Here is a 57671-nt window from a genome sequence, read left to right as displayed (position 1 = left end):
CACCGGTGCTCTAATCCTTTAAACTGTTTTAACGTTTCAAGCATAGATTCCATAGGTAAGCCAATTGCTTCACCTAATGCCAAACAAGCTAAAGCATTTGCTACGTTGTGCATGCCTTGAATATATAAATCCGAGCTTTTAATTAAACGCTGCAAACCACGTGCAAGCCAAAGCGTACCATCCCCATCTCTTAAAACACCATATTGATTTAAGTCTGGAGCATTTAGCCCAAAGCTTTGCATTGGTGTTGTATCTGGAACAAGCGGGCGACTTAAAGCATCGTCACGGTTAAATATAACTTTTTTAACACCTTGGAAAATACGGTGTTTTGCTTGGTGATAACCCCACATATCGCCGTGACGATCTAAATGATCTTCACTCATGTTAAGGACCACAGCAACCTCAGCATTTAAATGTGATGTAGTTTCTAACTGAAAACTTGATAGCTCAAGTACAAGCAACTCTGGTTGATCTTTTAATAAATCTAGAGCTGGGCGTCCAAGGTTTCCACCCACAGCAACTTTTTTTCCCGCATCTTTAGCCATTAAACCAATTAAAGTCGTTACTGTACTTTTTGCATTAGAACCTGTAATAGCCACAATAGGCACTTCGGTCGCACGGCGTAATAATTGGATGTCGCCTACCACTGAAATCCCTTGAGCAATAGCTGCCTGAATTTCTGGTAATTGCGGTGCAAGGCCTGGGCTTAAAATAATTTCTTCTGCTTGTAATAATAATTCTTGGTCAAGCTGACCAAAACTGGTTTTAACGCCAGCTGGAATCTGGTCATGACCAGGAGGGGTTGGACGAGAGTCCGTTACTGCAACTTGGTAGCCTTGTTCATGCAGGAAATTAACAGCAGAAACACCTGATATTCCTAAGCCTGCGACAACTTTCAATCCACCACGTTGTATTAACATTTTTGCCCCACAATTTATCAATCGACAGAATGGCAAAAATGTTAGCACTTTGCTGTTTTGAATGCTTTTTCAGTTTGAACTTTATTCATCTTTTTTTGTGTCAGTGCGTAAAAAAGCCATCAATATGATGGCTTTTTAGACGAAACAAGAAATACTAGATTTACTGCCATTTAATCGGCTTAATTTCTTGAACTGTATTCATAGGTTTATCTTCGCTTGAACAACCACAGCCACCAGCACAGCCAAAGGTCATTTTTGGCTTAAGCCATTTTGCCAAGGTTGCCCAACCCTGCTTTTCACAAAATGTAGATAGTGTAGAAAAGGCTGAATTTGCTGTTTTTGGAAATACTTTCTTAAAAACAACAACAGCACTCCAACTCACTAAAACCGCAATAATCAGATATTGAACCATGTACAACCTCCTTTCTTGCCTTAACCCCAATAGTGGGAAGCAATTTGATAGGTAACAAACGATGCCAAATAAGCCAAGCCGAACAGATATGCAGTCATGACAGCAACATGTTTCCATGAACCTGTTTCACGTCGTACCGTTGCCAATGTGGCCAAACAATGTGGCGCATAAATGAACCACACTAAAAGCGACAATCCTGTTGCCAAAGACCAGCCTGTGCCATCTGCACTAATCAGATGCGACAAACCTTGAGCCACAGCATCATCACTCGTTGCAGACAAGGCATAAACTGTACCTAATGCTGCGACTACGACTTCACGCGCTGCCATTGCTGGAATTAAAGCAATACAGATTTGCCAGTTAAAACCAATTGGAGCAAATAAAGGCTGAATAAAGTGCCCTGCCATACCGGCAAAGCTATAATCAATAGCCGGTTGAATTGCCCCTTCAGGTGCTTGAGGGAATGTGCACAAAAACCAAAGAATAATGGTCAATGCAACAATAATCCCACCGACACGATGCAAGAAAATCTTTGCACGCTCCATCAAGCCAATAGCTATACTTTTTGGATCTGGAAAACGGTAACTTGGCAATTCCATCAATAAGGCATGTTGTGACTTGTCTTTACGTAAAAACTTCATCACAAAGGCGACACAGAGTGCACTTAAAATCCCTGCCATATAGAGACCAAACAACACCAAGCCCTGTAAATTAAAGATGCCAAAAACACTTTGGCTTGGAATAAATGCACCGATTAATAAAGCATAGACTGGCAAACGAGCCGAACATGTCATCAGCGGTGCAACCATGATCGTAGTAAAACGGTCACGTGGGTCACTAATACTTCGGGTTGCCATAATGCCGGGAATTGCGCAAGCAAAGCTCGATAATAATGGAATGAAAGAACGACCACTCAAGCCTGCCTTAAACATTAATTTATCAAGCAAGAATGCTGCACGCGGTAAATAACCTGACTCTTCCAGAACTAAAATAAAGAAGAAGAGAATCAAAATTTGTGGCAAGAATGCTAATACTGTGCCTGCGCCCGCTAGAACTCCATCTACTACTAAACTTCGTAACACAGGTTGATGGATGACTCCATTTAACCATTCACCTAACCACGGGATTACACCATCTTCAATCGCTGCTTTAAAAGGTTCTGCCCAAGCAAAGACCGCCTGAAAGACAATAAACATCAACACGGCCAAACTAAGTAAGCCCAACACAGGATGTAAGAAAATTCGATCTAGAAAATCAGTACGCTTATCTCCCTGGTCGACATAATGAACAACATCCTTAAAAACCATATCGATTTTTTGATGATGAGTTCCAGTCAAACCACTCAGTTCAGTGTGTGGCACACTGTACTTTCCTTGATCAAGAGCATGTAATAAATTTTCAATACCCGCATTACGGACAGCAACTGTTTCAACGACTGGTACACCCAAACGTTGAGACAGCTTTTGAGTATTAATTTGGATGCCACGACGACGTGCTTCATCCATCATATTCAGTACAAGTAAAATCGGACGGCCTAGTTCGATCATTTCGAGCACTAGCCCTAAATGTAATTTTAAGTTAGTCGCATCGACAATACATAAAAAAGCATCTTGCTGCCCTTCTTCTGCAATCTTACCCAAGCAAACGTCACGGGTAATTTCTTCATCTGGGCTTGTTGCATTGAGACTATATGTACCCGGTAAATCGAGTACACGTACTGCCCGTCCTGAAGGTAACTGAAAATGACCTACTTTACGCTCAACAGTTACGCCCGCATAGTTTGCAACTTTTTGTCGAGTTCCAGTTAAATGGTTAAAAAGAGAGGTTTTACCACAGTTCGGGTTTCCCACAAGGGCAATACGTAACGCATCACTCATGCGGGTACTCCTTTTTCTACTTGAATTTCGATTTTTTCCGCTTCTGCTTTACGTAAAGCGAAACGAGTAAAGCCAATTTGGATCAAGATCGGATCACCACCAAAAATACCCTTGGTAATCACTTCCACTCGTGTGCCTGGCACAAAGCCCAGACTTTCCAAACGAATTGCGACCAAATCTTGCTGCTCGGACTCTATCGATATCCGATTCACATTGGTGATGGTCGCCGCTTGCTTCACTTTTAAAGCTGATAAACGCACCGCATCCGATCCTAAACCTTTTTTTCTAGTATACATATAAATGAGAATAATTACCAAATAAGGTTAAATTTCACTTCTTATTCAGTTTAATCGACAAATCTTAAAATTTCTTTTACAGTACAGGTGTTTAGAGGATGTAGTGTATGTTAAATAAGAAACCACGTATTCCAAGCCCTGTTCAAATTCCTGAATATTTGAGCTTTTTACAAGGTTTTCGCGACTATCTAGTGGCACAAACAGTTAGTCCACATACACGTAATGCATATTTATCCGACCTCATTCAATGCAGTGAACTTCATAAAAAGAATGCTCTTCCATACTGGTCAAGCGACGATATCGCTGATGTTCTTATTGAACTGACAAAAGCAGGAAAAAGCCCACGCTCAATTGCCCGCTTCTTATCTGCCCTACGTCAGTTTTACAAATTTTTACGTGAACAGAAATTACGTAGTGACAATCCGGTTGCGACCCACCACTCTCCAAAAATTGGACGAGCATTACCCAAAGATCTATCTGAAGAAGATGTAGAATCACTGATTCAGGCACCAGATATCAATACAGCACTTGGTTTACGTGACCGGGCAATGTTTGAAGTACTTTATGCATGTGGTTTACGTGTTTCAGAGCTACTTAACTTGCGACTGGAGCTCATCAATTTAAAACAAGGCTATTTACGTGTTACAGGTAAAGGCAATAAAGAGCGTTTGATACCGCTAGGACAAGTGGCCTGTGAGTGGGTAGAACGTTATTTAAATAATGCTCGGCCTCAACTCTACAAAAGCTCGACTGACTATCTCTTTTTGACCCAACATGGTGGGATTATGAGTCGACAAAACTTTTGGTATGCCATTAAACGCTATGCACTACAAGCAAATATTCAAGCCGAACTCTCCCCTCACACATTACGTCATGCATTCGCAACACATCTGCTCAATCATGGTGCTGATTTACGTGTAGTGCAAATGTTGCTCGGACATAGCGACTTATCTACAACCCAAATCTATACGCATGTTGCACAAGTACGAATGCAACAATTACATGAAAAACATCACCCTAGAGGATGAGAAAGCTTTAAAGCTCCATGCAAGCACTTCATATCAATCGTTTGATTTCGTTCACAAAGGTTAAGAAAGTTTTAACAATACACATTAGATTTTTTGTTATGCTTAGCAACTTCTGACTATAAATACTGATGAAATAAGGGTTATCTATGTCTTTTACCCGCTCTCAAATTTTTCTTGCCTGCACGCTGGCATCTAGCCTTTTGTTCAGTGCTTGCTCTAAAGAAAACAAACCACAAAAAGAAGATTCGCTCACAGCGACTGCACCAGCTACAGGGGAAGCTTCAACCATTATCGAACGTAATGCCAAGCAACGTTTGATCGAAACTTTGCAGAAACAATTTAAGAACGCAAATATCAACGCTAAAATTTTAGATATCAAACCGACTGAAGTTCCTAATTTATATTGGGTAAATCTCGAAGGTATGACTTCGGTTTATACGACCAGTGATGGAAAATATTTAATTCAGGGCGATGTAATCCGATTAGGAGGCAAAGAGCTTCATAATATTGGAGATAACCTTCAAGCCTCAGAAAATAAAAAGCATCTTGCCGCTTTAAAAAATGAAGATCTTATTGTCTACCCTGCAAAAGGTAAGGCTAAACACGTGATCTATGTGTTTACCGATGCAAGTTGTCCTTATTGCCATAAGCTACATGAACACATACCCGAAATTAATGAAAAGGGCATTGAGGTTCGTTATATCGCTTGGCCACGCGGTGAACAATTTATGCCGACCATGGAAGCTGTATGGTGTAGCGCAGATCGTAAAGCTGCCTTTAGCCAAGCAGTACAAGGTGTCAACATTCCACCTGCTCAATGTAAAAACCCTGTTCGAGAGCAATATCAACTTGGCTTAAACATGGGTGTAAACGGAACACCAGCAATTTATAATGTTGATGGCGAGTACTTGGGTGGATACCTAACACCGGATGAATTAATTAAACGTCTGGATAAATAATCGACTTAAAGTTGATGAATGATTAATCATCTATCTCTTAAGAAAAGCGCTGCTCTCATTGCAGCGCTTTGTTTTTTCAATAAATAATACTTTACCTACCTGTGTTTAAAGACTGATCTACTCTTCTTTTCCAAACATCGCACTCTAATTGATTGAACAGGCACTAAAAGCGCTAGAGTCTGGCGTTTTTTTTAGCTATGATCTAGCTTCAACTAAATGATTAAATGATGAATGGAGTGTGACGTGAAACCAGTTCGCCTGGCAATACTCGGTCTAGGAACCGTAGGTGGAGGAGCCCTTAAACTACTACAAGAAAATGCCGCTGAAATTAAACGTCGCACCGGTCGAGAAATTCAAATTACCCACGTTGGAACACGCCGTCCTCGTCCAGATCTCGAATTGGAAGGGATTAAACAAAGCGCAGATTTACTGGATATCGTTCGTCAACCAGATGTTGATATGGTTGTTGAAGTGATGGGCGGGATACACCCTGCTTACGAAGTTATCATGGAAGCGATCAAACACGGCAAACAAGTCGTGACTGCAAACAAAGCTTTGCTCGCTGAACATGGCAATGAATTATTTAAAGCAGCTGAAGATAATGCTGTACAAATTGCCTATGAAGCAGCAGTTGCTGGCGGCATTCCAATTATTAAAGTCATCCGCGAAGGCCTTGCTGCAAACCATATTGAATGGTTGGCAGGCATCATTAATGGTACAGGCAACTTTATTCTGACTGAAATGCGTGAAAAAGGTCGTGCATTTGATGATGTATTAAAAGAAGCTCAAGAACTTGGTTATGCAGAAGCAGATCCAACGTTTGACGTTGAAGGTATTGATGCTGCGCACAAACTTACAATTTTAGCGTCTTGTGCATTTGGTATTCCTCTTCAGTTCGATAAGGTCTATACCGAAGGTATTAGTAAAATTACCGCACAAGATGTGAAATATGCCGAAGAGCTTGGTTTCCGCATTAAACACCTCGGCATTGCACGCCGCGCTGAAAAGGGTATTGAACTACGTGTTCATCCAACACTCATTCCAGATGAGCAGCTTATTGCAAATGTAAACGGCGTTAAAAATGCTGTTTTAGTTCAAGCACATGCTGTAGGCCCTACACTTTATTATGGTGCTGGTGCTGGTGCTGGCCCAACAGCTTCTGCTGTTGTTGCCGATGTGATTGATATTGTTCGTGACATCTCTTATACCGAAGATGGTGCTGGGACGATTCCTCAGTTGGCTTTTGAAGCATTAACAAATGTGCCAATTTTAAGCCGTGAAGAAATGACCACAGGTTATTACATCCGCTTAAATGCTGAAGACCAAACTGGCGTACTTGCAGATGTTACTACTATCTTAAGCCGCGCTGGAATTAGTATTGATGCCATCATGCAACAATCTCGTTTAAAAGATCTTATTCCAATCGTGATTCTGACCGATCCAATCGTTGAATCTAAAATGGATGAGGCTCTTGCACAAATCCAAGCATTACCTGCAATTCGTGGCGAAATCGTAAGAATTCGTTTAGAATCGCTCGATAGTTAATCAGGTTGAGGGAAAGATTCCCTCTCCCGCTTCACCTCTAATTGGAACACCATCATGTCTAATGCCAATCGTTATACTGGTCTTGTAGATCGTTATCGTGACCGTTTGCCAGTTTCGGCAACTACTCGTGCTATCTCTTTGGGTGAAGGCAACACCCCACTCATTAAACTAGAGAATATTCCACGTATTATTGGCAAAGATGTTGAAATTTATGTGAAATATGAGGGTTTAAACCCAACTGGTTCATTTAAAGACCGTGGTATGACCATGGCTGTAACCAAAGCGGTTGAAGAAGGTTCTAAAGCGATTATCTGTGCATCTACTGGTAACACTTCTGCTGCTGCTGCTGCCTATGCTGCACGCGCAGGTATCAAAGCATTTGTTTTGATTCCAGAAGGCAAAATTGCAATGGGTAAAATGGCGCAAGCGATGATGTATGGTGCGATCACTATGCAAATTCGTGGTAACTTCGATGATGGTATGCGTCTTGTAAAAGAAGTTGCTGATCAAGCACCTGTAACGATTGTAAACTCAATCAACCCTTACCGTTTGCAAGGTCAAAAAACCATTGCTTATGAAATCGTTGAAGCTTTAGGCCGTGCACCTGATTATCACTGCTTACCTGTAGGTAACGCGGGTAACATCACAGCTCACTGGATGGGTTACACTGAAGCAGTAGCAAATCAACCTGCTGATCAGTTTGAACAAGTAATTTATGATGCAGCGACAGATCAGTTTACTGGTCCAAAACCTGAAGGTTTACCAACGATGGTAGGTTATCAGGCTTCTGGCGCAGCTCCATTCTTACGTGGCGCTCCAGTTGAAAACCCAGAAACAGTTGCAACTGCAATCCGTATTGGTAACCCACAAAGCTGGAACCATGCTAAAGCAGTAGTACGCGACTCTAAAGGTTGGTTTGATGAACTTCAAGACAACGAAATTTTAGAAGCTCAGCGCTTACTTTCTATGTATGAAGGTGTATTTGTTGAGCCAGCATCTGCTGCTTCTATTGGCGGCGCAATCCGTGACATTAAAGCAGGTAAAATTGCTGAAGGTTCGGTCATTGTATGTACAGTAACTGGTAATGGCTTGAAAGACCCAGATACTGCAATTAAACAATGTGCTGATGCAGTTATGTTGTCAATTGATGCGACAATGAGCCAAGTAAAAGATTCGATTTTATCTAATATGTAAAATCTGAGTTTTCATAAAAACGGCTGTTCAACACAGCCGTTTTTTTATGCCTTTTTAACAGTCATAAAAAAAACGCTTCTTGATAGAAGCGTTTTTAGAATATTTAAATTAAATACGTTTTGGTAAATTACTTAACCAACCCAATAGGTTAGTTGCATCATTATTACGTGCCTGCGTACTTGGCTCACCAAGTAATACAATCACGGCTGGACGTGAGTTTACAGTGGTATGCATAACAACACAGCGACCTGCTTCATTAATATAACCAGTCTTAGACAAGTTAATATTCCAACCACCATTACGAACTAAAGCATTGGTGTTGTTCGATTTGAGTACACGATAACCTAAGTTGAAATCATAGGTTGGTGTTGTTGAAAATTGACGAATTAAACCATATTGAGATGCTGTACTCGCCAAAATTCCTAAGTCACGTGCAGAAGATACATTACGTGGGTCTAAACCAGTTGATTCGTAATAATGAGTTGCACTCATACCCAAAGAACGTGCTTTGGCATTCATCGCAGCTACGAATGCAGGACGACCACCCGGATAAGTACGCGCTAAAGCCGCTGCTGCCGGATTTTCGGACTTCATTAAAGCAAACAATAATACTTCTGCACGGTTCATCTTGTCGCCAACACGCAGTGTTGAACTTGAATTTTTACCGTTTGCACCTGCAAAATCAATTTGCTCAAGCATAATTTCTTCAGACATGTTTAAACGAGCATCTGCCGTTACCACTGCTGTCATCAACTTGGTAATAGATGCAATTGGCACAGAAGCATTGGTGTTTTTACTAAACAGCACTTCACCAGTTTGCGCATCCATTACCAATGCAGCTCGAGCACTTACACTCGGCTGAGCATTGTAACCATTCGTATCACGAATTGGAGCAAACTTAGGAGCTGATGCTATAACTTTCGGTGCATTACCACCACGCAATGTTGTGGTTACAGATGTTGAACCTTGCGGAGTTGGTTCATCATCTTCCTCATTCAAAAATTGGCTAGCATCAGCTGAAGACCAATTTAAGCTTGCAGTACCACTACTCCCTGAGGACGGGTTATTGACGAGTTCTGCAAAGCTTGTTGAACTCAAACTAAGCAAAATAGACATGCTTAGCACATGTATTAAAGACTTTTTAGAATTTTTCACGGCACAATACTCGACTCAGGGTGATACACATTTGCGCTTACTATAATTATGCCTTACATTTGAGGTATAAGGTATAACGCTTTTACCGACACAATTGTGCACAACTATTCGCTCACTATATAAGAATAGGATTGCTAATTTTGTCATTCCATTGCAAGCTAATTTTGCTTTATGTAACAAAAAACTTGTTTTTTGAAAGAAAGGAGGTCTTCTTGATTACAGTTTTAGTTGTGGATGACCATGAACTTGTACGTACAGGCATTTGCCGTATGTTAGAAGATCATGCCGATGTAGAGGTCATTGGACAAGCCGAATCGGGTGAAGAAGCAATTGCTATTGTTCGTCAGAAACATCCTCAAGTTGTGCTACTTGATGTCAACATGCCAGGCATCGGGGGCGTAGAAACAACACGCCGTTTACTACAAACCGCACCAGATACAAAAGTTATTGCTGTAAGTGGTTTATCAGAGGAACCTTACCCTTCTCTTCTGCTTAAAGCAGGAGCTAAAGGCTATATCACTAAAGGTGCTCCAATTACAGAAATGGTTCGGGCAATCAACAAAGTTATGCAAGGCGGCAAATACTTCAGTGCTGATATTGCCGAGCAGTTGGCGAGTTCTTATCTGTCGGACACACAACAATCACCTTTTGACGCCCTATCAGAACGAGAAATGCAAGTTGCAATGATGGTTGTAAATTGTATTAGCGCTCAAGAAATTGCGGATAAACTTTTTGTAAGTGTCAAAACGGTAAATACTTACCGCTACCGTATTTTTGAAAAACTAGCCATCGATAGTGACGTTAAACTAACTCATCTTGCGATCCGTTATGGTCTGATCAAGCCGTAATCAAACTTATATGCAATATCCCTTAAACTCTTCGTTGTCCAATACGATTTTTCGTTTGGGCACGTGGTATGGTTTATATCGTCTTATTATTGCGGTTAGCCTCAATATTATTTTGGTTTTAACCGATGCTCAAATCGACAACAGTCTACAACAACCCGCTTTATATTCTTACACTCTGCTTGGCTATTCCATATTAAGTCTTCTTCAGCTTATATGTTTTAAGTTCGTTGCAACTCAGGCAACACGGCAGCTTATTTTATTTTTTGTAGTTGATATTATCTGTCTGAGTTTACTTACATTTTCTGTAGGTGAACCAAATTTGCAACTCAGCTTGCTGTATGTCATTGCTATATTCACCTCGGCAATTTTACTCAGCGCAAGAATGTCTTTGCTCATTACATTACTTGCAGTCATTGCCGTTATTTACCAACGTTTTGTCGGTAGTTTATTTGACTACAATAATCTCAATACAATTGGTAATAGTGCCCTTTTAGCCTTCTTATTTTTTGTGGTACATGGGATCGGGCAAATTGCGGTTCAGCGCTTTAAATTACTTGAGGCGCTTACATTCCACCAATCAATAGAGCTCTATCAACTACAAAATATTAACCGCTATATTTTGGAACAAATTGAAGAAGGCTATCTGGTTCTAGATGAAAACTATGACATTGTTCTAAGTAATCCGGCTGCCTGCTCTTTGCTGGGTATTCCGCCACAATTTGCCAGTGAAAAATATCCTTTAGCTAAATGGCACCCCGATTTATTTGAAATTCTTAAGTTTGATAATCTACAAGAAGGCGATCGATTTATTTTTGAGTCTCGGCTTTCAGCCTACTCTATTAATATTAAAGTGCAGCATCTTTTAGTGCCGCAACAAGCATTGACGCTGCTCATTTTACAAGATGCACAACACATTAATCAGCAAGCTCAACAACTCAAACTTGCTGCTTTAGGGCAACTTTCAGCCAGTATTGCACATGAAATCCGTAACCCTCTAGCAGCAATTGTACAAGCAAATGAGTTACTTAAAGATAGTGATTTAGAACAACAAAATACTTTACGCCATATGATTGGTAAGCAAACAAAACGCATCGATAGTATTGTTCAAGACACCTTAGGACTTGCCAGTAGCGAAAGAACTCACCCAATCCAGATTGAATTAAACGACTTCATAAAGACGTTATTAGACGAAGATCTATCTGATGTTAAATATTCAATAAAGCTTAAAATTTCTGATTCATTCTTAAAATTATTATTTGATGAGAAACAGCTCAGACAAGTGCTGATTAACCTTGTTAGAAATGCTTTACGACATAATGCGCCCGACTCACCCCATATTCTGATCAACATTCATTCACAAACAAATAAAATCTATATTGATGTGATCGATTACGGCGAAGGTGTTTCAAAACGTGATATATCTCAATTATTTAAACCATTTTTTAGTACCGAAATTAATGGAACTGGTTTAGGATTATATTTGTCTCATAGTTTTTGTGAGGCAAACCATGCAAAGCTCACTTATGTAGAGCAAAAACAAGGGGCATGCTTCCGAATAGAATGCCCAATAATATATTGATTTTTTATTAGGTTTTTGGGGAAATGGCAGAACAGCAACCACTCGTTTTGCTTGTAGACGATGAAGAAGATTTGTGCCTTTTAATGCAAATGACTCTTGCACGAATGGGAATTAAAACACATCTTGCTTATCGGGTTGAACAGGCCAAACAACTCTTTACTCAGTTTCATTATGACGCATGCTTAACCGATTTAAACCTACCCGACGGTAGCGGTTTAGAATTGGTTAAACACGTTTCTCAAACTTATACTCACACACCGATTGCGGTTTTAACTGCGTATGGCAATATGGATATTGCAATTGCAGCGTTAAAGGCGGGAGCTTTTGATTTTGTAAGCAAACCGATTAACCAAATTCATTTAGATCAGTTATTAAAAAAAGCGCTAAATCAGCCAAAATCAGAGCATGAGTTCGCTGAAACAACGCTAGAGAATGACCTATTAATTGGACGCTCTCCACCAATACAGAACTTACGTGCTGCTATTAAAAAAATAGCCCGCTCCCAAGCCCCAGTGTTTGTTACGGGAGAATCCGGTACAGGTAAAGAAGTTGTTGCTAATCTTATTCACCGTTTAAGTAATCGCAGCGAAGGTCCCTTTATTGCGATTAACTGCGGAGCAATTCCAACCGAGCTCATGGAAAGTGAACTTTTTGGACATAAAAAAGGGAGCTTTACGGGAGCAAATCAAGACAAACAAGGGCTTATTTTATCTGCACATGGCGGCAGTTTATTTTTAGATGAAATTGCTGAATTGCCGTTAAATATGCAGGTTAAATTGCTTCGGGCAGTGCAAGAGAAAAAAATTCGCCCTGTAGGTTCCGATCAGGAAATCGATGTCGATTTTCGGGTGATTAGCGCCAGCCATCAAGACTTAGATTTATTGGTTCGACAAGGCAAATTCCGTCAGGACTTATTTTTCCGTATTCATGTTATGGATATCATGTTGCCGCCACTGCGTGATCGTGGTGGAGATATTTTGTTATTAGCCCATCATTTTATTCAAAAGGTTTGTATGGAATGGAAAATTCCAAGCAAACAACTAACTACGACTGCTGAAACTTATCTATTGCAGCAAGATTTTCCGGGTAATGTCCGCGAATTAAGAAATATGATTGAACGGGCTATTACCTTAAGTGATGATGAATGCATTGATTTATCACACCTGAATATGCCCCTTCTCAGAGGCAGTAGCGTTAACTCGCAACTTGCAACTAAACAAGTGAATCCAGCATCAACAGCGATTGCTCAAACTCGGCCAAAACTACCAATGGAAGGCTTGGAACGTTACTTAGAAAATATTGAAAAAGATATTCTGCTGAATGCCTTGAACATGACACATTGGAACCGGACCTTAGCAGCTAAAAAGCTAGGAATGACCTTCCGTTCTTTACGCTATCGACTGAAAAAGTTTGGCTTAGATACTGAATTGGGAGAGGAACTGTAAAAACTACTTTCTCTTTAAAAATAAGTCTGCAACGCGATCTAAATATACATCTTCTTTCATTTCTGGCGGCAAAGGATAGGTCTGGTTAGGTTGAATACCCTGCCCTTCAATCATATTGCCATTCGGCGTGTAATAGTGTGAAACTGTCATTTGGAGCGCAGCACCACTTGGCAAAGGAAATAGTTTTTGCACTACTCCTTTTCCATAACTTTTTTCACCCATGACCCACGCACGCTGGTGTTCTTTCATGGCTGCAGTAAAAACTTCAGCTGCTGATGCAGAACGATGATTAATTAATATACCTAATTTTATATTCTGAAACTCATTGCCAGGCAGAGCCTGAAATTGCTGATTACCTTCCGAACGGCTTTTGGTTGAGACGATAATTCCATTATTTAAAAATAAATCTGCGGACTCAACTGCTGCCGATAACAACCCACCTGGATTGTTTCGCAAATCAATTAAAACGGCTTTTAAACGTGGTGAACTATTTTCTTCAATTAAGCGTTTAATTTCATTTGCCGTGTCTTGCTGAAATACCCTAATTTTTAGTACAAGAACCTGATTATGTAGCATTACAGGTTCTATATCGGTTTCTATTTTTTTATTACGAACTAAGTTAATGTTTCCATTTAATTCTTCTGCTTGTACTTGAAGCGTACTTCCTATCGAACCATAAAGCAGTCCGAACACCTGATCTTGGTTTAAGTTTTTTAAGTCTTGGTTATCAATCTTGAGAATAGTCTGACCATTTCTCAAACCTAATTTATATGAGTCTGAGCTAGTTTTAAGATCACGAATCACCCATTTATGGAGATGCACTTCAGGACTTAAAGCAAAATCAACCGAAGCAAGATCACCTTCGGTATATTGAATCAATTGACGATATTCTTCTGCCGACAAATAACGCGAATAACGATCGAGCCCACTCACTAGCCCTTTAATGGCTTGTTGAAATAGGGCATCGTCAGACTTCACATCAACGTAATTATCTCGAACGATTCCATAGATTTGTACAAACTGTTGAATCGACTCAATCGGCACCTCTGCATAACTATGTTCCGGTTCTTCCGAATCCGAATGCAAAGGTGACAATTTTTCTTTTACAACTGGCGCTGCAAAAGCAAATTGGCTGCAACACAGCAACATACTTACAATAAGTTTTTTATATTTAATGTGTTGCAGCATCCAATCACCTTTGGCTTATGCAGATAATGTAATCAGATTACGGCCTTGCATTTCAGCAGGGACAGGAATCTGCATTAAATTGAGAATCGTCGGTGCTACATCGGCAAGCACGCCACCTTCTGCAATTGTTGCTTGTGTTGGGCCAACATAGATAAACGGTACAAGTTCCGTTGTATGTTGAGTGTGAACTTGACCGCTTTCGTAGTCTTGCATTTGCTCAACGTTACCATGGTCAGCAGTAATCAACATATGGCCTTTCTTTGCCATTACCGCTTCATAAACACGACCTAAACAAAGGTCGACTGCTTCAACTGCTTTAACTGCCGCATCAAAAATACCCGTATGCCCCACCATATCACCATTGGCATAGTTCACAACCAATAAATCGTATTCACCTGAATTAATGGCTTTAACCAATTCATCAGTGACTTCATAAGCACTCATTTCAGGCTTAAGATCGTATGTCGCAACGTTTGGAGATGGAATTAAAATACGCTTCTCACCTGGGTATTCATCTTCACGTCCACCACTAAAGAAGAATGTTACATGGGCATATTTTTCAGTTTCGGCAATACGTAACTGAGTCTTTCCAAGAGAAGATAAATATTCACCCAATGAATTTTTTAATGCTTCTGGCATGTATGCAACTGGCGCATCAATGCTAGCCTGATAACGCGTTAGCATGACAAATTTAGAAAGGTTTGGTACAACTTTACGTTCGAAGCCAGTAAATTCTTTTTCTACAAATGCACGAGTAATTTCACGAGCTCGGTCAGCACGGAAATTCATAAATACAACACTATCACCGTCTTGCACTTTAGCGATATCACCAATACGAGTCGCTTTTACAAACTCATCATTTTCATTGGCTGCATAAGCTAACTCTAGCCCTTCCACTGCCGTTTGCGCAGTACGAAGTGCCTCACCTTCGGTCAATAAGCGATAAGCTTGCTCAACACGATCCCAACGGTTGTCGCGATCCATTGCAAAGTAGCGGCCAATCATGGTCGCGATACGGCCTTGACCCGGGTATTGAGCAAATAATGCATCTAATTTTTCTAAAGACGGCTGAGCGCTACGTGGTGGTGTATCACGGCCATCAAGGAAAGCATGTAAATAAACTTTTGCACCACGTTTTAATGCAAGTTCACACATCGCCACAATATGGTCTTCATGTGAATGCACGCCACCTTCTGAGAGCAATCCCATAATATGAACAGCACCATTAGCGGCTTTAGCTTTTTCAACGGCGTCAATCAACACTTCATGTTTAAAAAAGTCGCCAGTACGAATATCTTTAGTAATACGGGTAAAGTCTTGATACAAGACACGACCAGCACCAAGATTCATATGGCCAACTTCAGAGTTCCCCATTTGCCCATCAGGCAAACCAACATCTTCACCAGAACCAGAAATTAGACTATTTGGATGCTTTGCTGTCATTGCCGCCAAATTGGGTGTTTTTGCTGCAAGAAAAGCATTATCTTCAATCGCTTCACGGTGTCCAACACCATCCATAATGACCAGAACGTGAGGGATCTTGCCAGCAGTTGCATCCGTCATAATCTATTTCTCTTTTGTCTACAATTTCGTCACAATATCTTACCGAATTTTCGGTCAAGACTCTATTTTTTCCTATGGCTTTCACCAATATCTACGAGTGATGAAAACCATAAATATCAATTATTACTAGCGAGCGCGGTAAAGCAAATAACTTCCGGCACCAAACATTAACAAGATCGGTACGAGTACGAACCATGCAGGAGATGGGGCATAAACCAAGCTGGCATAACCCAAGAAATCCTGCAAATAATAGAAACTCAAACCAATAAACAATGCAATCACCAAGCGAAAGCCCATCGATTGTTGGCGTAATGGCCCAAAAATAAATGAACACGCCACGAGAACCAGAGCAACCAACGAAAATGGCGAGGCAACTTTTTGCCAGAAAGCCAATTGATAGGTCTTTGGAACCTGACTATATTCATCCATATAACGCATAAAACTAATCAGCTGACTTGGTGATAAATCTGCAGGGTCTAAAGTCACCATGCTCACATATTTTGGCTGTAATGCTAAAGCAAGTGATTGCTCATCATGGGTAGTTCTAATGGCATTTCCTGTCGCCAAAATATCCATTTGTTCCGCTTTCTTCAGAGCCCATTGACCATTTTTCACGAACTGTCCTTGCTGAGCATTAATCAATGATTGCAAGTAATAGTTCTGGTCAAAATCGACCACTTGAATATCTTTTAAACTTCCCTGAGAGTTAGCATAATTAATATAGATAAATCGTTGTCCTTCACGTGACCAATAGCCTTTGACTTCACCTAAGGTAGCGACAGAGCGGTGACTTTTAATACTTTCTGCTTTTTCATTGGTATATGGAATAACCCATTCACTTAAGGCAAAAGACAAAATAATAAGCAGTAAAGCGGAGCGCATAACCCAACCGACAATACGCCATAAGCTGATACCAGCGGAGCGCATAACAATAAGTTCACTACTTGTTGCGAGTGACCCTAAACCAATTACAGCACCAATCAAGGCAGAAATAGGCAAAATTTCATATAGATAACGAGGCGCTCCCCACAACACATAGATGAGAGCTTGCCATGCGTTATAGTCTGGTTTGAGTTCACCCAACTCGCCAAGGTACGTAAATAAGATCTGTAAAATCGACAAAACAACTGTGGTGCCAAACATCGCAAGCGCAGTGGTTTTCGTCACATATTTGGCGACTATTCGACGTGCTAACATTATAATTTCACTCGCTTGATCTGTTTCTTGATTTTTGGTGCCAATTTCTGCTTACGGGAAAATAAGGCGGCTGCAACGCCATAAACAACCAACACAGCAGGATAAGCCCAAATATCGAGTTCTTCTTTACTAATACGAGTCTTGATTGCAATCATTAATACGATCAGACTGGAAAAAATAAAAATCGCCGGAATAAGACGGTAATAACGACCTTGTCTTGGGCTAACCTCAGACAATGCCACAGAAAGCATTAAAGCAATAATAATGGTGAATGGTCCAAACAAACGCCATCCCAGCTCACTTCTGACTACTGGATCATTCGTTTTTGAAAAGAGTTTCATCGTTGGTAATGATTCTACTTCACCACTTTCAAACTTAACGTCTTTATCATTTTCTAAACGTAGACGATAAGATTGAAACTCTGCTTGTGTATACTTTGGTTGTCCCGGGAATATTTCATAACGACGGCCTTGCACCAGATCAACCACATTGGCTGTATCATTTGCAACCTCTACACGAGTCGCTTCTTTTGCCAAAATCATGACATCTGGCTTATCTTCTTTAGTAGCACGTTGATAAAAGAAAATGTCTTTTAGATTTTTTCGATCTTCAGATAGCGAACCTGCATAAATCGTATATGGTCCAGAAGAAATAAATTCTCTTGGTCGAACTAAATCGAAGCCTGTGCGAACCGCTTGAGTGGTGGTTAATTTTTCAAACTCACGCAGTCCCCACGGCGTCATCCAGAGCATAAGCACAGACTGACAAACCATATAAACAAGTGTCATTGGAATAAGTAGTCGCGCCAATTGATGACGACTCACACCGCTACTATTCAATACTGCCATTTCATGGTCAACATATAAGCGACCAAACACCAACATTAAACCAATAAAAAACCCTAGTGGTAAAATGAGTGTTAGAAATTCAGGTAAACGGTATCCAACGATGCTAAATAAAATACTGACATCTAAACGTCCCTGCGCCGCCACACCAAAGTATTTGATCAGACGACCACCCATCATGATTAAGGTCAATAAGGAAATGACCACCAATGAGGTAGAGACAACTTGCTTGACGAGATAACGCCGAATAATCAAAGTAATACTTCCAAAAGGCTAATCGGGACGACTGCTAGTTTACCCGAATGTTAAAAATATAAAACCGCACATTGCAACGCTATGCTTGAAAGTGTTTCAATGTTTTAATTCATCATAACTTTCTATAGGCAATCACGGCAGCCATGAAATTTACAACTTATACAACTTTTCCCGAACAGACATCTAATGAATCTTTGTGGATTTTAGTTGATTCAGAACAGCTACAAAGCAATATCAATACATATCAAATCAATAACCTAGAAAGCGTTCTGACCGCTACCCAATTTAAAGGCAACTTCAATGAAACTCTGCCATTATTTGGTCAGATTTCAAATCAGCCTCACAGCCAACTACTTGGCTTAGGAAAAACAGCCGAACTTCAGGCAGTTAAGCTTGCTAAACTTGCTCAAACCATTATCAAATCGACACAAAATAAATTTAAGCATATCGCAATTGATATTGCTGCTTTACCTGTCGAGTACCATTATTTATTTGCTTTAAGCTTAACTCAAGCAGCTTATGGTTATGATGAGTTTAAATCGAAAAAAAATGAATTTGTGTTACAACAGGTTGATTTAATTAGTTCAATGACTAACCTCGATGAACAACAACTGACTTTAGTACATGCCGTACAATCTGGTCAGTCTTACGCACGTGACCTTGGTAACCGTCCGGGTAATATTTGTTTCCCTGAATATTTGGCCGAACAAGCTTTAGCTTTAGCCGCAGAATTCCCAGACTTACTTAAAGTAACTGTTTTAAATGAGCAGCAAATGGCTGATTTAGGCATGTATGCTTTTCTTGCAGTGAGTAAAGGTTCTGAGCGCCCAGGTCGCATTGTAACTCTTGAATATCAAGCTGGAATCGATCAAGCACCTGTTGTCCTTGTCGGTAAAGGCGTAACTTTTGATACAGGTGGTATTTCTTTAAAACCAGGCCTTGGCATGGATGAAATGAAATTCGATATGTGCGGTGCAGCTTCTGTACTTGGCACTATTCGTGCGCTATGCGAAGCAAAACTTCCTATTCATGTGGTTGGTGCAATTGCAGCAGCAGAAAATATGCCTTCTGGTAAAGCAACTCGTCCAGGTGACATTGTAACAACCATGAGCGGACAAACTGTTGAAATTCTAAATACAGATGCTGAAGGTCGTCTGGTACTGTGTGACACATTGACCTATATCAAACGTTTTAATCCGGCAATCGTGGTCGATATTGCGACCTTAACAGGTGCATGTGTAGTCGCTTTAGGCAAGGTACTCAGTGGATTATTCTCTCCAGATGATGCTTTAGCAGCCGAACTCCAACAAGCTGGCGAGCAATCTTTTGACCGTGTATGGCGCATGCCAGTCATTGAAGATTATCAAGAGTTACTCGATTCACCATTTGCAGACATTGCGAACATCGGTGGGCCATACGGCGGCGCGATTACGGCGGCATGTTTCCTTGAACGCTTTACACGTGAGTATCGTTGGGCTCATTTGGATGTAGCTGGAACAGCATGGTTATCAGGTCCAGCTAAAGGTGCAACGGGTCGTCCCGTACCCCTTCTCATGCAATTTTTAGCAAATCGTGTAAATACGAATGGCTAAAGTTAGTTTTTATCTGTTTGAAACCAGTGAAGAACGGCAAGTCGATAGTGCTTGCCGTTTATGTCGGAAAATTTTACAGAAGCATCCTAAAATCTGGTGGTATTGCTCAGATGTGCAGCTACAACAGATTCTTGATGAAAGATTATGGGATTTTGACCCTGTCAGTTTCATTGCGCATGGTGTTGATCAGACTGATGCTGCTGTATGTATTTCGGCTAAACAACCGCTTGAACAAGGCTTATTAGTATTTAATTTTAACAATCATGCACTTGAACAAGTTGATCATTTTAGCCACATTATAGAAATTGTTGAAAATAATGAAACAGCCAAGCAAATTGGTCGAGAAAAATTTAAAATGTATCGCCGTTTGGGTATAGAACCGCGGACCTTTAAATTATAACGCGCTAAAATGTAAATACTGTTGAACAAAGGAGAACCATGGTGGCATTAAATGTCGGGCAAGATTTTAAAAAAAGATGGTTAAATGCGCCTGAAGCTGTCCGTCATGCCTATCAACAGGATCTGGCACGTATTTGCGACTTACTAAAACCTCAAACGCCTATTCAGCTTTGGGTTTTAAATGACGAAAAAGCGCAGTTAGAATCGCAGCAAAAAATTGAACAAGCTTACGCAGACCTCAAAGCAGAGCTCATTGAGCAAGCACGTATTCGTCGTCAACTTGCTTTAGAAAAAGCACTTGCTGACAAACGTGCATCAGAAGCTGCCTATGCTGCAGAGTTACAAGCAGATGAAATTCGTAAATTTAACGAACAGACTGAAACATTACACACATTACGTAGCCATTTAGAACAAGAAGTTGCAGAGCAAACTGCGCGTTATCAGAAAAATCCTGAAACACCAGCAGTCAATTACTCTGCTGGCGTAAAACTTAGTATTACCGATGATCAAATCTTATCTGAGCTTGAAAGTTTACGTATTCGTTTAGAACTTGAAGCTGAGAGCTTAATTGAACAGTCTGTAACAGCTTTCCGAGCCAAGCTAAACTCGGCAGCTCAAGAAGAAATTGAATACATTTTAAAGAATTCTAAGTTTTCTGATGAAAAAATAGAAAAGTAAAGTTTTAAAAGCTCCTTCTGTCATAAAAATGACACTTATTTGTCACAAAATAGACATATATATTATTCTTATAGATCAATTAATTATGAGAATGAAAAGTAGTGATTTTAAGATAATTAATGAGGTTAAGAGATGGACATTCTGCATCAGATTTCAAAGCAAGTTGAACAGCTTAATCAGGGCGAACAATGGACGTTTTCAGCACAAGAATTTTATATGAGTCATAACGATTTTAACTCTTTATCTATCTTACTTACACGCGAGTCTGAAAACCGTGATTTTACAATTACCCGCACTCAGCATAATAAGCCATGGGTCGGCACACAATCGGTTACTCTAACCAAGCATTAAATTTTCAAAATAAAAAAACCGGCACATGTGTCCGGTTTTTTTATTTTAACGATCTAGTTTTTTATTTTAAAAAACCATTTTCAGCTAAAAAAGCCATACTAATATTTGACTCTGTTTTTTGTTCAGCAGCCTTGTCACCTAGTAATAAACGCTCGATATAACGCGCTAAAACATCGACTTCAAGGTTTACCTTGCTGCCTACTTGCCACGTTCCAATATTAGTACGCTCTGCTGTATGCGGAATTAAATTCAAACTTAAAATATTTCCACGTAAGTGGTTAATTGTTAAACTAATTCCATCTACAGTCACAGAACCTTTTTCCGCTAAATATTTAGCAAGTTCTGCGGGTGCTGTAACTTCATAATAGATTGAGCGAGCATCTTCACGTACTACAGTAATTTCACCTACGCCATCAACGTGACCACTTACAATGTGTCCACCAAAGCGTGTTGTCGGTAACATTGCCTTTTCAACATTGACACGTTGCCCAACTTTCCAGTTACCCAGAGTCGTTCGGTTTAAACTCTCTCGAGAAACATCAGCTGCGTACCAATTAGTGCCCCATTCAATCACGGTGAGACAAATACCATTGGTTGCAATCGAGTCACCTAAATGTACATCAGACATATCCAGATCAGTCTGAATACGTAAACGCACATCACCACCTACGCTTTGCAGGCTTTCAACTTTTCCTAAACTTTCAATAATGCCTGTAAACATGGCTCAATCTCCAAATCTTTTTACACTGCTTAAATTGCAGTGCTTACCAAAGTGCGAGCTGTGTACTATTACCTGAAGTATCTACACCACCTAGCTCGGCGAAGTGGTAAAGCTGGCCTAATAACTGACGTAATGGTGGTCCTGACTTAGCATGAGTATCTGTAATCACAATAAACTCAAGCACGCGTGCACGTTCAGACTGTCGCTGTTTACTTACTCGATAGCGCGGAACATCTTGGGTTAACAAGGTCACTTTGCCGCGCTCCAGATTGGCCATAAGCAAATCTTTCGGCTCAATATTACCATCAGTTGAATAACTGGTCAGAATATAGCGGGCATTGATGGTTGAAAGTAACTTTTCATACGCATCTTTCGCATATTTAGAAGAGTTATAAGGGCTTGGACGCTCTTTACGCCAAGCTCTATCAATTCCGCTCTTATAACCTTTAGTATCTGGTGAAGGTAAGTCGACCTGATCCCATAAAGTTAATGCATTCAAAACATGGTAATTACTACTATATGCGTGCTGGTTATACGGTGGATCGAGATAGGCAACATCTACTTCAAAACCACTCATTTGATTTGCTAGATGCTGTGAATCTACACACCACATTTCAGCAGCCGGACGTTTACGATCACCAATCTCGCAAAAACGGCTCGGTGTTAACCAAAGTAATGACTCAATTCGTTCTAACGCAGTTTGTGTACGTCCGCCCCACCCTTGGTGAAAGCTTTTAAATACGCCACTCGTGTTACTGACAAAACTTGCTGAATAGAGCAAAGGTGCGAGCAATGCACTCATCTCTACATCATTAATTGCGCCTTGAGATTGCCATGTTGCAATCTGCTGGCGAATCGCATCAATACGCATACCATTACGGCGTTTAAAGAACAAACGGTCACGAGCGGGATCATAAATATCATCATTACGTGGGCAAAGGTTGTGTGTTACCCAACCTTTAACTTCAGGTAAGCGATTTAAATAATCGATTGCCTTCTGGTAACCACCCAGCTCTTTAAAAGCAGGAGCATCAATACAAGCTAAAATCGCATGATTTAACGCATGGCTATAAGGTTCCCAGTCATTCGCAATCACACGGTAACCATTTTGACGCGCCAAACGAGACACTACACCACTGCCGGCAAAGAAATCGGCAAAAATCGGAGGATTCTTTTTCTTGCTATTCAGCGTCCCTGTAATTTCAAGGGCTTCTAAAATTAGATGGAGCAATCGGCGCTTGTTACCTAGGTAAGGAACTAGCTGATGGAAAAGATACTCGTCTGTCGTACGGGCCGCATGACGACGTTTGTGATAAACCGAAGGCTCTGGATTCATACTTTCTCTTGCGTAGGGATTAACCTTAAGCGTATATCTTGATCAAGCTGTGTCACATCAAGAAGTGTAAAACGAAGTTGTTGTGCCATATATTCAAACTCTGCATTGAACATGGCTCTTGCACTTTTGCCCAACAATGTCGGGGCAATATAACTGATCAGTTCATCTATCAAACCTTCTTGTAAAAAGGCAGTAGATAATGTTGCACCGGCTTCCACCAACACATCATAAATTTGATGTTGCTTAGATAGGGTCTGTAACAGCATTTTTAAAGGCTGAATTTCTAATTGTATCACGCCTAAATTGGCAAGTTCTTGACGATATGGTCCCATTACCATCACAGTTTCAGGATTTTCTAAAATTTTAGCGTTAAGCGGCAAACGCCCCTGACGATCTAAAACAACTCGTTTTGGCTGAGCAACTGTCTCAATTTCAACATGATTAAGTGAGCGCACATTAAGCTGACAGTCATCTGCAATCACAGTTTCAATTCCTGTAATCACCGCTCCTGAAATGGCACGCCAATGCTGGACATCTTGACGTGCAACTGCACCAGTAATCCACTTCGATTCACCAGATGCCATTGCAGTACGTCCATCTAGGCTTGAGGCTACTTTTAAGCGTACATAAGGCATGCCTGTAGACATAGCCTTTAAAAAACCTTGGTTTAATTTTTCTGCTAAATCTTCACAAATGCCAACTTCTACTTCAATGCCGGCATTTTTCAAAATCTCAACACCCTTACCTGCTACAAGCGGGTTTGGATCAGGACATGCCACAACCACCTTTTTAACCTGTGCCTTAACCAGTGCTTCAGCACAAGGAGGTGTTCGCCCATAATGTGCACATGGCTCAAGCGTCACATACGCTGTTGCACCTTGAGCCTGCTCAGCTGCCTGACGTAAGGCAAAAACCTCTGCATGTGGTTGACCTGCTTTAGGATGAAAGCCTTCACCTATTAACTGATCATCTTTGACAATGACACAACCAACATTTGGATTAGGCTTAGTCGAATATAGACCACGTTTAGCAAGTTCAATAGCTTGCTGCATCCAATATTGATCTTTTTTCAACTCAGACATAAAAATCTCAAATAGTTATTGTTCACGTTGCTGCATTTGCTCAATTTGACGGCGAAAAGCTTCAACATCCTGAAAATCTTGATAAACAGAAGCAAATCGGACATAAGCGACATGATCAAGTGCAAATAGAGATTGCATGACGACTTCACCAATTGTTCTAGACTTCACATCACGTTCACCTAAACGGCGAATCTGCAATTGAATATCACTTAAAACAGTTTCGATCTGTTCTTGGGTGATCGGACGTTTTTGCAAAGCATGCATTAACGAACGGCGTAGCTTGGCCTCATCGAAAGGTTCATTCTTTCCATTCGATTTGATCACACGGGGCATCACCACTTCATAGCTCTCAAAAGTGGTAAAACGTTCACCGCAACTTACACACTCACGACGTCGACGAATCTGACAGCCTTCGGCGGCTAAACGTGAATCAATGACTTTACTATCTGCGGCGTTGCAAAATGGACAATGCATAGCGGACTTATAGGGTCGATTACTTTGACCTAGTGTAGCAAAATTTCTACACTTACAGAACCAGCATTCTATAAGACAAAAAAACAGTCCTGAGCAAGATCAAAGCATCGCTTTGATCACAGCGCAAGACTGTTTTTTAAAATCAGCAGATATATTACGAATTATTCGATACGTTCGCCATGTTGGCTTAAATCCAGACCCATGCGTTCATCATCAGCGTTAACCCGGATACCAATTACCAGATCAATCACTTTAAGAATTACAAAAGTCGCGATACCACTGTAAACCATAGTTGCTAATACACCTTCAACTTGTACCCACAATTGGCCAGCGAATGTTGGCGCCAAAGTCACGTTGGCTGCTTTAATGATTTCATCACTGTAAAATACACCAGTTAAAATCGCACCGACAATACCACCTACAGCATGTAAACCAAACGCATCCAAAGCATCATCAGCTTTGAGTAAGCGTTTAAGTGCAGTAATACCCCAGAAGCAAACTACGCCACCGATAAGGCCCATAACTAAAGCACCGCCTACACCGACGAAACCTGCTGCTGGTGTAATCACAACCAAACCAGCGACAGCACCAGAAGCACCGCCTAATACAGATGCTTTACCACGAATCATGCGTTCAACAACCAACCACGATAATGCGGCAGCAGCGGCAGCAACTTGAGTCACTAAAATTGCCATACTTGCACGAGCGCCAGCACCTAAAGCACTACCACCGTTAAAGCCAAACCAACCCACCCACAGTAAACTTGCACCGACTACAGTTAGAGTCAAGTTATGCGGAGCCATAGATTCACGGCCAAGGCCAATACGTTTCCCAAGCATATAAGCAGCAACGAGACCTGCAACACCTGAGTTGATATGTACAACTGTACCACCGGCAAAATCTAATGCGCCTGCTTTAAATAACCAACCATCTGTTGCCCAAACCCAGTGAGTAATTGGTGCATAGACAACGAGTACCCAAATTGCAATAAAGGCCATGAAAGCTGAATACTTCATACGGTCTGCAATAGAACCGCTAAGAATTGCAACTGTAATAATGGCAAAAGTCATTTGGAAAATAACAAAGAGAGTTTCTGGGATGGTCCCACTCAATGCATTAAACCCGACCCCGTTTAGCATTGCTTTAGACAAGTCACCAAAAAATGCACCTGTGCCAGAGAACGCGATTGAATAACCAGCAATCACCCACAGCAAACTGACTAAAATCGCAGCAGAAAGACTGAACATCATTGTACTTAGTACATTTTTTTTACGGACCATGCCGCCGTAGAATAATGCCAACCCAGGAATGGTCATTAATAAAACCAAAGCTGTTGAAACCAAAATCCAAGATGTATCGCCGGTATCAAGTTTTGGTGTTGGTGCGGGAGCTGCCGGAGTTGCAGCAACTGGTGCTGCTGCAGTGGTTGCAGTAGCTTGAGATGTTGATATAGCCGCAACTTCCGATGTAGGCGTTGTTACAGCATCTTCTGCCCAAACGGCAGTACCACCCAAAAGAGCGCCTGATAGACTCAGCGCCATAAGCATTTTTTTCATTCGTGTCCCCCAACCTCATTTGCGAGTTATTTTCTACTCAGCAAGCTTTGTGCCAATTACACAGCATCTGGTCCAGTTTCACCCGTACGGATACGGATTACTTGTTCCAGGTTAGTCACAAAAATCTTACCATCGCCAATTTTCCCAGTGCTTGCCACACGTGTAATTGATTCAATTACCGCGTCGACCATTTCATCACTAATCGCAATTTCGATTTTTACTTTAGGTAAGAAATCAACCACATACTCTGCACCACGGTAGAGTTCTGTATGCCCTTTTTGACGACCAAAACCTTTAACTTCAGTTACGGTAATCCCTTGTACACCAATGTCAGAAAGCGCTTCACGCACATCATCCAATTTAAACGGTTTTACAATTGCAGTTACAAGCTTCATGTTTGTTTCCTTCGGCTTCTTTTCACCAGTAAGGTTTTATGTTCAATTTTCATGCCAATATTTCAAAGGTTGAGGGAAATGAATCTATTGCATGAACTTTCTTTATAACCTATTTAGTGATCAAGATGTAGATGAGCTATTAAAAATAAAATGAATTTTCAGTACGGTTACATGCTGATTTAATGTTCTATTTATACTAAAAGAATTGAAATCTACATCCCACGTTCAAGCAGTGGTAAACTGTAAACCATAAGGTAATACAACACTTTGGATATTTCATGCTAGAAACTTTATTACAGGCCATTCTGGAACAAATTGATGAGCCTAAAAAAGATTTGGAAAAAAATTTACGTGCATTATTAAATGAAGCAGTCGAAAAATTAGATCTTGTTTCCAGACAAGAGATTGACCGCCAAAAGACTGCACTTCAATCAGCCAACCAACGTTTAGAAGAGCTACAAAAACAAGTGGGACTATTAGAAGAAACTTTAAAGAATAAAAAATAAGCACCAATGTAGCGCACTTATACTTTACAACGATTAAAAATGAAGCACCATAATGGAACAATAAGATGTCTTTTTCTAAAATTTATACACGGGGACTTTTGGGTTTACATGCACCTCTCATTGAAGTAGAGGTACATGTGAGTCAAGGCTTACCTTCTCTTACCATTGTAGGCCTAGCAGAAGCTGCAGTAAGAGAAAGTAAAGACCGAGTTCGCTCAGCAATTATTAACAGTGGATTTCAATTTCCCACTAAACGACTGACTATTAATCTTGCACCAGCAGATTTGCCCAAAGATGGTTCACGTTTAGATTTACCGATTGCTTTAGGCATTTTAATTGCTTCTGGTCAGCTTCCGGAAAACTGTGCCGAAGATTTTGAATTTATTGGAGAGTTAGCGCTTGATGGCCACGTAAGGCCAGTATCAGGTACTTTAACGTTGGCAATGGCGTGTCAGCAGGCTAAGCACAAAATGCTTTTACCGTTTGATAATAGTCAGGATATTAGCCACTTACCTGACTTTCAATGTTATCCAGTAAGTCACTTAAAAGAAGTCTGTGAACATTTTCTGGGCACAAAATCGCTATCTTCAGTTGAGCCTACGACCAACTCAAACCAAATGCCTTATAAATTTGATCTGGCAGATGTAAAAGGTCAATTACGACCACGTCGTGCACTCGAAATTGCTGCTGCTGGGGGGCACTCTTTACTTTTTAAAGGACCGCCCGGAACAGGTAAGACCTTACTCGCATCAAGGCTTCCTTCAATTTTACCGCCTCTCTCTAATCAAGAAACGCTTGAAGTTGCTAGTATTTACTCAATTTCAAATACATCACATACGTTTGGTCAGCGACCATTTCGAGCGCCCCATCATACAGCATCCGCGATTGCACTCGTTGGGGGCGGATCTCATCCTAAACCGGGTGAAATTACCTTATCTCACTTGGGCGTTTTGTTTTTAGATGAACTTCCCGAGTTTGATAGAAAAGTGCTAGAAGTGTTACGCCAGCCACTTGAGTCAAAAGAAATCATTATTTCCCGTGCAGCGCGTCAAATTACTTATCCAGCCAACTTCCAATTGATTGCTGCGATGAACCCCTGTCCATGTGGTTATGCATTTAATCAAGATAGTCGTTGTCAATGTTCACCAGAAAGTATTAAGCGCTATCAAAACCGTATATCGGGGCCATTACTTGACCGTATCGATTTGCATATTGATGTGCCTCCTTTAAAAGCTCAGGAACTGCAAGATCCAACGCCTGCCGAAGATTCTACGGCTGTGCGACAACGCGTGATTTCTGCTTATGAACAACAAATGCAAAGACAAAATTGTTTAAATCAGGCACTTTCACCGAAGCAACTAGAACAACATGCTGTACTTGATAAAACTTCACAACGAATGATTGAAATGGCACAGCAACGTTTAAATCTATCAGCTCGTGCTTATCATCGTGTTTTAAGAGTTGCGCGTACTATTGCTGATTTGGCTCAAAGTGAGGTAATTCAAAGTCCTCATCTTACAGAGGCGCTCTCTTATCGAGGCAATCATTCTTAAGGTAAAACAGCGGATCGTGAGTCCGCTTTTTTAATATTTATATCGGTTATTGATCAAAGAATTTATTACTGCCTATATAAAAAGGCAAAAGGCAAAGAGGACGCTATGAAAATTTTGGCTATCTCAGGTAGTACAAGAAAAGCATCAACAAATACAGCACTATTACAAGCGATGAAAAATATCGCACCATCCAGCATTGAATTTTCAGTTTTCGATCAAGTTAATAGTCTGCCTATCTTTTCTCCAGATAATGAGGGAGAAAAAACGCCTATCGTAGTGGAAGAATTCATTAAATCTGTTTCTGCCTCAGATGGCATTATTATCTCAAGTCCCGAATATATCCGTTGTATTCCAGGCGGTCTTAAAAATGCAATTGACTGGATGGTTTCTCGTACCGAAATCATAGACAAGCCTATTGTGCTAGTGCATGCATCCAGCCGTGGTGACGATATGCTAGTTTCGTTAAGAAGAGTACTTTCGACAGTGAGCAGCAATTTTTTTGAAGATTTATTTTTACGGTTCTCTCTTCTTAGCAAATCCCCTGAACAAATTATTGAGATGCTACAAACCGAACAATATAAATCACAAATTACGCCTTTTCTGCTTAACTTTGTCTCAGAGATTCAAAAATATAAAGATCAATTAGAGTAAGCTTTCTTAAAAAGAAAAAGCGGGCCAACAAACCCGCTTTTTACAACATAAACTTAGAATGTTTTAGTTAAACTAAACACTAAGCCAGCGTCATAAGGTTTTTTCTGAGCATCACTCATACCAGAAGTACTGACATTCGTACCGACTACATCTAGCTCAGCCAAAATACCTAAGATGCTACGGTTTACACCAACTTTATAGTCGATATAATTGTCGTCTGTTCCAGGACCACCTGCAACTACGGCTAGAGCCTCTTTGTTTTTGAATTTGTTATAGCCAACTGAAGCAAGTCCAGTAAATCCAGTGTCTGCAATTGGCGCTGAATAACCGACATTAAAATACCAAAACTGTTTAGAGTGAGCCCAATAATCATTTGAATAGTTGACACCTACGCTCAGTGCATCGCCTTTAAATAAAGAATCAGCAAAAGTTAATTTACCGTAAACTTCATTAAAATCTAATCCATTTTTACCATCATAACCGATACCATTACGGTCAAAACTATGACCAGAGCCAATATAACCATAATGAATTATGCCGACATCATAAGTAGGTGCAAGTGTATCTGTTAGTTTTAAAGTATTGGTATAACCCAAAGCAACATCTGTTTCTGTGGAGTTGCCTGTTACCCCAAAATCAACACTTGAACCCCAGAGTGATAAATAAGCACCTGATTTATGAGAAAAAGTAAAACCACCTTGAATTGCAGGGTTATTTGAGGATTGAGTAACTCCGCGGAAGCGGTAGTCTGTAGTTGCTGCTACACTCCCTGTTGTCGTGATGCCATAAAAAGATGGTGCAGGTTCAGCCATAGCCATGGTTGAGCCTGCTGCAAAGATACCAAGACCTAAGGTCTTAAGTGCAAATTTCATCATTTTGATCTCCCCCATAATGAATGCACGATTTATGTATATAAAACACATTGTGTTACTTAAGCTTTTGCAATTGCTGTGCCAAGTCTATGTTTCCCCTCTCTAAAGCTTATTAATATTGAAATCAAAATATTCCTGCAACAAATATTCCACTTCATTTTCATAAAAATATATTCATAAAAAACAATGTTATAAAATAAAATATTTATACATTTAGAAAAAATAAACATGAGAAAACACCTTGTCGGAAATAAATTAGCGACCTCAACAGTATTCATTTACTCAATGTAAAATTTCTATTTAAACTTAAATAAGAGATATAAAAATTACGTAAATTTCTTAACGCTAGGCTTGTAATGGTCTATGAATGGGCATTTCTTTTAATCAGATTTCTTTATTTTTTCTGTTTTAAAACTTATGAACTATTTTGGATCTTTTTTAAACAACAATATGAACAAAAAGAGGAATGCACAAAATTTATGCAAGATAGCGCACTAAATTCGATCAACTTAATCAAATTCTATTGGCTTATTACATTGATCTATTTTTGTACATCACCCTTTAAAATAACGTTATACAGTAACAATTTACAGAGTATTTAAAATAAATCGCCGCAAAAAGTGGACTAAAACAAGATTAAAAAGTAAACATATCCATTAAAAAAGAGTAAAAAATGAACACAAGAATCAACTATTTTTTGAGATTCGAAGATAAAATAAATGGTAAAAATCCACTAAAAAATAAATTACTTTTTTTATTTTAAACAATACATTAAGTATAAAATATTAATGGTAAATTTAGTAAACAATCGGTAACACATTAATCAATTTCTGCATAGCATATATAAAATAAAATCAACAAAAATATATCTTTTTTATAGATTACTTATACAATTGATTGAAATTCTAGGCCCTGAACAATAACAAGGCACAGAATTTATCGTTTTTATGAGGTTCTTTAAATATGCTAAATGCACAAAAACTTACATTAGCAGTTCTCATTTCTGCGGCAATAATTTCCTCAGCTCAGGCAAGCGAGCAAAGTGAGGCAAAAGGATTTGTTGAAGATGCGAACGGTTCTATTCTCTTCCGTACAGGTTATCTAACTCGCGACAAAAAACAGGGCGCGAAAGACACTAGCTCAGTTGCTCAATCGGCAATTATAAATCTTGAATCTGGCTTTACTCCTGGTATTGTTGGTTTCGGTGTTGGTGTTGTTGGTGACGGTTCATTTAAAATCGGTGAAAATAATCATGCCGGTAACCAAATGATTCCTAAAAACAATGATGGTTCAGCTTATGACCATTGGGGTCGTGGTGGCGGTAGCGTTAAAGCTCGTTTCTCAAATACGACTGTACGCTACGGTACTCAAGTACTCGATTTACCTGTTTTAGCAAGTAACACTGGCCGTATGGTTCCTGAATATTTTACAGGTACTTTATTAACAAGCCATGAAATCAAGAATCTTGAATTAGTTGCTGGTAAATTCACTAAAGACCAAATGTCTGATCAAATTAATACTGATGCGGATGTATATGGCCATGGTCTTGATCGTGCAATCGTTTGGGGTGGTAAATACAAGTTTAATGACAACTTAAATGCATCTTACTATGGCTTGGACAGCAAGAATAAACTTGAACGCCATTATGCTAATGTGAACTTTAAACAGCCTTTAACAAAAGACAGTTCATTAACTTATGATTTTAGCGGTTATCACACTAAGTTTGATAAAGATGCTATTACTTACTCAGCAACTGGAGCAGTAGCACCAGATTATGGTTCGACCAATATAGCTGGTGAAGAAAAGACCAATAACATTTGGGCAGTTTCTACAACTTATAATACTGGTCCGCATAGTGTTATGGTTGCTTACCAACAAAACACTGGTAATGTTGGTTATGACTACGGTCAAAATGCTGACGGTTTCCAAAGTATTTATTTACCAAACTCTTACATGTCTGATTTTATCGGTAACCACGAGAAATCTGCGCAAATTCAATACAACGTTGATTTTGGTAAGTTAGGTGTATTACCTGGTTTGAACTGGACAACTGCATTTGTATACGGTTGGGACATCAAAGTTCGCAATGTAACTGATGATGCTAAAGAACGTGAATTCTTTAACCAAGTAAAATACACAGTTCAAAGCGGTTTTGCTAAAGATGCAAGTCTTCGTATTCGTAACTCTTACTACCGTGCAAGTGATGCGTATCAATCTAATGCGTACATCGGTGATACGAACGAATGGCGTATCTTCCTTGATATTCCTGTGAAATTATTCTAATTCGCAGATCTATCAAGCATAAAAAAACCTACCTCTGGTAACACAGGTAGGTTTTTTATTGAGCCTAGAATATCAATTGAGACACACTAGGCCCATAAATCAAAACTTATTTTTTAGCAGCTTCGATTGCTTTTAGTACTTCAGCTTTAGCAACATCCGCACCTTCCCAACCGCTGATTTTTACCCATTTGCCTGGTTCTAAATCTTTATAGTGTTTAAAGAAATGCTCAACTTGGCTAATTAACAATTGAGGAAGATCTGTATATTCCTTAACGTCTTTGTAAAGTGGAGATAATTTTTCGTGTGGAACTGCGATTAATTTCGCATCAATACCACCGTCATCTTCCATTTTTAGTTTGCCTACTGGACGGCAACGAATTACAGAACCAGCAGCAACAGGATATGGAGTTACAACAAGTACGTCTAATGGGTCGCCATCTTCAGACAAAGTATTTGGTACATAACCATAGTTTGCTGGATAGAACATTGCTGTGCCCATGAAACGGTCTACAAACAATGCATCAGAATCTTTGTCAATTTCATATTTAATTGGCGCTGCGTTTGCAGGAATTTCAATGATGACATAGATGTCATTTGGTGCATCTTTACCTGCTGGGATATTGCTGTAACTCATATCAATACTCTTTCGTTATGAAGTCAGATGTAAAATCCACTCGATTATAACGTGGATATCATCAAAATGATGCCGATTATACAATGCGCACACGCGAAAGTTGATATGAATGATGACAGAATGACACTCAAGTCAGCTTAATTGTCACGATCAATAAGAATATTGGGCATAACAATGATAAAAACCAAACAATCGAGCGTAAAGTTGCCCAGTTACTTAAATAACAAATACCATAAATCACGCGTAAAATAATATAGGCCCAGCCCAATCTTAAAATAAAGTATTCAGGAACCACCATATATTCAGCCATTAAAATAGCTGTTAAAAATAAAGGTAGGCTTTCAAAGCTATTTTGTTGTACAGCATTAGCGCGAGCAGCTATACCAGTGAGTCCGGCAAAAAAAGCTCTGGGGTTTTGATTATCGGCAGGCTGAAATCCACCTTTAAATTTTGCAATTACGGTAAATGCGTATGGCAGCAAACATGCCACTAAAATAATATAGATAATGCTGCTGATGCCGTGCATAGTGCCATCCATCACTGAAAATACTGTTGATCATGCTATCATAACTGATCGTTTTTACCTGAAATTTTATGCAATCGCAATCACCACTGATTTATAGGGCCATGTATGCAGCAACCTGATCAAAAAGAATTGTTTGAAGTCTTGGAGAAGCAAAAACAGAATCAACTTCAGATAGATCGCATATTAAAGATTGTACTCCCTATTGTCGCTTTTTTACTTAGTGTGATTTGTGCAAATTTGAATTGGCAATCTACACTTGGTACCTTTGTTATTTTAACAATTACCTTTATGGCAGTCGGTATTAAACGACTTCCTTTATGGCATTGGTTAATTGTGATTACGATATATTGCTTAGCAGATAATTATTTAAGTTATGGTCAGCTTGATTTAACTCACCTACGCCTGCAACTCGGCACAATGCTGGTGTTTGTTGCGATGGTCGGAATTGGACGACCTTATATAGACCGCTGGTTTATAAAAAGTCATAAAATATAAAATAAAAAAAAGCGCCTGAAGGCGCTTTTTTTTATTAACTGATTAGGCTGGTTTACGTAAGTCTTTACGTAAAATTTTACCTACATTTGATTTTGGTAATTCATCCATAAACTCAACATAACGAGGGCGCTTATAGCCTGTTAAGTTCTCTTTAGCGAAGCTCAAAACTTCTTCAGTCGTTAAGCTTTGATCTTTTTTCACAATAAAGAGTTTTGGCACTTCACCTGATTTTTCATCTGGAACACCAATTGCTGCAACTTCCAATACTTTTGGATGTTTAGCAATAACTTCTTCGATTTCACTTGGGTAGACGTTAAAGCCAGAAACCAAAATCATATCCTTTTTACGGTCTACAATTTTTGTATATCCACGGCTATCCATCACGCCGATATCTCCCGTACGGAAGAAACCATCTGCTGTCATGACTTTAGCTGTCTCATCGGGACGGTTCCAATAACCTTTCATTACTTGAGGCCCACGAATCGAGATTTCGCCTTGCTCACCTAAAGCAACTTCTTTACCGTCATCATCTAAAATAGCAACTTCAGTTAAAGGTAATGGAATACCAATGGTGCCGCTAAATTCTGTAGAAGCAGGTGGATTTGCAGTTGCTACCGGTGAAGTTTCTGACAAACCATAACCTTCAATAATGGTTGTACCAGTAATTTTCTTCCAAGCTTCTGCTGTAGAAGGTAAAACAGCCATGCCACCGCCCATCGCCATTTTTAACTTGCTATGGTCAAGTTGTCTGAATTCTTCATTATTGACTAAAGCATTAAATAATGTGTTTACTGCTGGGAAGAATGATGGTTGATATTTGCGCAGTTCGTTAATAACAGCTGGTAAATCACGAGGGTTCGGGATCAAGATATTTGCCTGACCTTTATACATACCATACATCGCACAAACCATGAACGCAAAAATATGATAAAGCGGTAATGCACAAACAATACGGTCGCCTTTAGCACCATCGTTTGCTCCAAATTTACTTTGGAAAATACCATCACACTGAAGTAAGTTTGCTACAAGATTACGATGAGTAAGCTCCGCACCTTTTGAAACACCAGTTGTACCACCAGTATATTGAAGTACAGCAGTATCACTTAAAGTTAAAGTCGGACGCTTATAATTACTCGCATTTTCTTTATTTAATGCTGAATTAAATTTAATGTGCCCTGGAATATTCCAAGCTGGAATTTGCTTACGTACTTTACGTAGTACAAAGTTCACCAAAGTACCTTTAAGTGTACCGAGCATATCTCCTACTGATGCAACCACAACATGCTTCACTGGAGTTTTACCTAAAATGCTTTGATAAACACTGGCAAAGTTTTCGATGATCACAAGTACTTCTGCACCTGAGTCATTTAATTGATGCTCAAGTTCACGCGCAGTATAAAGTGGATTAACATTCACTAATACTAAGCCTGCACGTAAGACAGCTAATGCTACTACAGGATATTGCAACACATTCGGCATCATCACTGCCACACGAGTTCCTTTTGCTAACCCCAAATTTTGCAAATAGGTCGCGAACTTACGGCTTGCAAGCTCTAACTCATTAAATGACATCGCTTTATCCATAAAGATAAAGGCATCGCGAGAACCAAATTTTTGGAAATTACTCTCAAAAATATCAACAAGTGAGGTATTTTCCGCAGGCAATGCTACTGTTTCTGGAATCCCTGTTTTTTGGTATTCTGCAAACCAAATTTTTTCCATAATGCCATTATCTCCGATTCGTAATCCTTAGTAATAACTGTTATTCAATGCCCCAGCTATTCTTTAGCTTCTTGGTGCCAGAACATATTTAAAACTTATTGGCACATTCATGACACTTCGAACAAGATTATGGAGACAGAAGTTTTGACAATTTGACGCTGCCAAATTTTTTGCATGGAGTACAAATTACGTACTCCAAATTGCTGTCCTTTTAATCGTTATTCAATACCAACAAGTTCAGTTCATTGCTTGAACATGTTGCCATATATAGCGTATTTATGTTGCCCGATGCTAGCTTTATCTCTGAATCAACAGTTTATTTGCTTTTTGATATCCACGTGGTAAGAGCTGACCTTTTGAAGCACGTTTACCCATATATTTTTGAAGATCATCACCTTTTAATTTTAGATGTTGCTGACCTGCAACCACCTGAATTATTTCATCTAAGTTCAGGGTTGTCATGGATAAAATCTGCTCTTTTGCCTCAAGTTGTATCAACTTATTACCTTTACCCTTATTCAAATTTGGTAATTCTGCCAAATCAATAATTAACAGTCGCCCTGCTGAACTAAGCACTGCCAGATGTGACATGTTTTGGGTAGGAATTAATGGTAAAGCTTTTGATTTTTCAGGTACCGATAAAAAGGTTTTACCTGCTTTGGCATTAGTATCTAATTGTTTGGTTTGAGTTTTAAAACCATAACCTGATGAACTAGCAGCAATAAGTTCCGCTTCTTCATCTTCTAGATAAACCTGAATAAATGACACACCACTTGCAGGAGCAAGTTTAGAGCTTAATGGCTCACCCAAGCCTCTTGCTGATGGCAAGCTACTTATTGGTAAGGCATAACTACGTCCAATTTCATCAAGGAAATAAATTCGTTGGTTAGTCTTACCCACTGCATGACTTAAATATTGATCTCCGGCACGGTAGTTTAATTTTTCTGCATCGACATCCGCACCTTTTGCAGCACGAATCCAACCCGCTTCAGATAAAACCACCGTTACTGGTTCAGCTGGCATTAAATCCTGCTCTTTAATCTGAACAGCTTCAGCACGCGCGACAATTGGAGAACGACGTTCGTCACCAAACTTTTTAGCGTCTTCTTTTAATTCACCAATAATCAGATTTTTTAAAGATTCAGGATTTTCCAATTGCTCACGAATAATCGCTGCTTTTGCTGCAAGTTCATCCTGCTCTTGACGGATTTCCATCTCTTCAAGTTTTGCTAAATGACGCAACTTCAGTTCTAAAATTGCTTCTGCCTGTATCTCATCAATATTGAAATGCTCCATTAATACAGGTTTAGGCTGATCCTCTTCACGAATAATACGAATGACTGTATCTATATCAAGGTAAGCAATTAAAAGACCTGCCAAAATATGTAGGCGTTTTTCAATTCGGTTCAAATGATATTCTAAACGGCGCGTTACCGTTTTTTTACGGATCTCAATCCACTCAAGCAAGATACGACGAATCGATTTAACTTGAGGACGGCCATCCTCACCAATCATGTTTAAATTAACACGATAGCTCGACTCTAAATCGGTAGTCGCAAATAAATGGCTCATTACCGCTTCAGCATCAATGCGATTAGAACGGAGCACAATCACTAATCGTGTTGGGTTTGCATGATCCGACTCGTCACGTATATCAACGACTAATGGCAGCTTTTTGGCCTGCATTTGGTCGGCAATTTGAGTAATCACCTTAGAGCCCGATACTTGATAAGGCAATTCAGTAATCACGATTTCATTTTTTTCGATGGTATACACCGCTCGCATGCGGTAACTGCCACGGCCAGTAGTCTGGATTTTGAGTAACTCTTCTGGCGGAGTAATAATCTCAGCTTTTGTGGGTAAATCTGGCGCTGGAATATATTCAGCCAATTTTTCATCTGAAGTTTGCGGGTTACGAATTAAGGCAATCGTTCCTTTAATCACTTCACGTAAATTATGCGGCGGAATATCTGTCGCCATACCAACAGCAATCCCTGTTGTGCCGTTAAGTAGAATATTAGGAATACGCGCTGGCAACGTAATCGGTTCTTTTAATGAACCATCAAAGTTATCTTGCCAGTCAGTTGTGCCCTGACCTAGCTCATTTAACAACAACTCACTGTAGGCAGAAAGTTTTGCTTCGGTATAACGCATCGCAGCAAATGACTTAGGATCATCGGGTGCCCCCCAGTTACCTTGTCCTTCAATTAAAGGATAACGATAACTAAACGGCTGAGCCATCAAGACCATCGCCTCATAACATGCCGAGTCACCATGAGGATGGTATTTACCGAGTACATCACCTACTGTACGAGCTGATTTTTTTGGCTTACCACTATTTTTCAAGCCCAATTCGCTCATGGCAAAGACAATACGGCGCTGTACAGGTTTTAAACCATCACTGATATGCGGCAATGCACGGTCCATGATGACGTACATGGCATAATTCAGGTAAGCCTGTTCAGTAAATTCGGCTACAGAGCGGTTTTCTGTCGCTTGATGCGCAAGGCTGGTCATAGTCAGCTTATCTTCCAAATCAGTCGTTATTTTAAATGAGTCTTATGCTAAGTGGGCTATGTTACAGACACAAGAGGGAGTCTGTCACCTGAGCGTCAAATTATGTCTCATCTCTCTATATTTTTAGCTACTTGCTATAAAGTTAGGCAAAACTAAAGCCCTATCGACTCTAGTCTTTTCCCTTGGGTTTCTTCACCTAATATCAAAATTACCGCTGCAACCAAAAGTAAAACAACGGTAAACATGATGAAAACGTGGCTAAACCCGTGCTTAGCCACCATCATATGTGTAACGACTATTGGTGCCAAAATTCCACCTAAACGCCCCATTGCCGACGCCCAACCCGAACCGAAAGCTCGGATATTGGCTGGGTATTGTTCTGGCGTATAGGTATATAACACTCCCCATGCCCCTAAATTGAAAAACGACATGAGGCAGCCCCAAAACATAATGCTGTTCACACTGTCGGCTTGTCCAAAGAAATATGCAGACAATGCACAAAAACCAATAAAAGAAGCCAGTGTAATTTTTCTACCTAATCGTTCAACAAACCATGCCGCTGCCAAATACCCCGGTAGCTGTGCCAAAATCATTAAAAGTACATATTCAAAAGATTTAACAATGTCATAGCCTTGTTTCACCAATAAACTTGGTAACCAAGTGAAAATACCATAGTAGGAATATACAATCCCAAACCAAATGAGCCAGAGCATTAAACTACGGCGTGCGAAAGGGCCACTCCAAAGTTGTTTAAATGAAACCTTTTGACGTATGGCCACAGGTACGACTTCAATGTGGTGAACAATTTGAACACCCGCTTGAGCTTCTAGTTTTTGTACTAATGCATGAGCTTCCTCAATACGACCACGATTAATCAGGTACGGGATCGACTCGGGGAGCTTTTTCCAAATCACTAAAATATAAATTAGAGGAAGGCCACCCATCAAAAATGCAATATGCCAACCAAATTTAGGAATAATAAAATAAGAAATTAACGCAGCAACTAACCAGCCTAATCCCCAAAAACTTTCAAGTAATACAATAAAACGACCACGTACATGTGAGGGTATATATTCACTCACCAATGTCACCGCAACAGGTAATTGCCCACCAAGTCCAAGCCCAACAATAAACCGGAAAATTAATAACCATTTTAAATCTGGAGCAAAAGCGCATAAAGCGGTGGCAATACTATAAATTGCCATGGTGGTCGCAAATACTGTCTTGCGACCAAAGCGGTCGGCTAAAGCTCCCGAACAAACTGCTCCAATAGCCATTCCCACAAAGCCAATACTCACAATCCAGCCACTTTCGGCGGGAGTTAGCGCCCAGTCTTTGACTAAGGTCGTCATGATAAAAGCAATGATTCCTGTGTCCATCGCATCAAACATCCACCCTAGCCCAACCACCCACAATAATGTGTAGTGAAATTTGCCAATTGGAAGATTTTGTATACGTGAAACCAGATCCATAGGAAAACTCTACTGGAAAGAATAAGTGAGCAAGACAATATATTTAATTGTTATAGCATGCTCACATCGCATTCTGCATGATTAATGTTCATCGGTTGAAGAGGCTGACTCCGCATCATCATCTTTATAAATAAACTTAGGCATTTCCAAACCAAAATAGATCGCAATCAAGCGCAAGCTAAAACCAAAAATTAAGGTTGAAATAACGGTAAGTTCTAAACTTAATCCTAGGTCTTGGCAAATCCAGTAACAGATGACCGCCACAAAAGAGATACTCGCATAAAGCTCACGGCGGAAAACGAACGGGACATCGTTACATAAAATGTCACGTAAAATACCACCAGAAACTCCAGTTAACACCCCTGCTACTGCCGATACGACAAACCCATGCCCCATTTGCAAGGCAATCTGGCAACCAATAATGGTAAACCCGATTAGACCTAAGGCATCGAGCACTAAAAAGATGTTATGTAAATGACGCATCCATTTAGCAATAATGATTGTGACAAATGCAGCACAACACGTCAGAACCAAATATTCAGGATGTTTTACCCAAGTTAAAGGATAGTGACCAAGTAATACGTCACGTACAGATCCACCACCTAAAGCAGTCACACAGGCAATCAGTACGACACCGAACCAGTCCATACTCCGTCGCCCAGCAGACAATGCACCTGTCATGGCTTCGGCAGTAATCGCAATAATATAAATAACGGTGAGTAACATCGCCCTTTCCCTCAGGCCAAACGGTGCGCGTATTTTAAGGTAAAGTTATATGAATTGTGCACAGCATTGTTTAAATTTTTTTCCAGAGCCACATATACAAGGTTGTTTCATGGTGACCTGCATATCTATCGTTGGATCAAGAAAGAACCATTGTTGTTGCTGATATACAAAATGTGAAACCTCATGGTGAAGCTGAGCTTTCTGCCCATCATGATAATGTGCCTTGAATTCAACCTGTGCATGGGTTTTATCTAGTTTTTCTTTGGCATTAACCACTTCTAAACCCAACCATTGATTTTGTTTACTCCAGTCTGCAATGGCATCTTGATCAAGCGCATTTTGCTGACCTAAAGCAGTCGTTTTCACAATATAATCAATTTGCTGTAATGCAAAAGCACTATAACGTGAACGCATAAGCTGCTCTGCTGTTAGCGCTTTTGCTGTACCTAAATGTAAAGGCTCACAGCATTCTGCATAGCTGCCTTTTCCACATGGACAAGTGTGTTGAGTCATTCTGTGTTTCTCAAATAAAAAAATAGCTCAGAGTTGAGCTATTTTATGATGTTTCTAGATTTGAAATGTCATTTAATCTTTTGATTCATCTTTTTCGATAGAAACAATATGAACTTTCTCGATTTTATGGCCTTCCATCGTAATCACTTCAAAGCGATAACCATCTGCTTCAACAGCTTCACCATTTTCTGGTAAACGGCCTAAATGGAATAACAAATAACCCGACAAAGTTGAATACTGTTCACTTTCATCAACCAAATCACGACCTAATAAAAGGGATACGTGGCGAATGTCAGTTGAACCTTCAAGTATTAATGAACCATCTGCCAAGCTCTCAGCTGCTGCATCTAGCTCATCTTCATCTGGGAATTCACCAGCAATGGCTTCTAAAATATCGATTGGCGTTGCAATACCTTCAATTGAACCGTATTCATTTAAAACGATTGCCATTTGTAAAGGCGCTTGACGTAATTGCTCCATCACCATAAGTACTTGAGCATTTTCATGCACAATGACGGGTTCACGTAAATGCTTTTCGAAATCGACCACACCTGTTTCAATAAAGCCATTTAAAACTTTATGAGTGAGCGCGATACCTTCAATATTATCAAGCTCACCACGTGCAACAATCAAACGGGAGTGTGTCATTGACATTAACCGTTCTTTTAAAACTTCCGGTTCGTCTTCTAAATCAATCCATTCAAGTTCAGGTCGTGGAGTCATAACAGACTTTACAGGACGTTCTGATAAACCAAGAACACCTTGCACAAGCACACTATGATAAACACCATTTTCTTCGTCAAAGACTTCATCTGCAAAAGCTTGTGTAGCTAATACGTCTTCTTTATCAGAAGATTGTGTATCTGAGCTAGAACCACTGCTTTTACTTCCTAGCATACGTAAAACTGCAGAGGCAGTGCGATAACGCAAGTCTGTGGTTGTAACCAGCTTTTCCTGATTGTGGCGCATGCTCTGATTGATAATTTCCACCAAAACAGAGAAGCCAATTGCAGCATATAAGTAGCCCTTCGGAATATGGAAACCAAAACCTTCCACGACCAAAGAAAAACCAATCATCATCAAGAAACCAAGACACAGAATAACGACTGTTGGATGCTTATTGACAAAGTCCATGAGCGGTTTTGATGCCCACAACATGATTCCGACAGCAATTACAACTGCAACCATCATGATTGACAGCTCTTTCACCATACCTACAGCTGTAATCACACTATCTAACGAGAACACAGCATCAAGTACTACAATCTGGACAATGACCATCCAAAATGCAGCATGAACAGGATTATCTTCTTTATGAAGCTGGTTGCCTTCCATTCGTTCATGCAATTCCATGGTGCCTTTAAAGAGCAAGAACACACCACCGAATAATAGAATCAAATCACGACCAGAGAATGGATGATTAAAAATATGGAAGAGTGGTTCAGTCAGTGTTACGACCCAAGCAATTGAAGCTAAAAGTATTAGACGCATTCCTAATGCGAGTACCAGACCCACTATACGTGCTTTAGCTCTCTGCTCTGCCGGCAGTTTTTCGGCCAAAATAGCAATGAAAACGAGGTTATCGATCCCCAATACAATTTCAAGAACGATTAAAGTTGCTAAACCCACCCAAGCAGATGGATCAGACATCCATTCAAAGATCATCGATCCTGCTCCTGTGCTGATTGGGTTTTATCTTTATTTGGCAACACAGCAGGCATGCCCATACAAAGGAGGGAAAATGTTTTTTTAGGACAAGAAATTAAAACGGAGCGACTACAACCACTACCCATATTTGTTCATATGTTGTTAAACGAATTTTTAGTATAGGCAAGATTTAACATAAATTCATCATTTTTATTTGTTCATGAAGAGCATTCACCAAACCCATACAAAACATGGGTCTTTCCTATAAATCTGCTTATAAAGTTGTCATATCTTTTGCTTAGTGTAGACAAGAAATATGAACGTGATAAGGTAAAAATAAAGCAATGAATAGCGTATTAACAATGCCAGTAAATGATTCACCAATAACAGCTGTAAAAACAAAACAACCTCTTATTGCATTATATTGTGGTTCACGTGCAGGAAATAATCCAATCTACCGAGAAAAGGCAATTGAACTCGCGCATGGAATTGCTGACCAAGGTTTCGGTTTAGTCTATGGTGGTGCCAGTATTGGTTTAATGGGACAAGTTGCTGAAAGCGTTCTCGCAAACGGCGGAGAAGCTGTAGGTGTCATTCCTGAATTTATGCTCGATTATGAAGTAGCACATGCCGGCTTAACCGAATTACATGTAGTGGAAACCATGCATGAACGCAAAGCAATGATGGCAGAGCGTGCAAGTGCATTTGTCGCATTACCTGGTGGTTTGGGTACATTTGAAGAAATATTGGAAATAGCCACTTGGGGCCAACTCAACCAACACCAAAAACCCATGATTTTATATAATGTAAATGGCTTTTATAATGCATTGATTGCCCAGTTAGACCATGCAGTTCAAGAGGGTTTTCTGCCACTTCAGCACCGTGCTAAATTGATTGTATGTGATGATGTTAATCAAATTTATAATGTGATTAAAAATTTAAAAATGCCGAAAAGATTTGTTGTGTAATTTTCTATCTACGCTCCATAAAAAGCGGTTCTCCCGCTTTTTTTTGTTTTAACTATTTTTATTGCTGTATTCAGAATAATTTAGCTTGGTAATTTTGGAAAATAAAAGTACTTAGATTAACTAAAGAGGTATTCAACATTGACTTGCTTTCTTTACTATCAATTTGTTTTACACTAGACCCAAACGTTAACTTTCAAATGTTATGAATGCCACGCCGACTCACCAAGCCTTGCAACCTGAATATCGTCTATTAGTTCTTTTGGTTTCCATTGGCTTTTTTATGCAGGCATTGGATACAACTATTGTAAATACTGCTATTCCTGCAATGGCCCATCATCTAAATGAAGATCCTTTACGCATGCACAGTGTAGTGGTGGCCTATGTCTTATCTGTAGCTGCCTGTATTCCTTTAAGTGGCTGGTTAGCAGACCGCTTTGGTGTGAGAAATATTTTCTTATCGGCCATCGTTATTTTTACTCTAGCCTCTTTGGGTTGCGGTCTTTCTCAGAGCCTCAATGAGCTGTTATTTTTCCGAGTCATCCAAGGCGTAGGCGGAGCATTATTACTCCCTGTTGGCAGACTATCACTTTTAAAAATTATTCCACGAACCCAATTTTTAGCTGCAATGAGCTTAATGAGTCTCGCAGGTTTACTTGGCCCTTTGGCTGGTCCAACTTTAGGAGGTTGGTTGGTCGAGGTTGCAACTTGGCATTGGATTTTCTTGATTAATATTCCTATGGGCGTATTAGGCATATTAATGACATTAAAAGTGATGCCAAATATAAAAGAACCTACCGTCAAAACATTTGACCTGATTGGTTTTATATTATTAGTTGTGGCAATGATCGGGTGGTCTTTAGGTATCGAACACCTTGCATCCCCTGAATATTCAAAATGGTTCAGCATTTCGCTGTTAGTGATCGGAATAATAGCAACGCTTTGGTATGCCTATCATTCTCATACTCATCAAAATGCACTGTTCCGCAGTCGGCTCTTTAAAAACAAAATTTATGCTATCGGTATTTTAGGTAATTTCTTTGCCCGCTTTGGTGGTAATGCCTTACCTTTTGTTATACCACTCATGCTACAGGTGGCTTTCGGTTTTGAACCTTTTATTGCCGGTTTAATGATGATTCCTCTAGTCTTAGGTTCGTTATTTTCAAAACCCATTGTCAGACCTATTATTCAGAAAATTGGCTACCGACGTTTTTTGCTGATCAATACGACACTTGTTGGGTTATGTATTGCTTCTTTTGCCATCATGACAGTCGACACTCCAACCTGGTTCAGAGCCTTACACTTTTTCTTATTTGGCACATTAAATTCATTACAGTTTGTTGGAATGAATACATTGACCTTAAAAGATTTACCTCAGCAAGATGCAAGTAGCGGTAACAGTTTTTTATCCATGATTATGATGCTATCGATGAGTATTGGTGTTGCATTGGCGGGCACACTCATCAATGTATTTACTGATTATTATGGCGCGGATCACGTGACAACAGCGTTTCATGTCACTTTAATTTGTTTAGGCTGTATCAATGTGATTACTGCATTTATTTTCTGGCAAATTCCTAAAGATACATCCATATAGGCTGTTGCATTTTTAGCGTGGTTTCTGGTTCACCAATCACGCTATGATGTGAGCTTCACATTTTTAATGAGTTTTGCATGACCAAATTGGCAAAAACCTTTTTTACACGGCACTACAATACCTTAATCGGAGTTGGCCTAGCATGTGTTATGGGGGTATTGGCTTATTTCGGTTTGTTCTATCAACAAAAGGCTATCGCACAAGATTATCCCGTTCAAGGATTTGATATCTCTCATCATCAAGGAGATATTGATTGGAAAAAAATCTCACCTGAAAAATTCCAATTCGTTTATTTAAAAGCGACAGAAGGCGGTGATTACAAAGATTCAAAATTTCAAGAGAACTGGCTCAAAGCGCGTGAACATGGCTTTCATGTGGGGGCTTATCATTTTTATCGACTCTGTCGTGATGGTAAAACGCAAGCAGATAACTTTATTGCGACAGTGCCTAAAAAAGTAGATGCGCTTCCGCCAGTTATTGATCTGGAATACGACAGTAACTGTATTAATGCATACACCAAAGAACAATTAATTAAAGAAATTGGCATCATGCATGACCGCTTAAAACAACATTATGGTAAACAGCCCATCTTTTATATTTCTAGAACTTTTTATCATATTGTCTTAGTTGGAAATTTTACAAATACTCCGCTTTGGGTACGTGACTATGAAGCTAACCCTGAACTCAAAGACAAAAGAAAATGGCTCTTTTGGCAGCACAGTAATCAGGGTAAAATTGAAGGGATAATAAAACCTGTAGATATCAATGTCTATGAGGGGTCCGTCAAGCAATGGCAACAATTTTTACAGCAGCAAGGCATCGTGAAAGCACAATAATATGCGCAAAATCATTCATATCGATATGGATGCCTTTTATGCATCAGTCGAGCTACGGGAACACCCTGAATTAAGGCATTTACCCGTTGTTATTTCATCTCACCATCCGCGAGCTGTGATTGCCGCAGCATCTTATCCTGCCCGTGAATTTGGTTTACGTTCAGCCATGTCGATGAGTCAGGCAAGAAAACTATGCCCTCAAGTCGTTATTATTGAGCCAAATTTTGAAAAATATCGTACAGTTTCAGCTCAAATTCATTCTATATTTCAGCAATATACGCTTCTTATTGAGCCATTATCTTTAGATGAGGCTTATTTAGACGTTACTGAAAACTTAAAACAAATTGCAAGTGCAACTGAAGTCGCCATGCACATTCGGGAAGATATTTTTCGGTTAACAGGACTGACTGCATCGGCAGGTGTAGCACCTAATAAGTTTTTGGCAAAAATTGCTTCTGACTGGAACAAACCTAATGGTTTATGCGTAATAAAACCTTCGCAGGTTGCCAATTTTATTCAAGACCTTCCACTTAAAAAAATTCCTGGAGTGGGTAAAGTCACCCAAGAAAAATTGCAGCAGCTTCAGTTACATACTTTAGGTGACTTACAAAAAATTGAAGAAGCTATTTTAGTTCACCACTTTGGTAAATATGGGCAACAACTTTATCTATATGCACAAGGAATTGACCACAGGCCTGTTCAAGCGGAAAGAGCTCGCCAACAAATTTCAAAAGAGACAACTTTCGATAGTGATTTTACTCTGGCTCAATGCCAGCCCTATTGGCAGGGATTAGCCGAAAAAGTCTGGCATAGCCTCGAAAAAAAACAACTCAATGCGCGTGGTGTTAATATCAAGCTTAAACTCAAAAATTTTCAGACTTTGCAACATAGTAAAAGCTTTAAAAGGCCTATCCAGTCGCTACAAGACTTAATCCAAGTTCTATTTTTATTATTAAATGAAATGCAGATTCCCGAACATTTCCAATTTCGCTTAATTGGTATCGGAGTTTATCAGTTACAAACCCAAGCAGATGACTTTCAACTTAACCTTTGGTGATTGTCTAATTTTCACCCAAAAGAGCAACTTTTGAACAAAAGCTATTCCCTTTTACTCCAAGTTTAGAGTAACCTAATCAGCGCATATTCATTACCCATGTATTTGCAACATGCCAAAAGCAACCTTTACTTTCGGCATATCGTCCTGTGATTGGCGTGACGACCAAATCCGAATATTGCAGGGCTCTTCTGATACATGGCTACTCTATTCTTCTCATCACAATAATCTACTGAAATTCTTTTCTACTGGCTTGCACCTGCATAGCAACTCTTCATAAAATCAAAACTATTAAATAAAGCCACTCTAGAGCATTCTTATGACGGTAAAGCGTTTACACGTTACTTCACGGTACTGCGAAGTTGCAATTTCAGGTAATTTAGTACACTTAGCAGGACAGCTCGCAGATGATACAAGCGTTGATGTTACAGCACAGACTCAGCAAACCTTAGATAATATTGACCGTTTATTAGCAGAAGCTGGAACAGATAAAAGCCATATCCTTTCTGTCATAATTTTTCTAAAAGATATCGAAAAAGATTATGCAGCAATGAATGAGGTTTGGGAGGCATGGATTAGTGAAGGAAACCCTCCAGCACGCACTTGTGTTGAGTCTAAACTTTATGCGCCAGACGTACTTGTAGAAATGACAGTGGTTGCTGTACTTCCATAATTATTATCATTTTAAATAGACTTAAAATTGAGCAATATAATGAAAAATATTGCTCAATTTTTTACTGCTTTTAAATTTTTTAAGACTTAACAAAAGCATTTGATATTCTCTCTAGCTGCGGAGTTGTATGTAACGTCGCCATCTCTGCTTCAGGAGTTAATAAATCTCTTCTTAAATCATGATAATCAGGTACTTCACTATAATGCAGCACGCGATAACCCGCGAGTTGTAATAGTCGACGTTCATATTGTTGATGCGCTCGGCGTAGACCATTTTCCCCAAGAACAACAACCACAACAACTTGAAAATTTTGGTCAAGTACAACAAAATCAGCAGCCATATTTTGATATTTTCGACGCGTGTGTGCATATTTTGTCGTTAATAATGCATCGAAGGACACATGGGCCAAAACTGTAAATTTAGGTAAAACTGTTTGCAGGCGGGTTAAAGTCATTTGCTCATGACTTGTTAATACTGCACGGCGCTTTAAAGCACTATCATGTTGATGCCTTCGCGAAAGACTTTTCACTGCCATAACAACAGCCAAAAATAATAATAAGATTGTAATTAGATAATACATGGGCCTAATCCTTTAAGTTTTTTATAATGATTTTGCTAGATCACACTTTGTTTTAATTGATAACGACACAGCCGTTCTTTAAAAGGTTCACTTAGTAGTAATTTCACTTGTAGTTATCAAGCTTGGCTTAAATTTAGCCACCCTCACATTATTTATAATCATAGAGTCAACAACAATCAAGTGCAGCTCGTCAGATTTATGGAAATTATCATTTTTAGTTACTCTTTTTGTACTTTAAACCCTCAAAAATCTCACTATGCGATTTAAATATACATTCTAGAAACAAAACAGGCTCCATTTAAGAGCCTGTTTTATCATTAACCGCGTGCTTTAGATCTTGGCTTACTTTTTCCACCAAACGGTCTTTTCTCTCCCGTCTCGCGAGGAGGTAAGCCAGTATGTTGGGTTAAAACCTGTCCTTTTTGTGGACGGTTTTGCCCTGCTGCTGAACGAGATTGCCCCTGACCACGTTTTGCTGAATCTCCCGCCACAGACGAGTTTTTCTTACGTGCAGACTTATATTCACCTTCGGCAGTACCTTGTGGCTGATAAGTCGGAATCAAATGCTGCTTCGAATTACCAATCAAATCAGCACGGCCCATTTCTTTCAAGGCCTCACGCAGTAATGGCCAGTTGTTTGGATCATGGTAACGTAAAAATGCTTTATGCAAACGACGACGCTTCTCACCTTTCACAATGTCAACTTTTTCAGTATAACGTGCCACTTTCGCGAGCGGGTTTTTACCCGAATAGTACATGGTAGTTGCTGTTGCCATTGGCGATGGATAGAAGGTCTGTACCTGATCGGCACGGAAACCATTCTTTTTAAGCCAGATTGCAAGGTGCATCATGTCATAATCTGAAGTACCCGGATGTGCAGCAATAAAGTAAGGAATTAAGTATTGCTCTTTTCCTGCTTCTTTACTGAAACGGTCAAACATTTGTTTGAAACGATCATACGTACCAATACCCGGCTTCATCATCTTAGATAAAGGGCCATTTTCGGTATGCTCTGGAGCAATTTTTAAATAACCACCAACATGGTGCTGTACCAGCTCTTTTACATATTCAGGATTTAGTACCGCAAGGTCATAACGTAAACCTGAACCAATCAGAATTTTCTTCACACCTTTAATCGCACGTGCTTTACGATAAAGCTGCACTAAAGGTGCATGATCGGTATGCAAGTTCTGACAAACGCCCGGATATACACAAGAAGGTTTACGGCAGTTCTTTTCAATTTCAGGGTCTTTACAATGCAAACGGTACATGTTTGCTGTTGGGCCACCCAAGTCTGAAATAATGCCTGTAAAGTTTGGTGCTGTATCACGGATTTTTTCGATCTCGCGTAAAATCGAGTCTTCCGAACGGTTCTGAATAATACGGCCTTCATGTTCAGTAATCGAACAGAACGTACAACCACCGAAACAGCCACGCATAATGTTGACCGAGAATTTAATCATATCAAATGCAGGAAAACGTGCATTGCCATATGTTGGATGCGGCAAACGTGCATAAGGTAAATCAAATACATAGTCCATTTCCTCAGTAGTTAGAGGAATTGGAGGCGGATTAATCCAGACATCACGCTCACCATGGCGTTGAACCAAGGCACGGGCATTACCCGGATTAGTCTCAAGATGCAAAATACGGTTTGCATGTGCGTAAAGCACGTGATCATTTGACACTTCTTCAAAAGAAGGTAAACGAATTACAGCCAACTCGCGTGGAGGCAACTTGTGTTTAATTGCTTTTGACGGTGCTGGCTTTAATTGAACGATTTGAGTGTCATCATCTAGTTTGTCGCCTTCACGCACAATCGGATTTGCAACAATCTCTTTTTGGAAGTCTTGATACTGAGCTAATGAATTACCCTTTTCTTTTTCAACTTCACAACCATCAATATCTTCAGTCATGACATAAGGGTTAATAATTGGGTCAACACGCCCAATCGTATCTACATCATTACTTGCAACTTCAACGAACTTTGCTTTTGATGCTTTGTTATGCTTATTAATAATGAATGCTGTACCACGAACATCAGTAATCTCGTGGATTTTTTCACCTTTAGCCAAACGATGCATCACATCAATAATGGCACGCTCACCATTACCATACATGAGTAAATCGGCTTTAGAGTCCATCAGAATCGAACGACGGACTTTATCTGACCAATAATCATAGTGTGCAATACGACGCAAACTGCCTTCAATTCCACCTAATAACACGGGTACATCTGGGAATGCTTCACGACAACGTTGACAATAAACAGTTGCTGCACGATCAGGACGTTTGTTTGGCTCATTGTTTGGAGAATAAGCATCATCTGAACGAATTTTACGATCTGCCGTATAACGGTTGATCATCGAATCCATATTCCCTGCGGTCACACCCCAGGCAATCGTTGGCTTACCTAGAACTCGGAAACTTTCGGCATTGGTCCAGTCTGGCTGTGCAATGATTCCGACACGAAAGCCTTGTGCTTCAAGAACACGTCCTATCACGCCTGATACAAATGACGGATGGTCAATATACGCATCACCGCATACTAAAATAAAGTCACACGCATCCCAGCCGAGTTGGTCCATTTCTTCTCGTGACATCGGCAAAAATGGTGCTGGTTCAAAACACGACGCCCAATATTTGTCGTAATCAAACAACGCTTTTGGCGCAGTTTGCATAGTATAAGCGGTAGACATGGCTTGCGAATCTCGGCTAGCAGATGGAGGAGAGACATCTAAAGATGAAAGCCGATCATTTTAACATGAATTTCATTCATTTTCCCTGTTTATAAAACATGCGAAAACAACCATGTAGAAATTAATTCGATTAAAGTTTGTTCAAGATTTTATTCTAGAAATAAATACGGCGGAATAAAATCCGCCGCAGCTTTAACACAATTTATTTACATGACTTAGAACAATGCTTTCGGTAAACGAATCTGAATAATCTCATTATCGTCAGCCAATTTTGCGTTACGTCCTGTTGAACCAGGGAAGTTGTTATCATTTAAGACAGTAAGCGTTGTACCATTTTCAATAATGACATCCTCAATGGTTTCAAATGGGAAAGCAAAAGTCTGTCCTGTGCCTATATCCCCTGCTCTCGCCGTGCCATACAGCATATTCGGGTTAGCAATTTTAATTAAATCGACTAAATCCTCACGACTTACTAACTGGCCTGACTCATTCAATTTAATACGGATTAATTTTTTATAACCCCCTAAATTATTCTGAGTTGCGTCACGCTCAATAATAATGCCTTCTTTATCACTAAAGAGCTGGAAATCTCCAATATTGGTTGCTTTACTATCTAACTGGAACCAATAATATTTGCCTGTATAAGCTTTTTTCTTCAGGTCAAATTGAGAAATCAATAATTGTCTTTCCGTTTCCCGAATTGACTTAAGTGGTTTCTCTATAAGAGGATAGAGATATTGTCCATCTGGCGAAATCGCCATTCCTTCAAAACCACCACTTTGCTGAACCAAAGGTTCTACAAAATTAATTTGCGCTTTATTAAACTGATTTTGTGGTGAACGTAATTCTTGAGTTGGATTTAATGGATTTGGCAAAGCAATCGGAGCATCTAACAACACTCCATCTGCTGAAAAATGAAGTAAATACGGACCAAACTCCTCTCCAATCCAATAAGTCCCATCATTGGCACGTTGCATTGACTCTGGGTCAAAATCAGCACCTGTTAACAAACGCTCAGATGTATTACCATTTACGATATTAAATGGAACTAATTTATTTGGATCACGTAGCTGGATAAAGCCTTGTACAGTAACTTGCCCCGTACCTTTAAGTTTAGTTTTGAAATCTGGCTTTAATTTATAAATACGAAGTAAAAAGTCTGCCGAATTATCTTGAGTTCCAAAACCATTATCAGCCATTGCCATATAACTGCCATCTTCATTTTTTAATGCAGCAGAAAAACCCTGTACAGGCTGACCCTTAAATGGCGGATAGATACCGTTTGCACCTTTCACATATGCACCAGAGTCAGGGCCAGCAGCATAAGTTTCTACAGGTAGCTTGGCAAAAGAAATTAATGTGGGTTCGGTAACGTTTTCAGTAGGTGAAGTTTGTTCTTGATCGCTATTATCGTTACATGCTGTTAATCCAAAACTGGCGCAGCATAATATTGTTATTAAAGTTTTTTTGCTCATAGTTTTATCCAATTGGTAAAAAATTAAGCAAATTTAATCAAGCTTCTATGAAGTTTTCACTTCAAAAAGATGAAATCTTTATGGCAAAAATATGACAAATCTAACTGTTAAATACACAGTAAAAATAAATTTCTTCAGTACAAGTTAATTAAAGTTTTGTTGGCTGATATTCTCCAGCAATTGCTGCTTTTAAAAAGTTCTGAAAAGTTGGACATTGCATGTGATTTTCAGCAGGACACACTGCCGCATGTTGTAATCCCTGACTAATAAAATGTAGTCGCTTTGCCATTTGCTCTAATTGTTCAGCTTTATCTTTAAGTTTTTTTCGATCAAGATCAAACTTACCATCTTGCCCAAACATAGTGGCAATTTCATTTAAAGAGAAACCCGCAGCACGGCCTAAAGCAATTAATGCCAGTTGATCAAGTACCTGTTTACCATATTGCCGTCTTAAACCTTGCCGGCCTATTGACTTAATTAATCCCTTCTCTTCATAAAAACGTAGTGTTGCAGTTGTGACCTTTGCTTTCTTAGCAACTTCACCAATATCCATAATACCCCCTTGACTTCAAGTGAACTTGAACTTGCACAATAAATTTATCACGTTTAATGCGTATAAAAGTAGGTGTAAAAATGAATATCTCTACATTGTTCTTTCAAGTTTTATGTCTTGGTATTGGTGCAACAATAATTATGGATATCTGGCTGTTTTTGTTAAAAATATTTAAGGTTCCCACCCTAAATTTCACCTTTCTTGGACGCTGGGTTGGCTGGATATTCCAAGGTAAATTAGTACATCAATCCATTGCTCAAAGCCCTCAAATTAAGAGGGAATATTTATTAGGTTGGATTGCGCACTATAGCGTTGGGGTTATTTTTGCATTTAGTTTTATTTTTATTGTAGGCCAAACTTGGCTCACTCATCCTCAATTTTACTCAGCACTATTGTTTGGTGTGGTCACGGTTCTTATTCCATTTTTGATTATGCAACCCGCGATGGGCAGTGGTTTTTTCTCTTCAAAAACACCTCATCCCTTTTTGAACTCTCTAAAAAGTTTGCTTAACCATAGTGTTTTTGGCTGTGGTTTATATCTCACTGCAAAACTATTTCAAATTTAAATAAAGAGAAAACCGCCCATGAAAAATGTTGCCATTATTTACTATAGTCGTCAGGGACATACCCAATTTATTGCTCAGCAAATTCAAACGGGTATATTGAGCCAAGAAAATATTGAAGTAGATCTACTCAGTGCTGAACATCTTATCGATAACGCCGAATCCCTAATTCAATATGACGGTTTAATTTGGGGATCTCCGACTTATTTAGGCGGAGTGGCCTCAAAATTAAAACAACTCATGGATGCAACTGGTCCATTATGGAAAAAACAGAGCTTTAAAGGAAAACTGGCGGCTGGGTTTACAGTTTCTTCCCTTCCCGCAGGTGATAAGCAGTCGACACTCATTTCACTTTTTACCTTCTGCATGCAACATGGCATGTTATGGGTGGGTAAATCTTACCCGAGCAGCATCAAGGTATTCCCTATGCTCAAGCAGCTAACCGTCTCGGCTCATGGTCAGGCCTAATGGCTCAGGCTGAACACGCCAGTAATCCCGATAGCTTTGATGAAGGAGATATTAAAACTGCTCAACTGTTTGGGGAAAATTTTGCATTGACCCTAAATGCTTATGAAGGGATATAAAACTATGAAAGCATAGAGACTTTCATTCCTCTTAATTTTATCTGGGATGGTGTCATTTATAGTTTCGGATATGTCAACTTTTAAACTAATAGGACTAAATCATCACTCAGTTTTATTACGATTATCCGCCTGCATTATTGCATGGGTGTTAGCTTTCCCAAGTGTATTGATTGGCGCTCCTTTAGTAGAGAAAACAGTCAACGTCGTAATTAAGAAAGTGGACAACGTACGTCTGTAAGTTAAAACGTACAAAACTTGTGGTCATTAACGAATATCCAGCTTTAATATTTTTTTATAGTATATGAAACATAGAGAGACAGGATGTCTCATTGAAGAAGAATAAGAACGCAGGAAGCGGTAGTTGACAGGAGTTAGCTACATAAGCTGAATACGAAAGAACCTCGACAGGATGTCGGGGTTTTTTCATTTCAATTATACAAAATTCTTACTTTTTGGTTGTGTTGAGCAACAGAACTTATATTGATCCAATAGTTACGGCTGAATACTATGATTTCATTTGAAGCTTGATTATTGGTTTTGTATTTTGCTTATCTCATCTTTCACCCAAAATCGTTTTGAACCAACACAATTACACATCTTTAGTCTCAAATTTTTTATCATAGCCTTGATGACAATAATGACGGGATGCACAAGCTTAGGCCCCAATAGTGGCTCATTTTCTTGGCGTTCAAATAAACTCTCGTCGGGCTTACAAAAAGCTTATTCAGTTCCTTCAAATACAGCAAATCGTTTATCTCCAATGATTATTCAAAGTGCTGATCAATATAATGTCCCACCACTCCTGCTTGCGGCAGTTATTCGACAAGAGTCTAACTACAATACTAATGCTCGTTCTCCTACTGGAGCCGTTGGTTTAACTCAAATTATTCCAAGCTACTGGCAACAAACTTGTGCTGGTAATTTGTATGATGAATCCACAAACATCCAATGCGGTGCATATATTTTAAATCATTACTATCAAACAGCGGACAGCTGGTTCAAAGCTACTGCCTATTATAATGTGGGGCCGACAGGTTATGAGCGAAGCTTCTGGACACGTCACAAAGCAAAAAAATATGCTCGATCTATTAAACATCATCAAAAAACTTTAAAAAGCGCGATATAAATAAGGTCGAATAAAAAAGCCCATCTATTGATGGGCTTTTTTTATAATTAATATTATTCGTCAAATAAACCTTCAAACAGAACAGAAGATAAATAACGTTCCCCACTGTCTGGAAGAATCACAACGATTGTTTTACCAGCACTTTCAGGGCGCTCTGCAATTTTAGCAGCGGCTGCTAAAGCAGCCCCACTTGAGATACCTACTAAAATACCTTCCTGCGTTGCACAATTTCTTGCCCACTGAATTGCCTCTTCACTGCTTATAGGTAAGACTTCATCAACAACATCTAAATCCAGATTCTTTGGAATAAAGTTTGCACCAATTCCCTGAATTTTATGCGGTGCAGGTGTAATATTCTCACCATTTCTGGTTTGAGTAATAATTGGAGACTCGGCAGGTTCAACTGCTACAGAATACAAAGGTTTATTTTGAACTTGTTCGAAATAACGAGAAATACCCGTAATCGTGCCACCAGTACCTACGCCAGCAACCAAAATATCGACTTGCCCACCTGTTGCTTGCCAAATTTCAGGGCCAGTTGTATCGACATGGATTTGCGGATTCGCTGGGTTCTCAAATTGCTGAGGCAGAAAATAAACATCTGGTTGTTCAGTTGCTAATCGTACAGCCTCATCAACTGCACCTTTCATCCCTTTCGCTGGTTCAGTTAAAACCAAATTAGCGCCGAGTGCTTTTAATACTTTTCTACGCTCAAGACTCATGCTTGCAGGCATAGTTAAAGTAATTGGGTAGCCTTTGGCCGCTGCAACAAAAGCCAATGCAATCCCTGTGTTACCACTGGTTGGTTCAATAATATGCATGCCTTCTTTTAACATGCCACGCTTTTCTGCATCTGCAATAAGTGCCGCTCCAATACGACATTTCACAGAAAATGCAGGATTCCGACTCTCTACTTTTGCTAATATGGTTGCATCACTTTTAATCAAACGATTGATACGAACTAAAGGGGTATTCCCTATTGCTTCTGCATTATTTGAATAAACTGCGATCCCTAAATTATTGGGTGTTGGAAATTGCTGATCAGTAGACATGTTATATCCTTATTAGATTTGGAATGATTCTTAATCATTATAAGCTTCTCTAATGAACAGAAAAGTACAAAAGCTAAGTAAAGCTTAAATTATTAAATTAACACCGTGTCTTATCGTAGATTTATTCTTATTAATTATGTTTAAACAATAATTTAAAAAACTACTTTAAAATTAATCCATTACATCAGACACATTTGTTTATCTATCCAGATACCACATAAAAAATATGGTCTCTGGCTATATTTTAATCTTATGGCCAAACACTAAAGCTAATGTCTGTTCAAAATGTTAGGTAGCGAGATTTACCAGACTTCCCCCTCTCTCCAATCTGTGCAAATATAATCATTATCTGAAGCATCTGATAATAGATCTTTCAACTTAGTACTCAACGGGAATAGCATAATTTCATACTCATCTGTCAAATAAGTAGAAGCATCTTGTTTAATGTATAAATCCCCCCACCACGAAATCCAATCTAATTTTTTATAGAATGTCTCATCTTCGGGTTGTAATGCTGCAAGTTCATAATCTAAAGTAATTAAAGTATCAGTTAAATATCTTAATAATTGTGAGGCAAGACCTTTCCCTCGCATATTGTAGTCAGTAGTCACGTATTCTATATAAGCGGTTTTTACATTGACATAATCTTTGAAGGTGAAAATTCTATCTGTCCATAAAGCATGTGACACAATGTGATTATCTAATATGCCTACTATATGAACAGCAGTTTGCATAAAGGTATATTGAGTCCAAGGATCTTCATCAAAAGCAGCAAAACATAGCTCTGCGATCTGTTGTCGCTGTTGATTATTTAGGTCTTGTGCCGCGATAATTTCAAATTGCATAGGGAGAAGCTCAATTTTAATTGCTTATATCATAAGCAAAAAACGAAATAGTATGAAAGTAT

The 57671-nt window shown here is 39.5% G+C and carries 54 protein-coding genes and 2 pseudogenes (1 of these 56 running past the window's edge); 25 read left to right on the top strand and 31 right to left on the bottom strand.

The genetic code is table 11. The features are described from left to right. From murD to I5515_RS16005, 4 genes are all read right to left on the bottom strand, one after another. Window positions 1–920 carry the 5' portion of a UDP-N-acetylmuramoyl-L-alanine--D-glutamate ligase gene (murD, locus tag I5515_RS16020; RefSeq protein ID WP_199968539.1) on the bottom strand. 427 nt of this gene lie to the left of the window's left edge, so 920 of the gene's 1347 nt are visible here — the first part of the coding sequence; it begins with the start codon at window positions 918–920; the stop codon falls past the left edge of the window. A 160-nt stretch (window positions 921–1080) separates the two neighbouring features. Beyond that, window positions 1081–1332: a DUF6587 family protein gene (locus I5515_RS16015; protein WP_199968537.1), complete on the bottom strand. Its 252-nt coding sequence runs from the start codon at window positions 1330–1332 to the stop codon at window positions 1081–1083. 20 nt (window positions 1333–1352) lie between these two features. Continuing rightward, window positions 1353–3209, bottom strand: coding sequence for a ferrous iron transporter B (gene feoB, locus I5515_RS16010; RefSeq protein ID WP_199968536.1), 1857 nt, complete (start codon window positions 3207–3209; stop codon window positions 1353–1355). Then, window positions 3206–3469 carry a FeoA family protein gene (locus I5515_RS16005; RefSeq protein ID WP_199968534.1) on the bottom strand — a complete coding sequence of 88 codons (264 nt, stop codon included), beginning with the start codon at window positions 3467–3469 and terminating at the stop codon, window positions 3206–3208. Before I5515_RS16005 ends, feoB begins: the two co-directional genes overlap by 4 nt. 143 nt (window positions 3470–3612) lie before the next feature. On the opposite strand from I5515_RS16005, the gene xerD reads away from it, so the two are divergent. The 4 genes from xerD (at window position 3613) to thrC (ending at window position 8231) form a co-directional block, all read left to right on the top strand. Continuing rightward, window positions 3613–4533, top strand: coding sequence for a site-specific tyrosine recombinase XerD (gene xerD / locus I5515_RS16000; RefSeq protein ID WP_199968532.1), 921 nt, complete (start codon window positions 3613–3615; stop codon window positions 4531–4533). A gap of 146 nt (window positions 4534–4679) precedes the next feature. Continuing rightward, window positions 4680–5492: a DsbC family protein gene (locus I5515_RS15995; RefSeq protein WP_199968530.1), complete on the top strand. Its 813-nt coding sequence runs from the start codon at window positions 4680–4682 to the stop codon at window positions 5490–5492. Window positions 5493–5735: 243 nt separating this feature from the next. After that, the gene (locus I5515_RS15990) at window positions 5736–7037 is read left to right on the top strand and encodes a homoserine dehydrogenase (protein WP_151826347.1); all 1302 of its coding nucleotides are present in this window, start codon (window positions 5736–5738) and stop codon (window positions 7035–7037) included. A gap of 54 nt (window positions 7038–7091) precedes the next feature. Beyond that, window positions 7092–8231 carry a threonine synthase gene (gene thrC / locus I5515_RS15985; protein WP_199968528.1) on the top strand — a complete coding sequence of 380 codons (1140 nt, stop codon included), beginning with the start codon at window positions 7092–7094 and terminating at the stop codon, window positions 8229–8231. A 108-nt stretch (window positions 8232–8339) separates the two neighbouring features. Here the strand turns inward: thrC and pbpG are convergent, their stop codons facing one another. Further along, window positions 8340–9386 carry a D-alanyl-D-alanine endopeptidase PBP7/8 gene (gene pbpG / locus I5515_RS15980; protein ID WP_199968526.1) on the bottom strand — a complete coding sequence of 349 codons (1047 nt, stop codon included), beginning with the start codon at window positions 9384–9386 and terminating at the stop codon, window positions 8340–8342. A 212-nt stretch (window positions 9387–9598) separates the two neighbouring features. Between pbpG and I5515_RS15975 the strand changes: the two genes are divergently transcribed. The 3 genes from I5515_RS15975 to I5515_RS15965 are packed head-to-tail and all read left to right on the top strand — an operon-like array spanning window position 9599 to window position 13258. Then, window positions 9599–10234 carry a response regulator gene (locus tag I5515_RS15975; protein ID WP_003654436.1) on the top strand — a complete coding sequence of 212 codons (636 nt, stop codon included), beginning with the start codon at window positions 9599–9601 and terminating at the stop codon, window positions 10232–10234. A 10-nt stretch (window positions 10235–10244) separates the two neighbouring features. Then, window positions 10245–11813: a sensor histidine kinase gene (locus I5515_RS15970; RefSeq protein WP_199968518.1), complete on the top strand. Its 1569-nt coding sequence runs from the start codon at window positions 10245–10247 to the stop codon at window positions 11811–11813. Between the two features lie 23 nt (window positions 11814–11836). Beyond that, window positions 11837–13258, top strand: a complete 1422-nt coding sequence (locus I5515_RS15965; RefSeq protein ID WP_199968509.1) for a sigma-54-dependent transcriptional regulator — start codon at window positions 11837–11839, stop codon at window positions 13256–13258. Window positions 13259–13261: 3 nt separating this feature from the next. On the opposite strand, the gene I5515_RS15960 is transcribed toward I5515_RS15965, so the two are convergent. The 4 genes from I5515_RS15960 to lptF form a co-directional block, all read right to left on the bottom strand. Beyond that, on the bottom strand, window positions 13262–14446 hold the full coding sequence (locus tag I5515_RS15960) for a S41 family peptidase (RefSeq protein ID WP_199968507.1): 1185 nt from the start codon (window positions 14444–14446) through the stop codon (window positions 13262–13264). A gap of 15 nt (window positions 14447–14461) precedes the next feature. After that, the gene (gene gpmI, locus I5515_RS15955; RefSeq protein WP_199968505.1) at window positions 14462–16009 is read right to left on the bottom strand and encodes a 2,3-bisphosphoglycerate-independent phosphoglycerate mutase; all 1548 of its coding nucleotides are present in this window, start codon (window positions 16007–16009) and stop codon (window positions 14462–14464) included. Window positions 16010–16135: 126 nt separating this feature from the next. Continuing rightward, on the bottom strand, window positions 16136–17206 hold the full coding sequence (lptG, locus tag I5515_RS15950) for an LPS export ABC transporter permease LptG (protein ID WP_199968503.1): 1071 nt from the start codon (window positions 17204–17206) through the stop codon (window positions 16136–16138). Continuing rightward, window positions 17206–18306 (bottom strand): LPS export ABC transporter permease LptF, encoded by a 1101-nt coding sequence (lptF, locus tag I5515_RS15945; RefSeq protein ID WP_199968501.1) that lies wholly within the window; start codon window positions 18304–18306, stop codon window positions 17206–17208. The genes lptG and lptF overlap by 1 nt, the downstream gene beginning before the upstream one ends. Window positions 18307–18449: 143 nt before the next feature. Here lptF and I5515_RS15940 point away from each other — a divergent pair, with 143 nt between their 5' ends. The 4 genes from I5515_RS15940 (at window position 18450) to I5515_RS15925 (ending at window position 21326) form a co-directional block, all read left to right on the top strand. Then, window positions 18450–19898: a leucyl aminopeptidase gene (locus I5515_RS15940; RefSeq protein ID WP_199968499.1), complete on the top strand. Its 1449-nt coding sequence runs from the start codon at window positions 18450–18452 to the stop codon at window positions 19896–19898. Then, a complete protein-coding gene (locus tag I5515_RS15935; protein ID WP_199968497.1) occupies window positions 19891–20298 on the top strand; it encodes a DNA polymerase III subunit chi in 408 nt (135 codons plus the stop codon). The genes I5515_RS15940 and I5515_RS15935 overlap by 8 nt, the downstream gene beginning before the upstream one ends. 38 nt (window positions 20299–20336) lie before the next feature. Further along, window positions 20337–20975: a hypothetical protein gene (locus tag I5515_RS15930; RefSeq protein WP_199968496.1), complete on the top strand. Its 639-nt coding sequence runs from the start codon at window positions 20337–20339 to the stop codon at window positions 20973–20975. A gap of 132 nt (window positions 20976–21107) precedes the next feature. Next, entirely contained in the window at window positions 21108–21326 is a 219-nt protein-coding gene (locus I5515_RS15925; protein ID WP_199968495.1) for a hypothetical protein, read from the top strand. A gap of 61 nt (window positions 21327–21387) precedes the next feature. Here the strand turns inward: I5515_RS15925 and I5515_RS15920 are convergent, their stop codons facing one another. The 6 genes from I5515_RS15920 to glnK all read right to left on the bottom strand — a co-directional run bounded on the left by I5515_RS15920 (window position 21388) and on the right by glnK (window position 26890). Next, complete coding sequence (locus tag I5515_RS15920; protein WP_199968494.1) at window positions 21388–22047, bottom strand: riboflavin synthase; 660 nt, start codon at window positions 22045–22047, stop codon at window positions 21388–21390. Window positions 22048–22090: 43 nt separating this feature from the next. Continuing rightward, entirely contained in the window at window positions 22091–23383 is a 1293-nt protein-coding gene (locus tag I5515_RS15915; RefSeq protein WP_003654420.1) for a DNA adenine methylase, read from the bottom strand. Further along, window positions 23380–24465, bottom strand: coding sequence for a bifunctional diaminohydroxyphosphoribosylaminopyrimidine deaminase/5-amino-6-(5-phosphoribosylamino)uracil reductase RibD (gene ribD / locus I5515_RS15910; protein WP_199968493.1), 1086 nt, complete (start codon window positions 24463–24465; stop codon window positions 23380–23382). The genes I5515_RS15915 and ribD overlap by 4 nt, the downstream gene beginning before the upstream one ends. 15 nt (window positions 24466–24480) lie before the next feature. Beyond that, window positions 24481–24939 (bottom strand): transcriptional regulator NrdR, encoded by a 459-nt coding sequence (gene nrdR / locus I5515_RS15905; RefSeq protein ID WP_199968492.1) that lies wholly within the window; start codon window positions 24937–24939, stop codon window positions 24481–24483. A 161-nt stretch (window positions 24940–25100) separates the two neighbouring features. Further along, entirely contained in the window at window positions 25101–26495 is a 1395-nt protein-coding gene (locus tag I5515_RS15900; protein ID WP_199968491.1) for an ammonium transporter, read from the bottom strand. Window positions 26496–26551: 56 nt separating this feature from the next. Beyond that, a complete protein-coding gene (gene glnK / locus I5515_RS15895) occupies window positions 26552–26890 on the bottom strand; it encodes a P-II family nitrogen regulator (protein WP_000780326.1) in 339 nt (112 codons plus the stop codon). Between the two features lie 278 nt (window positions 26891–27168). Between glnK and I5515_RS15890 the strand changes: the two genes are divergently transcribed. From I5515_RS15890 to I5515_RS15880, 3 genes are all read left to right on the top strand, one after another. After that, window positions 27169–27396, top strand: a complete 228-nt coding sequence (locus I5515_RS15890; protein WP_199968490.1) for an accessory factor UbiK family protein — start codon at window positions 27169–27171, stop codon at window positions 27394–27396. 65 nt (window positions 27397–27461) lie between these two features. Continuing rightward, window positions 27462–28949, top strand: coding sequence for a YifB family Mg chelatase-like AAA ATPase (locus tag I5515_RS15885; RefSeq protein ID WP_199968488.1), 1488 nt, complete (start codon window positions 27462–27464; stop codon window positions 28947–28949). A 105-nt stretch (window positions 28950–29054) separates the two neighbouring features. Continuing rightward, the gene (locus tag I5515_RS15880) at window positions 29055–29600 is read left to right on the top strand and encodes an NADPH-dependent FMN reductase (protein ID WP_199968486.1); all 546 of its coding nucleotides are present in this window, start codon (window positions 29055–29057) and stop codon (window positions 29598–29600) included. Window positions 29601–29653: 53 nt separating this feature from the next. Here the strand turns inward: I5515_RS15880 and I5515_RS15875 are convergent, their stop codons facing one another. Beyond that, the gene (locus I5515_RS15875) at window positions 29654–30475 is read right to left on the bottom strand and encodes a TorF family putative porin (RefSeq protein ID WP_199968485.1); all 822 of its coding nucleotides are present in this window, start codon (window positions 30473–30475) and stop codon (window positions 29654–29656) included. A gap of 960 nt (window positions 30476–31435) precedes the next feature. On the opposite strand from I5515_RS15875, the gene I5515_RS15870 reads away from it, so the two are divergent. Further along, window positions 31436–32755, top strand: a complete 1320-nt coding sequence (locus I5515_RS15870; RefSeq protein ID WP_199968484.1) for an OprD family outer membrane porin — start codon at window positions 31436–31438, stop codon at window positions 32753–32755. 106 nt (window positions 32756–32861) lie between these two features. Here the strand turns inward: I5515_RS15870 and ppa are convergent, their stop codons facing one another. Both ppa and I5515_RS15860 read right to left on the bottom strand, forming a co-directional pair. Further along, window positions 32862–33389: an inorganic diphosphatase gene (ppa, locus tag I5515_RS15865; protein ID WP_199968483.1), complete on the bottom strand. Its 528-nt coding sequence runs from the start codon at window positions 33387–33389 to the stop codon at window positions 32862–32864. Window positions 33390–33516: 127 nt separating this feature from the next. Beyond that, complete coding sequence (locus tag I5515_RS15860) at window positions 33517–33915, bottom strand: MAPEG family protein (protein WP_199968482.1); 399 nt, start codon at window positions 33913–33915, stop codon at window positions 33517–33519. 105 nt (window positions 33916–34020) lie between these two features. On the opposite strand from I5515_RS15860, the gene I5515_RS15855 reads away from it, so the two are divergent. Next, entirely contained in the window at window positions 34021–34410 is a 390-nt protein-coding gene (locus I5515_RS15855; RefSeq protein ID WP_199968481.1) for a hypothetical protein, read from the top strand. 42 nt (window positions 34411–34452) lie between these two features. Here I5515_RS15855 and I5515_RS15850 read toward each other — a convergent pair whose 3' ends face one another. From I5515_RS15850 to I5515_RS15825, 6 genes are all read right to left on the bottom strand, one after another. Then, a complete protein-coding gene (locus I5515_RS15850) occupies window positions 34453–36132 on the bottom strand; it encodes a long-chain-fatty-acid--CoA ligase (RefSeq protein ID WP_199968480.1) in 1680 nt (559 codons plus the stop codon). A 297-nt stretch (window positions 36133–36429) separates the two neighbouring features. Beyond that, window positions 36430–38649, bottom strand: a complete 2220-nt coding sequence (parC, locus tag I5515_RS15845) for a DNA topoisomerase IV subunit A (RefSeq protein WP_199968478.1) — start codon at window positions 38647–38649, stop codon at window positions 36430–36432. A 152-nt stretch (window positions 38650–38801) separates the two neighbouring features. Continuing rightward, a complete protein-coding gene (locus I5515_RS15840; protein ID WP_199968475.1) occupies window positions 38802–40121 on the bottom strand; it encodes an MFS transporter in 1320 nt (439 codons plus the stop codon). Window positions 40122–40202: 81 nt separating this feature from the next. Then, window positions 40203–40847, bottom strand: a complete 645-nt coding sequence (locus I5515_RS15835) for a trimeric intracellular cation channel family protein (RefSeq protein ID WP_199968473.1) — start codon at window positions 40845–40847, stop codon at window positions 40203–40205. A 45-nt stretch (window positions 40848–40892) separates the two neighbouring features. Then, window positions 40893–41360, bottom strand: a complete 468-nt coding sequence (locus tag I5515_RS15830) for a YchJ family protein (RefSeq protein WP_199968472.1) — start codon at window positions 41358–41360, stop codon at window positions 40893–40895. 72 nt (window positions 41361–41432) lie between these two features. Further along, window positions 41433–43025 carry a TerC family protein gene (locus I5515_RS15825; protein WP_199968471.1) on the bottom strand — a complete coding sequence of 531 codons (1593 nt, stop codon included), beginning with the start codon at window positions 43023–43025 and terminating at the stop codon, window positions 41433–41435. A 326-nt stretch (window positions 43026–43351) separates the two neighbouring features. Between I5515_RS15825 and I5515_RS15820 the strand changes: the two genes are divergently transcribed. The 4 genes from I5515_RS15820 (at window position 43352) to dinB (ending at window position 47462) form a co-directional block, all read left to right on the top strand. Then, window positions 43352–43975, top strand: a complete 624-nt coding sequence (locus I5515_RS15820; RefSeq protein ID WP_199968470.1) for a TIGR00730 family Rossman fold protein — start codon at window positions 43352–43354, stop codon at window positions 43973–43975. A gap of 202 nt (window positions 43976–44177) precedes the next feature. Further along, on the top strand, window positions 44178–45569 hold the full coding sequence (gene mdtD / locus I5515_RS15815) for a multidrug transporter subunit MdtD (protein WP_199968469.1): 1392 nt from the start codon (window positions 44178–44180) through the stop codon (window positions 45567–45569). Window positions 45570–45646: 77 nt separating this feature from the next. Next, on the top strand, window positions 45647–46405 hold the full coding sequence (locus I5515_RS15810) for a GH25 family lysozyme (RefSeq protein ID WP_199968468.1): 759 nt from the start codon (window positions 45647–45649) through the stop codon (window positions 46403–46405). Between the two features lies 1 nt (window position 46406). Then, window positions 46407–47462, top strand: a complete 1056-nt coding sequence (dinB, locus tag I5515_RS15805; protein WP_199968467.1) for a DNA polymerase IV — start codon at window positions 46407–46409, stop codon at window positions 47460–47462. 4 nt (window positions 47463–47466) lie between these two features. Here the strand turns inward: dinB and I5515_RS17575 are convergent. After that, a pseudogene (locus tag I5515_RS17575) lies at window positions 47467–47553 on the bottom strand (hypothetical protein). A gap of 225 nt (window positions 47554–47778) precedes the next feature. Here I5515_RS17575 and I5515_RS15800 point away from each other — a divergent pair. Continuing rightward, window positions 47779–48132: a RidA family protein gene (locus I5515_RS15800; RefSeq protein ID WP_199968461.1), complete on the top strand. Its 354-nt coding sequence runs from the start codon at window positions 47779–47781 to the stop codon at window positions 48130–48132. Window positions 48133–48211: 79 nt separating this feature from the next. Here I5515_RS15800 and I5515_RS15795 read toward each other — a convergent pair whose 3' ends face one another. The 4 genes from I5515_RS15795 to I5515_RS15780 all read right to left on the bottom strand — a co-directional run bounded on the left by I5515_RS15795 (window position 48212) and on the right by I5515_RS15780 (window position 53439). Next, on the bottom strand, window positions 48212–48712 hold the full coding sequence (locus I5515_RS15795; protein WP_199968460.1) for a DUF2726 domain-containing protein: 501 nt from the start codon (window positions 48710–48712) through the stop codon (window positions 48212–48214). A 317-nt stretch (window positions 48713–49029) separates the two neighbouring features. After that, window positions 49030–51411 carry a YgiQ family radical SAM protein gene (locus I5515_RS15790; protein ID WP_199968459.1) on the bottom strand — a complete coding sequence of 794 codons (2382 nt, stop codon included), beginning with the start codon at window positions 51409–51411 and terminating at the stop codon, window positions 49030–49032. A gap of 215 nt (window positions 51412–51626) precedes the next feature. After that, window positions 51627–52886, bottom strand: a complete 1260-nt coding sequence (locus I5515_RS15785; RefSeq protein WP_199968458.1) for an esterase-like activity of phytase family protein — start codon at window positions 52884–52886, stop codon at window positions 51627–51629. Between the two features lie 148 nt (window positions 52887–53034). Continuing rightward, window positions 53035–53439, bottom strand: a complete 405-nt coding sequence (locus tag I5515_RS15780; protein WP_199968456.1) for a helix-turn-helix domain-containing protein — start codon at window positions 53437–53439, stop codon at window positions 53035–53037. Between the two features lie 80 nt (window positions 53440–53519). On the opposite strand from I5515_RS15780, the gene I5515_RS15775 reads away from it, so the two are divergent. The 4 genes and pseudogenes from I5515_RS15775 to I5515_RS15760 all read left to right on the top strand — a co-directional run bounded on the left by I5515_RS15775 (window position 53520) and on the right by I5515_RS15760 (window position 55712). Beyond that, the gene (locus tag I5515_RS15775; protein WP_199968454.1) at window positions 53520–54005 is read left to right on the top strand and encodes a DUF2938 domain-containing protein; all 486 of its coding nucleotides are present in this window, start codon (window positions 53520–53522) and stop codon (window positions 54003–54005) included. An 18-nt stretch (window positions 54006–54023) separates the two neighbouring features. Further along, window positions 54024–54586: pseudogene (locus tag I5515_RS15770) on the top strand (flavodoxin family protein). A 34-nt stretch (window positions 54587–54620) separates the two neighbouring features. Next, entirely contained in the window at window positions 54621–54824 is a 204-nt protein-coding gene (locus I5515_RS15765; RefSeq protein WP_320159799.1) for a DUF2798 domain-containing protein, read from the top strand. A 279-nt stretch (window positions 54825–55103) separates the two neighbouring features. Continuing rightward, entirely contained in the window at window positions 55104–55712 is a 609-nt protein-coding gene (locus tag I5515_RS15760; RefSeq protein WP_199968452.1) for a lytic transglycosylase domain-containing protein, read from the top strand. A 53-nt stretch (window positions 55713–55765) separates the two neighbouring features. Here the strand turns inward: I5515_RS15760 and cysK are convergent, their stop codons facing one another. Further along, window positions 55766–56764 (bottom strand): cysteine synthase A, encoded by a 999-nt coding sequence (gene cysK / locus I5515_RS15755; RefSeq protein WP_199968444.1) that lies wholly within the window; start codon window positions 56762–56764, stop codon window positions 55766–55768. 302 nt (window positions 56765–57066) lie between these two features. Next, a complete protein-coding gene (locus tag I5515_RS15750) occupies window positions 57067–57609 on the bottom strand; it encodes a GNAT family N-acetyltransferase (protein ID WP_199968441.1) in 543 nt (180 codons plus the stop codon). Window positions 57610–57671 lie beyond the last annotated feature (62 nt).

It is taken from the genome of Acinetobacter calcoaceticus, assembly GCF_016508255.1.
GTDB lineage: Bacteria > Pseudomonadota > Gammaproteobacteria > Pseudomonadales > Moraxellaceae > Acinetobacter > Acinetobacter calcoaceticus_E.
Note: the sequence above shows the minus strand (reverse complement) of the source record. Positions and strands in the feature narration are given on the sequence as shown.

Coding starts and splice junctions, on each gene's coding strand:
- lptG (WP_199968503.1), bottom strand. CDS start 17,206: ATGTTAGCACGTCGAATAGTCGCCAAATATGTGACGAAAACCACTGCG.
- I5515_RS15880 (WP_199968486.1), top strand. CDS start 29,055: ATGAAAATTTTGGCTATCTCAGGTAGTACAAGAAAAGCATCAACAAAT.
- cysK (WP_199968444.1), bottom strand. CDS start 56,764: ATGTCTACTGATCAGCAATTTCCAACACCCAATAATTTAGGGATCGCA.
- I5515_RS15840 (WP_199968475.1), bottom strand. CDS start 40,121: ATGGATCTGGTTTCACGTATACAAAATCTTCCAATTGGCAAATTTCAC.
- I5515_RS15800 (WP_199968461.1), top strand. CDS start 47,779: ATGACGGTAAAGCGTTTACACGTTACTTCACGGTACTGCGAAGTTGCA.
- I5515_RS15855 (WP_199968481.1), top strand. CDS start 34,021: ATGCAGCAACCTGATCAAAAAGAATTGTTTGAAGTCTTGGAGAAGCAA.
- xerD (WP_199968532.1), top strand. CDS start 3,613: ATGTTAAATAAGAAACCACGTATTCCAAGCCCTGTTCAAATTCCTGAA.
- I5515_RS15890 (WP_199968490.1), top strand. CDS start 27,169: ATGCTAGAAACTTTATTACAGGCCATTCTGGAACAAATTGATGAGCCT.
- I5515_RS15925 (WP_199968495.1), top strand. CDS start 21,108: ATGGACATTCTGCATCAGATTTCAAAGCAAGTTGAACAGCTTAATCAG.
- I5515_RS15850 (WP_199968480.1), bottom strand. CDS start 36,132: ATGGAAAAAATTTGGTTTGCAGAATACCAAAAAACAGGGATTCCAGAA.
- I5515_RS15915 (WP_003654420.1), bottom strand. CDS start 23,383: ATGAATCCAGAGCCTTCGGTTTATCACAAACGTCGTCATGCGGCCCGT.
- I5515_RS16015 (WP_199968537.1), bottom strand. CDS start 1,332: ATGGTTCAATATCTGATTATTGCGGTTTTAGTGAGTTGGAGTGCTGTT.
- I5515_RS15875 (WP_199968485.1), bottom strand. CDS start 30,475: ATGATGAAATTTGCACTTAAGACCTTAGGTCTTGGTATCTTTGCAGCA.
- I5515_RS15885 (WP_199968488.1), top strand. CDS start 27,462: ATGTCTTTTTCTAAAATTTATACACGGGGACTTTTGGGTTTACATGCA.
- mdtD (WP_199968469.1), top strand. CDS start 44,178: ATGAATGCCACGCCGACTCACCAAGCCTTGCAACCTGAATATCGTCTA.
- glnK (WP_000780326.1), bottom strand. CDS start 26,890: ATGAAGCTTGTAACTGCAATTGTAAAACCGTTTAAATTGGATGATGTG.
- I5515_RS15790 (WP_199968459.1), bottom strand. CDS start 51,411: ATGTCTACCGCTTATACTATGCAAACTGCGCCAAAAGCGTTGTTTGAT.
- I5515_RS15935 (WP_199968497.1), top strand. CDS start 19,891: ATGGCTAAAGTTAGTTTTTATCTGTTTGAAACCAGTGAAGAACGGCAA.
- I5515_RS15965 (WP_199968509.1), top strand. CDS start 11,837: ATGGCAGAACAGCAACCACTCGTTTTGCTTGTAGACGATGAAGAAGAT.
- I5515_RS15750 (WP_199968441.1), bottom strand. CDS start 57,609: ATGCAATTTGAAATTATCGCGGCACAAGACCTAAATAATCAACAGCGA.
- I5515_RS15900 (WP_199968491.1), bottom strand. CDS start 26,495: ATGAAAAAAATGCTTATGGCGCTGAGTCTATCAGGCGCTCTTTTGGGT.
- I5515_RS15820 (WP_199968470.1), top strand. CDS start 43,352: ATGAATAGCGTATTAACAATGCCAGTAAATGATTCACCAATAACAGCT.
- I5515_RS15785 (WP_199968458.1), bottom strand. CDS start 52,886: ATGAGCAAAAAAACTTTAATAACAATATTATGCTGCGCCAGTTTTGGA.
- I5515_RS15775 (WP_199968454.1), top strand. CDS start 53,520: ATGAATATCTCTACATTGTTCTTTCAAGTTTTATGTCTTGGTATTGGT.
- I5515_RS15970 (WP_199968518.1), top strand. CDS start 10,245: ATGCAATATCCCTTAAACTCTTCGTTGTCCAATACGATTTTTCGTTTG.
- I5515_RS15830 (WP_199968472.1), bottom strand. CDS start 41,360: ATGACTCAACACACTTGTCCATGTGGAAAAGGCAGCTATGCAGAATGC.
- I5515_RS15795 (WP_199968460.1), bottom strand. CDS start 48,712: ATGTATTATCTAATTACAATCTTATTATTATTTTTGGCTGTTGTTATG.
- I5515_RS15870 (WP_199968484.1), top strand. CDS start 31,436: ATGCTAAATGCACAAAAACTTACATTAGCAGTTCTCATTTCTGCGGCA.
- nrdR (WP_199968492.1), bottom strand. CDS start 24,939: ATGCATTGTCCATTTTGCAACGCCGCAGATAGTAAAGTCATTGATTCA.
- I5515_RS15810 (WP_199968468.1), top strand. CDS start 45,647: ATGACCAAATTGGCAAAAACCTTTTTTACACGGCACTACAATACCTTA.
- I5515_RS15920 (WP_199968494.1), bottom strand. CDS start 22,047: ATGTTTACAGGCATTATTGAAAGTTTAGGAAAAGTTGAAAGCCTGCAA.
- gpmI (WP_199968505.1), bottom strand. CDS start 16,009: ATGACGGATGCAACTGCTGGCAAGATCCCTCACGTTCTGGTCATTATG.
- I5515_RS15860 (WP_199968482.1), bottom strand. CDS start 33,915: ATGCACGGCATCAGCAGCATTATCTATATTATTTTAGTGGCATGTTTG.
- I5515_RS15835 (WP_199968473.1), bottom strand. CDS start 40,847: ATGTTACTCACCGTTATTTATATTATTGCGATTACTGCCGAAGCCATG.
- feoB (WP_199968536.1), bottom strand. CDS start 3,209: ATGAGTGATGCGTTACGTATTGCCCTTGTGGGAAACCCGAACTGTGGT.
- I5515_RS15825 (WP_199968471.1), bottom strand. CDS start 43,025: ATGATCTTTGAATGGATGTCTGATCCATCTGCTTGGGTGGGTTTAGCA.
- I5515_RS15960 (WP_199968507.1), bottom strand. CDS start 14,446: ATGCTGCAACACATTAAATATAAAAAACTTATTGTAAGTATGTTGCTG.
- parC (WP_199968478.1), bottom strand. CDS start 38,649: ATGACCAGCCTTGCGCATCAAGCGACAGAAAACCGCTCTGTAGCCGAA.
- I5515_RS15780 (WP_199968456.1), bottom strand. CDS start 53,439: ATGGATATTGGTGAAGTTGCTAAGAAAGCAAAGGTCACAACTGCAACA.
- ppa (WP_199968483.1), bottom strand. CDS start 33,389: ATGAGTTACAGCAATATCCCAGCAGGTAAAGATGCACCAAATGACATC.
- I5515_RS15995 (WP_199968530.1), top strand. CDS start 4,680: ATGTCTTTTACCCGCTCTCAAATTTTTCTTGCCTGCACGCTGGCATCT.
- I5515_RS15940 (WP_199968499.1), top strand. CDS start 18,450: ATGAAATTTACAACTTATACAACTTTTCCCGAACAGACATCTAATGAA.
- ribD (WP_199968493.1), bottom strand. CDS start 24,465: ATGTCTGAGTTGAAAAAAGATCAATATTGGATGCAGCAAGCTATTGAA.
- I5515_RS15930 (WP_199968496.1), top strand. CDS start 20,337: ATGGTGGCATTAAATGTCGGGCAAGATTTTAAAAAAAGATGGTTAAAT.
- dinB (WP_199968467.1), top strand. CDS start 46,407: ATGCGCAAAATCATTCATATCGATATGGATGCCTTTTATGCATCAGTC.
- thrC (WP_199968528.1), top strand. CDS start 7,092: ATGTCTAATGCCAATCGTTATACTGGTCTTGTAGATCGTTATCGTGAC.